Source organism: Frankia sp. CeTa3Moorea (assembly GCF_978021225.1).
The window spans coordinates 2613-59024 of record NZ_CDXDOR010000003.1 but is presented as its reverse complement, the minus strand read 5'-3'; the positions used below and the strand labels follow the sequence as shown (position 1 = coordinate 59024).

47 protein-coding genes, 1 tRNA gene and 1 riboswitch are annotated in these 56412 nt (G+C 70.5%); of the genes, 21 read left to right on the top strand and 27 right to left on the bottom strand.

The window, feature by feature from the left end; all coding sequences use genetic code 11:
* The 3 genes from AC08OV_RS01285 to AC08OV_RS01275 all read right to left on the bottom strand — a co-directional run.
* Positions 1–946 (bottom strand): TadA family conjugal transfer-associated ATPase (locus AC08OV_RS01285; RefSeq protein WP_476619159.1); only part of this gene is annotated, 946 nt, incomplete at its 3' end.
* 203 nt (positions 947–1149) lie between these two features.
* Positions 1150–2358: a septum site-determining protein Ssd gene (gene ssd, locus AC08OV_RS01280; RefSeq protein ID WP_476612433.1), complete on the bottom strand. Its 1209-nt coding sequence runs from the start codon at positions 2356–2358 to the stop codon at positions 1150–1152.
* Between the two features lie 288 nt (positions 2359–2646).
* A complete protein-coding gene (locus AC08OV_RS01275) occupies positions 2647–3675 on the bottom strand; it encodes a hypothetical protein (RefSeq protein ID WP_476612434.1) in 1029 nt (342 codons plus the stop codon).
* Positions 3676–4049: 374 nt separating this feature from the next.
* Here AC08OV_RS01275 and AC08OV_RS01270 point away from each other — a divergent pair, with 374 nt between their 5' ends.
* Together AC08OV_RS01270 and AC08OV_RS01265 are read left to right on the top strand one after the other, a co-directional pair.
* Entirely contained in the window at positions 4050–4529 is a 480-nt protein-coding gene (locus AC08OV_RS01270) for a phage holin family protein (RefSeq protein WP_476612352.1), read from the top strand.
* 176 nt (positions 4530–4705) lie between these two features.
* The gene (locus AC08OV_RS01265) at positions 4706–5620 is read left to right on the top strand and encodes an alpha/beta fold hydrolase (RefSeq protein ID WP_476594877.1); all 915 of its coding nucleotides are present in this window, start codon (positions 4706–4708) and stop codon (positions 5618–5620) included.
* A gap of 35 nt (positions 5621–5655) precedes the next feature.
* On the opposite strand, the gene AC08OV_RS01260 is transcribed toward AC08OV_RS01265, so the two are convergent.
* The 4 genes from AC08OV_RS01260 to nth are packed head-to-tail and all read right to left on the bottom strand — an operon-like array spanning position 5656 to position 8989.
* The gene (locus AC08OV_RS01260) at positions 5656–6840 is read right to left on the bottom strand and encodes a MarP family serine protease (protein WP_476612353.1); all 1185 of its coding nucleotides are present in this window, start codon (positions 6838–6840) and stop codon (positions 5656–5658) included.
* Positions 6841–6858: 18 nt separating this feature from the next.
* Positions 6859–7410, bottom strand: coding sequence for a hypothetical protein (locus AC08OV_RS01255; protein ID WP_476612354.1), 552 nt, complete (start codon positions 7408–7410; stop codon positions 6859–6861).
* Positions 7410–8258, bottom strand: coding sequence for an NUDIX hydrolase (locus AC08OV_RS01250; protein WP_476612355.1), 849 nt, complete (start codon positions 8256–8258; stop codon positions 7410–7412). Before AC08OV_RS01250 ends, AC08OV_RS01255 begins: the two co-directional genes overlap by 1 nt.
* The gene (gene nth, locus AC08OV_RS01245) at positions 8255–8989 is read right to left on the bottom strand and encodes an endonuclease III (RefSeq protein ID WP_476591551.1); all 735 of its coding nucleotides are present in this window, start codon (positions 8987–8989) and stop codon (positions 8255–8257) included. Before nth ends, AC08OV_RS01250 begins: the two co-directional genes overlap by 4 nt.
* A 144-nt stretch (positions 8990–9133) precedes the next feature.
* On the opposite strand from nth, the gene AC08OV_RS01240 reads away from it, so the two are divergent.
* Together AC08OV_RS01240 and AC08OV_RS01235 are read left to right on the top strand one after the other, a co-directional pair.
* Positions 9134–9370 (top strand): hypothetical protein, encoded by a 237-nt coding sequence (locus AC08OV_RS01240; RefSeq protein WP_023840719.1) that lies wholly within the window; start codon positions 9134–9136, stop codon positions 9368–9370.
* A gap of 127 nt (positions 9371–9497) precedes the next feature.
* Positions 9498–10199, top strand: a complete 702-nt coding sequence (locus AC08OV_RS01235) for a Crp/Fnr family transcriptional regulator (protein ID WP_476591550.1) — start codon at positions 9498–9500, stop codon at positions 10197–10199.
* Positions 10200–10303: 104 nt separating this feature from the next.
* Here the strand turns inward: AC08OV_RS01235 and AC08OV_RS01230 are convergent, their stop codons facing one another.
* The 5 genes from AC08OV_RS01230 to AC08OV_RS01210 form a co-directional block, all read right to left on the bottom strand.
* On the bottom strand, positions 10304–13927 hold the full coding sequence (locus AC08OV_RS01230; protein WP_476612356.1) for a tetratricopeptide repeat protein: 3624 nt from the start codon (positions 13925–13927) through the stop codon (positions 10304–10306).
* Positions 13928–14229: 302 nt separating this feature from the next.
* Entirely contained in the window at positions 14230–15099 is an 870-nt protein-coding gene (locus tag AC08OV_RS01225; RefSeq protein ID WP_476612357.1) for an MBL fold metallo-hydrolase, read from the bottom strand.
* Positions 15100–15101: 2 nt separating this feature from the next.
* A complete protein-coding gene (locus AC08OV_RS01220) occupies positions 15102–16049 on the bottom strand; it encodes an NUDIX hydrolase (protein ID WP_476612358.1) in 948 nt (315 codons plus the stop codon).
* Positions 16050–16151: 102 nt separating this feature from the next.
* Entirely contained in the window at positions 16152–16616 is a 465-nt protein-coding gene (locus AC08OV_RS01215) for a RidA family protein (RefSeq protein ID WP_476604910.1), read from the bottom strand.
* Between the two features lies 1 nt (position 16617).
* Entirely contained in the window at positions 16618–16782 is a 165-nt protein-coding gene (locus tag AC08OV_RS01210) for a DUF4177 domain-containing protein (protein WP_462185919.1), read from the bottom strand.
* Positions 16783–17014: 232 nt separating this feature from the next.
* Between AC08OV_RS01210 and bagA the strand changes: the two genes are divergently transcribed.
* The gene (gene bagA, locus AC08OV_RS01205) at positions 17015–18046 is read left to right on the top strand and encodes an ATPase BagA (protein ID WP_476594878.1); all 1032 of its coding nucleotides are present in this window, start codon (positions 17015–17017) and stop codon (positions 18044–18046) included.
* The gene (gene bagB / locus AC08OV_RS01200) at positions 18043–19347 is read left to right on the top strand and encodes an ATPase BagB (protein ID WP_476612359.1); all 1305 of its coding nucleotides are present in this window, start codon (positions 18043–18045) and stop codon (positions 19345–19347) included. The genes bagA and bagB overlap by 4 nt, the downstream gene beginning before the upstream one ends.
* A gap of 163 nt (positions 19348–19510) precedes the next feature.
* On the opposite strand, the gene AC08OV_RS01195 is transcribed toward bagB, so the two are convergent.
* Positions 19511–19867 carry a WhiB family transcriptional regulator gene (locus AC08OV_RS01195; RefSeq protein WP_462185921.1) on the bottom strand — a complete coding sequence of 119 codons (357 nt, stop codon included), beginning with the start codon at positions 19865–19867 and terminating at the stop codon, positions 19511–19513.
* A gap of 552 nt (positions 19868–20419) precedes the next feature.
* Here AC08OV_RS01195 and AC08OV_RS01190 point away from each other — a divergent pair.
* The gene (locus AC08OV_RS01190) at positions 20420–23062 is read left to right on the top strand and encodes a penicillin-binding protein (RefSeq protein WP_476619153.1); all 2643 of its coding nucleotides are present in this window, start codon (positions 20420–20422) and stop codon (positions 23060–23062) included.
* 27 nt (positions 23063–23089) lie between these two features.
* Here AC08OV_RS01190 and AC08OV_RS01185 read toward each other — a convergent pair whose 3' ends face one another.
* The gene (locus AC08OV_RS01185; RefSeq protein ID WP_476612361.1) at positions 23090–23548 is read right to left on the bottom strand and encodes a GatB/YqeY domain-containing protein; all 459 of its coding nucleotides are present in this window, start codon (positions 23546–23548) and stop codon (positions 23090–23092) included.
* 155 nt (positions 23549–23703) lie between these two features.
* Here AC08OV_RS01185 and AC08OV_RS01180 point away from each other — a divergent pair, with 155 nt between their 5' ends.
* From AC08OV_RS01180 to pyrH, 3 genes are all read left to right on the top strand, one after another.
* Complete coding sequence (locus AC08OV_RS01180; protein WP_476612362.1) at positions 23704–24648, top strand: metallophosphoesterase; 945 nt, start codon at positions 23704–23706, stop codon at positions 24646–24648.
* A 28-nt stretch (positions 24649–24676) separates the two neighbouring features.
* Positions 24677–24753, top strand: a tRNA-Pro gene (locus tag AC08OV_RS01175).
* Positions 24754–25577: 824 nt separating this feature from the next.
* On the top strand, positions 25578–26381 hold the full coding sequence (pyrH, locus tag AC08OV_RS01170) for a UMP kinase (protein ID WP_476612363.1): 804 nt from the start codon (positions 25578–25580) through the stop codon (positions 26379–26381).
* A 344-nt stretch (positions 26382–26725) separates the two neighbouring features.
* On the opposite strand, the gene proS is transcribed toward pyrH, so the two are convergent.
* Positions 26726–28132, bottom strand: coding sequence for a proline--tRNA ligase (proS, locus tag AC08OV_RS01165; protein ID WP_476612364.1), 1407 nt, complete (start codon positions 28130–28132; stop codon positions 26726–26728).
* 169 nt (positions 28133–28301) lie between these two features.
* Positions 28302–28610 (bottom strand): hypothetical protein, encoded by a 309-nt coding sequence (locus AC08OV_RS01160; RefSeq protein WP_476591542.1) that lies wholly within the window; start codon positions 28608–28610, stop codon positions 28302–28304.
* A 1023-nt stretch (positions 28611–29633) separates the two neighbouring features.
* Between AC08OV_RS01160 and pstS the strand changes: the two genes are divergently transcribed.
* The 5 genes from pstS (at position 29634) to AC08OV_RS01135 (ending at position 34908) form a co-directional block, all read left to right on the top strand.
* On the top strand, positions 29634–30743 hold the full coding sequence (pstS, locus tag AC08OV_RS01155; protein WP_476612365.1) for a phosphate ABC transporter substrate-binding protein PstS: 1110 nt from the start codon (positions 29634–29636) through the stop codon (positions 30741–30743).
* Between the two features lie 239 nt (positions 30744–30982).
* Positions 30983–32029 carry a phosphate ABC transporter permease subunit PstC gene (gene pstC, locus AC08OV_RS01150; RefSeq protein ID WP_476612366.1) on the top strand — a complete coding sequence of 349 codons (1047 nt, stop codon included), beginning with the start codon at positions 30983–30985 and terminating at the stop codon, positions 32027–32029.
* Entirely contained in the window at positions 32026–33090 is a 1065-nt protein-coding gene (gene pstA / locus AC08OV_RS01145; protein WP_476612367.1) for a phosphate ABC transporter permease PstA, read from the top strand. The genes pstC and pstA overlap by 4 nt, the downstream gene beginning before the upstream one ends.
* Before the next feature lie 121 nt (positions 33091–33211).
* Positions 33212–33988, top strand: coding sequence for a phosphate ABC transporter ATP-binding protein PstB (gene pstB, locus AC08OV_RS01140; protein WP_462185928.1), 777 nt, complete (start codon positions 33212–33214; stop codon positions 33986–33988).
* Positions 33989–34020: 32 nt separating this feature from the next.
* The gene (locus AC08OV_RS01135; RefSeq protein ID WP_476612368.1) at positions 34021–34908 is read left to right on the top strand and encodes a response regulator transcription factor; all 888 of its coding nucleotides are present in this window, start codon (positions 34021–34023) and stop codon (positions 34906–34908) included.
* A 17-nt stretch (positions 34909–34925) separates the two neighbouring features.
* On the opposite strand, the gene AC08OV_RS01130 is transcribed toward AC08OV_RS01135, so the two are convergent.
* The 4 genes from AC08OV_RS01130 to AC08OV_RS01115 form a co-directional block, all read right to left on the bottom strand.
* On the bottom strand, positions 34926–35825 hold the full coding sequence (locus AC08OV_RS01130) for an HhH-GPD family protein (RefSeq protein ID WP_462185930.1): 900 nt from the start codon (positions 35823–35825) through the stop codon (positions 34926–34928).
* Positions 35826–35915: 90 nt separating this feature from the next.
* The gene (gene disA, locus AC08OV_RS01125; RefSeq protein ID WP_476612369.1) at positions 35916–36995 is read right to left on the bottom strand and encodes a DNA integrity scanning diadenylate cyclase DisA; all 1080 of its coding nucleotides are present in this window, start codon (positions 36993–36995) and stop codon (positions 35916–35918) included.
* Between the two features lie 131 nt (positions 36996–37126).
* Complete coding sequence (gene radA, locus AC08OV_RS01120) at positions 37127–38584, bottom strand: DNA repair protein RadA (protein ID WP_462185932.1); 1458 nt, start codon at positions 38582–38584, stop codon at positions 37127–37129.
* A 99-nt stretch (positions 38585–38683) separates the two neighbouring features.
* Positions 38684–39349, bottom strand: coding sequence for a copper chaperone PCu(A)C domain-containing protein (locus tag AC08OV_RS01115; RefSeq protein WP_476612370.1), 666 nt, complete (start codon positions 39347–39349; stop codon positions 38684–38686).
* Between the two features lie 846 nt (positions 39350–40195).
* Here AC08OV_RS01115 and AC08OV_RS01110 point away from each other — a divergent pair.
* The 5 genes from AC08OV_RS01110 to AC08OV_RS01090 all read left to right on the top strand — a co-directional run bounded on the left by AC08OV_RS01110 (position 40196) and on the right by AC08OV_RS01090 (position 44403).
* Positions 40196–40678 carry a CarD family transcriptional regulator gene (locus tag AC08OV_RS01110; protein WP_006545253.1) on the top strand — a complete coding sequence of 161 codons (483 nt, stop codon included), beginning with the start codon at positions 40196–40198 and terminating at the stop codon, positions 40676–40678.
* Positions 40679–40920: 242 nt separating this feature from the next.
* Complete coding sequence (gene ispD, locus AC08OV_RS01105) at positions 40921–41706, top strand: 2-C-methyl-D-erythritol 4-phosphate cytidylyltransferase (RefSeq protein WP_476612371.1); 786 nt, start codon at positions 40921–40923, stop codon at positions 41704–41706.
* A 74-nt stretch (positions 41707–41780) separates the two neighbouring features.
* Positions 41781–42263: a 2-C-methyl-D-erythritol 2,4-cyclodiphosphate synthase gene (gene ispF, locus AC08OV_RS01100; RefSeq protein WP_476602350.1), complete on the top strand. Its 483-nt coding sequence runs from the start codon at positions 41781–41783 to the stop codon at positions 42261–42263.
* Positions 42264–42367: 104 nt separating this feature from the next.
* Positions 42368–42760 carry a PPOX class F420-dependent oxidoreductase gene (locus tag AC08OV_RS01095; protein WP_476612373.1) on the top strand — a complete coding sequence of 131 codons (393 nt, stop codon included), beginning with the start codon at positions 42368–42370 and terminating at the stop codon, positions 42758–42760.
* A 47-nt stretch (positions 42761–42807) separates the two neighbouring features.
* Positions 42808–44403: a cysteine--tRNA ligase gene (locus AC08OV_RS01090; RefSeq protein WP_476612374.1), complete on the top strand. Its 1596-nt coding sequence runs from the start codon at positions 42808–42810 to the stop codon at positions 44401–44403.
* Between the two features lie 113 nt (positions 44404–44516).
* On the opposite strand, the gene AC08OV_RS01085 is transcribed toward AC08OV_RS01090, so the two are convergent.
* The 3 genes from AC08OV_RS01085 to AC08OV_RS01075 form a co-directional block, all read right to left on the bottom strand.
* On the bottom strand, positions 44517–45848 hold the full coding sequence (locus tag AC08OV_RS01085) for an FHA domain-containing protein (RefSeq protein ID WP_476619152.1): 1332 nt from the start codon (positions 45846–45848) through the stop codon (positions 44517–44519).
* Between the two features lie 267 nt (positions 45849–46115).
* Positions 46116–46670 (bottom strand): hypothetical protein, encoded by a 555-nt coding sequence (locus tag AC08OV_RS01080; protein WP_476612376.1) that lies wholly within the window; start codon positions 46668–46670, stop codon positions 46116–46118.
* A complete protein-coding gene (locus tag AC08OV_RS01075; protein WP_476612377.1) occupies positions 46670–47785 on the bottom strand; it encodes a PP2C family protein-serine/threonine phosphatase in 1116 nt (371 codons plus the stop codon). The genes AC08OV_RS01080 and AC08OV_RS01075 overlap by 1 nt, the downstream gene beginning before the upstream one ends.
* Before the next feature lie 664 nt (positions 47786–48449).
* Between AC08OV_RS01075 and rlmB the strand changes: the two genes are divergently transcribed.
* Positions 48450–49541, top strand: coding sequence for a 23S rRNA (guanosine(2251)-2'-O)-methyltransferase RlmB (gene rlmB / locus AC08OV_RS01070; RefSeq protein WP_476612378.1), 1092 nt, complete (start codon positions 48450–48452; stop codon positions 49539–49541).
* 205 nt (positions 49542–49746) lie between these two features.
* Here rlmB and AC08OV_RS01065 read toward each other — a convergent pair whose 3' ends face one another.
* The 4 genes from AC08OV_RS01065 to AC08OV_RS01050 form a co-directional block, all read right to left on the bottom strand.
* Entirely contained in the window at positions 49747–50127 is a 381-nt protein-coding gene (locus tag AC08OV_RS01065; protein ID WP_476612379.1) for a transglycosylase family protein, read from the bottom strand.
* A gap of 2 nt (positions 50128–50129) precedes the next feature.
* Positions 50130–50296: riboswitch (cyclic di-AMP (ydaO/yuaA leader) on the bottom strand.
* A gap of 496 nt (positions 50297–50792) precedes the next feature.
* Positions 50793–52442, bottom strand: coding sequence for a peptide deformylase (locus AC08OV_RS01060; RefSeq protein WP_476612380.1), 1650 nt, complete (start codon positions 52440–52442; stop codon positions 50793–50795).
* 765 nt (positions 52443–53207) lie between these two features.
* Complete coding sequence (locus AC08OV_RS01055; RefSeq protein WP_476619151.1) at positions 53208–54359, bottom strand: alkaline phosphatase PhoX; 1152 nt, start codon at positions 54357–54359, stop codon at positions 53208–53210.
* A gap of 341 nt (positions 54360–54700) precedes the next feature.
* Positions 54701–56074, bottom strand: coding sequence for a lipase (locus AC08OV_RS01050; protein ID WP_476615551.1), 1374 nt, complete (start codon positions 56072–56074; stop codon positions 54701–54703).
* Positions 56075–56412 lie beyond the last annotated feature (338 nt).

Below are 56412 nucleotides of genomic sequence, written 5' to 3'. Positions count from 1 at the left end.
CGCGCATGGCTGGCCCGTTCCGGGAAGGTGAGGCAGGAACGACCAGGGCCGGCACGACCTGAACCAGTCCGCTGCCCGCCTGGCGGAACACCCCGATCGCGCAGACCCGGCGGCGGCCGTCGGCCTCCCGGCGAAGATGAACGGCGGTGTGGAGCGCTGCCGCGATATGGCTGTGGACCGCTGGGCGGGACAGCCCGGCGAGGGCGGCGAGAGCCTCCAGACGGGTGGGCAGCGCACTGGTGTCGTTGGCGTGCACGGTGCTCAACCCGCCCTCGTGACCGGTGTTGAGGGCGACGAGGAGATCGAGCACCTCGGGGCCGCGGACCTCGCCGAGCACCAGCCGGTCCGGGCGCATGCGCAGCGCCTGGCGGACCAGATCGCGCTGGGTCACCTCGCCAGCGCCCTCGATGTTCGGCGAGCGGGCCTCGAGCCGCACCATCCCCGGACGGTCCATGACGAGCTCGGCGGTGTCCTCCACTAGCACGATCCGTTCGTCGGGGCGCACCGCTCCCAGTAGCGCGGCAAGTAGCGTGCTCTTGCCCGAGCCGGTTCCCCCGGTCACCACGATTGCAAGTCGGGCGCTCAGGACTGCGTGCAGCACGGCCGCCACGGCCGGGCTCATTGTTCCGGCGAGCACGAGTTCGTCGAAGGTGAAGGGGCGACGCCGGGTCCGTCGCAGCGACAGGCACGTACCCTGCACCGCAATCGGTGCCAGAACCGCGTGCAACCGGGTTCCGTCGCGCAGTTGCACGTCGGCGAAGGGCATCGCGGCGTCCAGGCGCCGCCCGGCCGTCGCGGCGAGACGAACGGCCAGGCGCCGCACCGCTTCCTCGTCCGCGAAAGCGACCGAGGTACGGATGAGCCGGCCCCGGCGTTCCACCCAGACCTCGCCGGGCCCGTTGACCAGGACATCGGTGACGTGTGGATCAGCGAGGAGGGAATCCAGCGGGCCGGCTCCGAGCGGCTCCGCGGGTGCGGTCGTCGGTTCCGGTGGTTCCGGTGGTTCCGGTGGTTCGAGCGGTTCCGGCGGGATTGCGAACGGCGGTGAAGATCGTGTGGAGACCGCGGGCCTCGCGGCCGCTCGGGCAGCCGGTGAGGCCGCGTGACCTGTGGCGGGGAATGGGGACCTGCGTCGCTCGCCGAGCCCGGTCATGACCAGGCCTCCGGATCGGGCCACACCCGTGGCCCGAGAACGCCGAGGCGGGTCAGCAGTTCCTCGCTGAGGCGATCGATGGTGTTCCCGCTGGCTGAGCCGCCGTAGCGGTCGCGAGTGGGAACCGGACGGTGCCGTCGGCTGCTGATCACCCCGGCCAGTGGCACGCCGAGCATCGTGGCGATCGCCTCCGGGGTGAGGCGGTCGGACGGGTGCAGCCGGACGACGGCGCGCACATCGGCAGCCTGGCGGATGGCAGCCGAGCAGACACGTTCGGCCGCCACGATCGACGGCAGGTCCGCGGGCGTGACGATCAGCACCGTCTGGCAGGTCCGCAGGGCCACGGTGGTGCCCGCGTCGGTTGCGGTGGCCGCCGGATTCCCTCGGCCGGGGAGATCTAGGATCACCAGGTCGGACGTGCAACGAGCGGTCGCGAGCAGGGTGGCCATCGTCGCCGGGGGAACGGCTGGGCTGACAGCGGGATCCCAGGACACCACGGAGAGGTCACCCCGGCGGGGCAGCAGGCCGGACCAGGCGATCGGCCCGACCGGGCCGTTCCCGTCCATCTGGTCATGCTGGTCGTGGCGCGCGGGAAACAGCGACGCCAGGCTGGAGGTCTCCCCGCCAGGGAAGGCACCGGACATGGACGGCACGAGGCGGGCGAAGGCGGGAGCGAGCCCACCACCGTGCGGATCCGCGTCGATCAGCATCGTGCGCAGGTCGTGCCTCAGCCCGGCCAGGGCTAGCGAGACGGCCAAGGTGGAGGCTCCAGTCCCGCCGCGGCCGCCGATGATGCCCAGCGTCACCGAATGATGCCGATCGAGCCCGTCGAGATCGCTGAGGAGGTCGACGAGCCAGGGCTCGGCTTCGGGAAGGAAGACCACGTGATCGGCGCCGATGCGCACGGAGGCGTCCCACACCCGGCCGTCGTCGACCTGTCCTCCGACCAGGACGACATGCCGTCGATCGGGCAGCGCGGCCGCGATGCACGGCTCGATCTCGTCCATTCCGACGATGATCAGGGGAGCCGACGTCCAGTTGCGGCGCACCGCGCTCATCTCGGCGGCGACCGTCATCGATACACCGGCGGCCGCCGCAAGCCGCAACAGATCGTCAAGCAGGTCCGGAATGGCGGTGACGACGAGCGGGCGTACGACCGGACCGTGGTTCTCCGCGGCGGTCAGCAGGGGCGGCGCAGGGGACATGGCGGCCTCGTTCCCATCAGGGTCGGGGAAGACGTGGTCTCACCATGCGCCGCGACAGGCCCTGTGGATGACCGCCCTCCACAGGGCCTGAAGATGTTCTGATGGAGGTTTCGACCGGCCGAGACCCTGCCGAGACCGCAGGCCGGGAACGCGTGGCTGCCGCCTACGTGGCAGGAGGGGCGGCGGCCCACGCAGGGGTCCGTACCGAGTGGTTCATACGGGCAGGTTCGTTGTGGTCCATCCGTGCAGCGGATCCGTCAGGTGCGTCAATCGCGCCGTAAGTGTGGATCAGGTCCGGGCGAGCGCCTCGCAGACGGCGAGGGACTCCCGTGCGGCGAGTTCCAGGGCCTTCGCGCAGTGCCGTACCCAGATGGCCACGCCGTCGGCGCCGCCACCGACATAGGCTGCGGCGGCCTCGCGGTACCCGGCGATGACGTCCCCGGCGATGACGTCCCCGGTGCGGTCCACCCGCAGGATGCTCGCCGGGTTCTGTTCCAGCTCGAGATGCCCCACGTCGGTCGCCGTGAGCGCCTTGGGATCGAGGCCCCGGCCGATCAGGACCAGGCGGGCGGCGGCCCGGGCGATGACCCCGTCGAGGGCACCGAACGGTCGCAGGGCCAGCAGTTCCCCGTGCACCACGGCGGCCACCACGATCGCCGGCGCGCTCGTGGGCGCGACGAGGAGTCCGGTCAGGCCATCCAGCCGGACCGAGGTCTCCACCGAGTGGGGAGGCGGGCCCAACCGCAACGGGTCGAGGATCTCCCGGGTGCCGGCATCGGCCCGCGGACGACCGAGCTCGTCGTCCGGGACGAAACCCCGGCCCAGCAACACGTGCATGCGGGCCAGGGCCTGTCGCGGTGCCTGCTCCCAGGCCGGAACCAGGATGCCCAGCTCGGCGTAGAGCCGAACCGTGCCGAGGACGACAGGGAACGGATGGCCGGATCCGGCCATGGCGGCGTCGTTCCGCGTACCGCGGTCGGTGACCGCTCCGGCCTCCGACGCGTCCGTCTTCTCCAGACCGGGGAGCACACCTTCGGGCCCGGATCGGGCCAGGTGCGCCCGCAGTTCGTCCAGGCTGATCTCGTATCCCTCGAGGGCGGCGCAGGCGTGGGCGGCCCGCAACGATGCCTCCGCGGTCACCTCGGCGCTCTGGCGGCGCAGAACGCGGTGGCGCAGGAGCGTGTCCACCGCGGATCGGGCGCTGTCCGCCGCTTCGCGCACTCCGGGCAGAGCGGCAACACGGGCGAGTGGATCGGCGGCGAGGACTGTTCCAGACGGGCGGAGACTCACAGCTCGCACGCTACCCGTTCGTGCCATGCGGGCTGGGCCACGCGGGGTCGGACCGCCCGGGCCGTGCGGGCTAAGCGGGAAGACGGTGAGACCCGTAGGAGGAGTCACAGGTCTGAGCCGCGTCGTTGGGCCTCCGGGCGGCTCCGCGCGGGGGAGACTGCGTAGAGGGACCGGGGCGGCGGACCGCGTCACGACGGGGGACGGTCGGCCGGGAGGGTGTTGCCGGGAGGGTGTTGCCGGTATGGGCCGGAGGGGCCCAGGGCGGATGGCCTCCGGTGGGGCTTCCCGGTCCGCCGCCGGTTCGGACCCTGTCGGATCAGGGCGCAGGTCGGATCAGGGTGGTAGCGCGAACTGTCCCGCCGTCCAGCACGGGCGGGTCGCCGCCAGAGGGAGGACCAGAAGTGTCGATCGCAGCCGGGAAGGCTCGGGACGGCCGTGAGCCGACGCTGGGTGAGCTGGTGGCCCTGGCCACTCGCGATGTCTCGTTGCTGGTTCGTCAGGAGATCAACCTGGCCAAGGCCGAGCTCGCCCAGCAGGCGGTGTCAGCTGTGCTCGGAATCGGTTTTCTGGCGGTGGCGGCCGGCCTCGGGTTCTGCGCTCTGATCGCCGTCACGATCTTTCTGGGGGAGCTGTTCACCTGGGCCGGCATCGAGCGTTTCTGGTCCTATCTGCTGACGGCCGGTCTCTACCTCGTCGTTGCGGGGCTGCTGGCCCTGTTCGCGATGGCGCGGTTCCGCAAGCTCTCCCCGCCCGAGCGGACCATCCAGACCGTGCGCGACGACATCACCTGGCTACGTAATCCCACGACCGCCCCAGTCGGGTCGACCGCCCCAGTCGGGTCGGCGGATGCGGCCGCCCACCCGGGCCAGCGCGGGCACTGACACCCCCGCGCTGGGTGCGCGGTGTCCGCCGGTACCCAAGCCTGCCGGCGGTCGGCAGAGGGTCTGGCAACGGAGCCGGCGGCGGACGTTCGAGGGCCGACTGCGGACCCCACGACCGGCCCGTCACGAGCACCGCCGGTCCGGGGCCGAGGGCTGGTCTGCCATCCTGGCAGGCGATGGAGGACACCGTTCCCGAGCCCGCCACCGTCCTGGTCGACGGGCCGTGGCGGCACCGTGACGTGTCTGCCAACGGTACCCGGCTGCACGTGGCGGAGTTGGGGAGTGGCCCGCTCGTCCTGCTGCTGCACGGCTTCCCGCAGTTCTGGTGGGCCTGGCGTCACCAACTCACCGCGCTGGCGGCGGCGGGCTACCGCGTCGTCGCGCCGGACCTGCGCGGCTATGGAGCGAGTGACAAGCCGCCTCGGGGCTATGACGCCTTCACTCTCTCCGATGACGTGGCCGGTCTGGTCAGGGCATTGGGGGAACCGGACGCCGCGGTCGTGGGCCACGACTGGGGTGGGCTGCTTGGCTGGACCACCGCGGTTCGTCACCCGATGGTGGTGCGTCGGCTCGCGATCCTGGCCATGCCTCATCCGCTGCGGCTGCGGCACCAGATCGCGGCGGATCCCCGTGGTCAGGGTGCCGCCAGCCGGTACATGCTCGGTTTTCAGCTGCCATGGCGGCCCGAACGGGTCCTGGTGGCCGAGGACGCCGCCCACGTCGCAACGCTGCTACGCGGCTGGGGAGGACCGGGGTATCCGGATGCCGAGGCCGAGCGGCGATATCGATCGGCAATGCGCATTCCCGGGGTGGCGCACAGCTCCCTGGAGTACCACCGGTGGATCTTCCGGTCGTTGTTCCGGCCCGATGGGGCGCGTTTCGGTAGTGTCCTCCGTCGGTCGCTGCGGATGGAGACCCTGCAGATACACGGGGAAATGGACCGTTGTTTCCTGCCGTCCACCGCCCAGGGCGCCGGGCGTTACGTCAGCGGTCCCTACACCTGGCGCCTGCTCGGTGAGATCGGGCACTTCCCGCATGAGGAGGCCCCCGACCTCGTCAACGCCGAACTGCTCGGCTGGCTTCGTCCCTGAGCGTCGCCCGGCCGCCGGTGCGGGAGTACCGGCGGTCAGTCGCACCCCTGCGTGCTCACCTCCGCCGTGGCGATCACCCCGGCGGCGGCAGGCCTGGCCACTTCGGCGGCGCTCAGGACGTAACCGGTGTCGCTGTCGTTGACGGCCGCGGCGAACACGACGCCCAGGACGTCCCCGCTTTCGGACAACAGGGGTCCACCGGAGTTTCCCGGCAGCACCCGTCCGCGGACCGCGTAGATGTCGCGCAGGACGAGGCCGTGCGAGTAGATGTCCGGGGCCTGGGCGGTCTGATGGTTGCGGACGCGCGCCGCCACAGTGGTGTAGGGCCCGTCCTGGGGATAACCGGCAATCACTGCGGCATCTTCGGCCGCGGCCGGTGGGTTTATCCGGAACCGTAGCGGCGGCCGTTGCAGGTCCGGCACGCGGAGCACGGCGACGTCCCGGTCGGGGTCGAACAGGACGACCTCGGCCGGCAGGGTGCGCGAGGCCAGCACGATCATCGGACGGTGCACCCCGGCTACGACGTGCGCGTTGGTCATGACGCGTTGCGGGGCGATGACGAACCCGGATCCCTCGACCCGTTTGTCGCAGGACCTGGCGACGCCACGGATCTTCACGATGCTCGCCGCCGCGTTGCGGACCCCGGCAGTCTGGGTGGAAGCGGGATCGGGCGGCTCGGCGGCGACGATGCGCCCGCCGCCGAGCCCGGCGAAGACCTCGGGGAAGCCGTTGTTGTCGGCCAGTTGGCGCAGGTCGGCGAATGCACTGCGGACCTCGTTGGGCATCCCGGCGTCCACGGTGGCGAGGATCCGCGATTTCCGGACAGAGCGAGCGAGGGACTCGAAGGGCGACCGATCGACGGCCGTCGCCAGCAGCCAGGCGACAAGAACCACCGATAAGCCGGAGAGCACCGCACCCGCGGCGGCATCGACGGCCCTGCCGGGGCGCCAGGTCACCCGGTCCCGGATGGCGACCCCGACCGCGGTGCCCGCGACCTGCCCGACCAGGGCGAGACCGAGCACGGTCAGGAGACCGACCATGGCGCCGTGGCTCTCCTGACCGATCAGTTCGGCGAAGGGCTTCGCGACCTTGGCACCGAGCACACCGCCGCCGAGGAAGCCGACGAACGACAGCGCGCCCACCAGGAAGCCCTGCCGGTACCCGGAGATCGCGAAGAGCACGGCGAGCAGGAGAAGAACGATGTCCAGGACGTTGAGCACGACGGGCGTCGGTTCGACTCAGGCGATCTTCAGTGTGGCTGTCATGTTGGGATGCAGAGTGCAGACCACCGGGTAGCTACCCGGTTCCGTCACGGAGAAGGTGATGCTCTGTGACTCTCCCGCGGAGACGATGCGCGTGTGTGCCTCGGGAATCCGCGGAATGACGAAGTTGTGCGGCGGGGACTGCGGCGTGACCGAGAAGTCGACGCGGATCCGTCCCGGCCTGGCCACCAGTTCCATCGCGGAGAAGTGCAGGTTCGGCAGGCCCGTGACGGCGAAGATCTGCAGGCCGCCCGCTCCCTCGGTGGGAGTGAGGGAGGGCCCCGCCGACGCGCCGTCCTTGCCCGAGCCGCCGCAGCCCGCGGCGCCCAGGAACAGACCGAGCGCCAGCCCGAGGGCTACCGTGAGCCGGCCCAGCCGGGGTGTCCGTCCGGTCCAGCCCGCCCGGTCCATCCAGGCCACCCGAGCGGGCGGGCGCTGGATACCACCCGGCCGTCGTGACCGCCCCTGCCGGGGGGAGTGGATGGACGGTCGCGGTCCCGCATGGTCACGGTCCGCGGTGCTGGTCATCAGCTGTGCCTCTCGTCGCAGGGCGATGCCGGTGCCGTCGGCGGGCTGGACTTGTCCAGTGACGGGGACTTGTCCAGTGGACCGGACTGTAGCGGTGCAGGGGACGGTGCCGGCGGGCGGGACGTCTGCGCGGGCATGACCGGGGTCCCGCTGGTCGTGGCCCGCGCGACTGGGTAGTCGATGAGCTCGGTGTCGTCCCACGGTCGTTCCCACCCGCCGAGACGGAGAAGAACATCGAGGATGCCCGCGGTGAAGCCCCACACCAGCATGCTGCGGACCCGAAAGGCGGGTCCGGCGAGGCCGGTGCGGTGGCGCAGCATGACCCGGTTGGCCGGGTCGGCCAGCTCCGCGAGTGGCACCCGGACGACCGACGAGGTCTCGGCGGGATCGACGGGCACGACCGCGCACGGAATACGCCACCAGCCGATCACCGGGGTCACGAGATAACGACTGGCGTGCAGGTAGAGCGGGGAGGCGACGGTGAGCACCTCGACCCCCGCGGGATCGAGCCCTACCTCTTCCTCGGCTTCGCGCAGCGCCGTGTGCACCCGCGACTCGTCCGTCGCGTCGGTGGCGCCACCGGGGAACGCGGGCTGGTTGGCATGGCTGCGCAGCTCGGCCGCCCGTTCGAGCAGGAGGATGTCCGGCCCCTCCGGGCCATCATCGCCGAACAGGATGAGTACGGCGGCCGGTCGAGCATCCGCGCCCGCATGACCCGGATGGGTCCGGCTGGTCACGAGGGCCTGCCCGGCCTTCTCCGCCAGAGTGCGCAGCCAGGCCGGGGGCGGGGGGACGGTGGCCCCGTCGGCGTCGAAGGCGCCGCCGGCGTTGGCTGGCATCTCGTTCATCGCAGGGTCTCGACGTCGTTGCGTGTTCCCCGGACCAGCCGGGCCGCCTCGGCAGGCTCAGTGGGGCCGAGCCCGAAGGACGGGCACAGCCGGGCCAGCCCGCAGGCGCCGCAGGCCGGGCGGCGCGAGTGACAGATCCGTCGCCCATGAAAGATCATGCGATCGGAGGCGATGGTCCAGTCCCGCTGTTCGATGAGCGCCGCCAGGTCCGACTCGACCTTGACGGGGTCGGTCTGAGTGGTCAGCCCAAAGCGGCGGGACAGCCGCCCGACGTGAGTGTCGACGGTGATTCCGGGCAGGTCGAACGCATGCCCCAGCACGACGTTCGCCGTCTTGCGACCGACGCCCGGCAAGGTCACCAGGGCCGCCAGCGACCGTGGAACCTCACCGTCGAAGCGTTCGGTCAGGGCCGCGCCGATGCCGATCAGCGAGTTCGCCTTGGCGCGGAAGAACCCGGTCTGTCGCAGCATGTCCTCGAGTTCGGCGCGGTCCGCGCCCGCATAGTCGGCTGCGGTCCGATAACGGGCGAACACTCCAGGAGTGACCTCGTTGACCTTCTTGTCCGTGCACTGGGCCGACAAGACGGTGGCGACCAGCAGTTCGAGAGCGTTGTCGAAGTGCAACGCGATGTGGGCGTCGGGATGGATATTGCCCAGCAGACGCACTATCCGGCGAGCCCGCCGGGTCTTCGCGAGCGGGGTCTCGGCCGCGGCGTCGACGGTTGCGGGCATGTCTGGCAGCGTATCTGCCGGTCGATCCGCCCGTCCGGCACCGCTGCCGGGTGGTCCGAACGGGCTCCGGCCAGGTGGCCGATGCGCGACACACCCACCCCCGGTCGCATGCGATGGTCGCCGGTCGGCCACCATGGAGAGGTCATGTTTGTCATTGCCGCGGTCACCTTTCCCCTGCTGCTTCTCGGCCTTCTGCTGGCGATGGAACGGGTGGAACGTCCGTTGAATGCCGCCGACACCGGTAAGGGCCTCGAGGGCTTCCTCGACAACGCCCGGCCGGATGAGGTCAGCACCTTCGTCAATCAGGGCCTCCCCGCCGCGTTGGAGCGCTACCGGCGGCGTCTGCGCCGACCGCCGCCGGGCAAGCATCGAGCCGCCTGACCGCGCGGGGCTAGGCCGGGCCGATCGGGCCTGTCGGGCCCTGCCGATCGGCCTGTCGGGCCCTGTCGATCGGCCTGTCGGAGCCATCTGGGGGTCCCTGGCCGTGCTCTCTGCCGATAGTCCTGGCATGCTCAGGACCGTGGAGGATCTGCTTGCCCGCGTACCACTGTTCGTAGGGCTGTCCGAGCAGGACCGAATGGCCCTCTCTGACCATCTTGATCGGCAGGATGTCACCCGTGGGGACGTGCTGTTCCGTGAAGGAGATGTCGGGGACCGGGTCTTCGTCGTCCTGTCCGGAAAGGTGAAGATAGGACGTCAGTCGGCCGACGGCCGGGAGAACCTGCTGTCCGTGATGGGTCCCGGAGACCTGTTCGGAGAGCTGTCGTTGTTTGACCCCGGCCCCCGCACGGCTACCGCTACGGCAGTCACGGATGCATCGCTGCTGTCGCTGGAACATACCGCGTTGCGTCCCTGGCTGCGATCACGCCCGGAGGCGGGCGCGATGCTCCTGCGAGTGCTGGCCCGCCGGTTGCGGCGTACCAATGACAACGTTGCTGACATGGTGTTCACGGATGTGCCGGGGCGAGTGGCGAAAGCCCTCCTCGACTTGGCGGAACGCTTCGGAGAGCCGGCACAGCCCGGCAATGAGGCCGCCGGTGTCCGTGTCGAGCACGGACTCACGCAGGAGGAACTGGCCCAGCTGGTGGGCGCATCCCGGGAGACGGTGAACAAGGCGCTCGCCGACTTCGCCACCCGGGGCTGGCTGCGCCTGGACTCCCGCGCGGTCGTGCTGCTCGATCGCGAACGCCTGTCCCGCCGCGCGCGCTGAGGCCGGCGACCGGCGACCGGCGAAAAGCTCGGGGTCCCGCCGGGGCCTCGAGCGCCGGTCGACGCGCGCAAGGCCTGGCCACGGGAGGTGACCGCTCCAGCGGGTTATCCGGCCGTCCCGGCCACGCCCGCGGGGGTGGTGGTCGCGCCGCCGGCGGCGTCGGCGGCCCCGCTGACCGGCAGGTTCCCCAGCAGCCGGCGGGTCTGCGGCGCCTCGCTGACAGCCCCCGTGGCGGTCGCGGCCGCCAGGGCCCGCAGATAGGCGGCACGACCGCCTTCCAGATCGCCGTTGGCCACCAACGCGGTGCCGAGCGCGCGGTAACCGAGCACCTGGGCGCGTACGTCCTCGGCATCCACGTTGACCGCGCGCCGGGCCACGATGAGAGCCTGGGCGGGCTGCCCGGCATCCAACAGGATGCCGGCGAGATGGGCGTATGCCTGCCGGCGGGGGAACATCAGGGTTGCCGGTTCGCTTGCCGACAATGCCTCCCGCAACAGCTCGGTCGCCTCATCGAGCCGCCCGCGAGCCCGGGCGATCTGCGCGACCAGTACCTTCGCCCCGAGCTGGGCATGCGGGCGCAACTCCAGCTGCGCGAGGTCCGCCTGCGCGATCTCGGCGGCCTGCCCGGCCTTGTCCACTTCGCCGGCGTCGAGCCAGGTCAGCCCGAGCAGCACCCGGGCCAGCGCGCCGACGACGACGTGCCCGCGGGCGGCCGCCTCGGCACACGCCTGTTCCAGGTACTCTGCCCCGCGGGCCGGTTCGCCGGTGCCACGGGCCGCCAGCCCACGGGCGACCAGGGTCAGCATCGTTCCCCACGCGTCGCCGATGCTGGCGAACAGCTCAGCGGCCCGCTCCGCGTGGGCCTCGGCGGTGGCGATGTCGCCCAGCTCGGCGGCCGCTATCGCGTCGATGGTGAGGCAGACGGCCATCCCCCACTGCTCGCCCACGGAACTGGCCAGCTCGATCAGTTCGCGGGTGAGTTCGCGGGCCCGGGTGAGCTGCCCGGACAGCAGCAGCACCAGCGCCTCCGTGCCCCGGCACCAGCCGAGGCCGCCGGTGTCCTCGAGCCGGTCGAACACCGCGGACGCCTCGCGCAGCGTCCGCTCGGCGCGGGGGTAGTCCCCCCGGGTGGTGGCGCTCCAGGCCAGGTGCTGCAACGCCCACCCGACCCCGCGGGGGTCGTCGACCTGGCGGGCGATCGCGAGGGCCTCGCGGTAGCGCTCCTCCGCCGCGTCGATGCGGCCAGCGTTGTATTCGAGCATGCCCAGCCGGCGCAACGCGGCGGCCTCCGCGTGGTCGTCACCGGCCTGTTGCGCCGATTCCAGGGCGGTGAGCAGGCACTGCGCCGCCTCTTCGGCGCGTCCCTGCTTCTGGCGCAGCTCGCCGAGCACGGAGAAGGCGGCGGCCCGTCGGGCGGGTGCGTTGGCCCGTAGCGTGGGGCGTAGCGTGCGTTCGGCCTCGTCGAGCTGGCGCAGCGCGACCAGGGCCTCGGCGTGCAGCACGCGGGCGGCATTGTCCTCGTCCGGGTCGATGATGCCGCGGCCCAGACGGCGCGCGTTGGCCAGCAGGTCGGCGGCGGCCCGATGATCGTCTCGGGCCAGCGCCTCGCGCGCCAGCCGGACATGTGCGTGGAACCCGGACATCCGGGACGACCAGGCCGGATCGGTGGCGGGAAGGTTCATCGATGCGGCCAGGTCATAGGCCCGCAGGGCGTGGTTCGCGACAAAGGTGGAGACGGCCCGCGAGCTGCCGACCATCGCCGTCACCCCCCAGCGCGCCGCCGTGGCGTGCCGGCGGGCCCGCTCGACCTTGGGCAGCCCGGCGTAGGCGGCGTCGCGGGCCATGGGATGGACGAACCGCCACCTCGTCTCCGTCGCCCGGGGCGGCCGGGCGAGCTGGCGCTCGGTCAGTACCCGCAGCGCGCGGGTGACCTCCTCGGCGGGCCGTTCGTCGACCACCGGCAGCGCCTCGGCGGGAAACCGCGGGCCGAGCACCGCCGCCGCGCGCAGCACCGCCTTGGCCACCGGGTCGAGATCGTCGATGCGGGCGGCCAGCACCGACTGCACCCCAGCGGGAAGAGTCGCCTCCGTCAGGGAGCCCTCGAGGACCCAGCCCGGCCACTCCCCATTGGTCGTCTCGGCCGACTGGTGCAGCATTCCACGGTCGATCAGCAGGTTGAGCAGCTCCACCAGGAAGAAGGGGTTGCCATGCACCCGGGAGAGCAGATCGGCCCGGCCGCGGGGCTCCAGCTGCACCCCGCCGAGATGATCCTGCAACAGGCGGCTGGAGGCCTCGAGGCTCAGCGGCCGCAGGGCGATGCGATGGATGTGGGGCAGCTCGGCGAGCCGTGGACCCGTCCGGTCCAGCAGCACAAGCAGAACCGGTCCGGACAACGCCGAGGCCAGCCGGCTCATCGCGTCGCTGAGCTGGCTGGTCGCCCATTCCAGATCGTCGATCATGACCAGGATGGGCCCGGAGGACGCGAGCGCGCCGAGGAGCAGGGCGACCGCGTCCACCGTCGCGTCGACGGACCGCTGTTCGGCCTCCGCGATGTGCGAGGCCCGGGCCGCCGGATCCCCCGGAGCCGCCGCGGTGGCGACGGCGGACCGCCGGTCGAGCGGAACGCCGAGCAGCAGCAGCAGTCGGTCGGCGATGCCGGGTGGCAGCCGGGCACCGCTGTGCGGATGCGCCAGCCCCGCCACAGTTCGCCGGACGCGGTCGGCCACCCGGTCGAGGGAGTCGCCGTCGGTCACCCCGCACGCGTTGCGAACGACGTCGACCAGGGGCGCCAGCCCATGGCCGTCACCGTGCCGGACCGTCCGTCCCCAGAGCACCGTCGTGCCAGGGGCCCGCTCCGCCCGACAGGCGAGTTCGACGGCCAACCGGGTCTTGCCGATCCCGGCCTCCCCGGTGATCAGCGCCACCTCGGGTGACCGGTTGGTGACGACCAGGTCGAACAGATCGGTCAGCGAGGTGAGCTCGGCGTCCCGGCCGAGGAACATGGCGTCGTCGGCGAGTCCGGGGCGGGCGACGTTCGACGGGCGCAGGCTCACCAGCTCATAGGCTGGGACGGGCTCCCGCTTGCCCTTGAGGACCAGGTCGGGCAGCTCTCGCCAGGTAGCCACGGACCGGGTGGCGAGCGCGGTCTCCCGGCCGGCGTAGACGGTGCCGATCGTGGCCGCGGCCGACAACCGGGCGGCGGTGTTCACGGTATCGCCGATCACGGTGTAGGAGAGTGCGGCCTGCACCCCCGCGAGGACCTCGCCGGTGTTGACGCCCACCCGCAGGCCGAGCCGGCCGTCATCGTCACCCCCCGTGGAGGTGAGCACCAGCCGACGAACGGTCTCCTGCATCGCGGCGGCGGCCCGAACGGCACGTTCAGGGTCGTCCTCATGGGCGGTGGGGGCCCCGAAGACGGCCATGATGCCGTCGCCGGTAAGGTTGTCGACGCGGCCGCCGACCTCGTCGATCTCGTGGGCGAGGGCGGCGAGGACCCGATCGGTCATCTCCCCGACGCGTTCCGGATCGCGATCCTCCGCCCAGGCGGTGAAGTCGGACAGATCACCGAACAGAACGGTGACGACCCGGCGCTCGGAAGCATCTACCGCGGGACTCTCGACCGAGGTGAACTCCAAGCCGCAGTGGTAGCAGAATCGTCCGCCCGGAACGGCCGCCGAGCTGCACCGGGGGCACCGCAGCGGGCCCGTGTGCGGAGCTGTGATCACCATGGGTGGGGCCTCCCGTCCGGGTGGCCGGTGGGTGGGGGGCCGGACCGGTCGCCCGGTTTCCGGCTGGTCGAAATCGTCATCCTGCGCACGGGCGGTTCCCTCCGTGCCAGAGTTTAGTGGCCTGGGTCTCCTTCCCCGAATCCCGTCCTGTCGGATGACCGACCGCAGCCGCGTCGATGCTGCTGCGATACCGCCGCGTGGTATCGATCCGATATCTCTCGGTGGTGTGAGGCGGCCGTCCGGCTACCGCTGCCACGGACGTGCCGCTCGCCATCGGCATTCCGGCTGGCCGGCTGGGCTGATCAGGCGCCGTCGGGGTGCTCCCGCAGGTAGGTCAGCTGGGCGCGGACCGACAGTTCCGCCGCGAACCACAGGGCGCGGTCGACGTCCGCGTAGACCCGGCGGACCACGTCGGCCGCATCCGCCTCCGCGGCGTTGACCCCGGCGTCCACCAGAGCACGCCGCACCTGGTCGAGCCGGCTGTGGCGGTGAGCCAGATAGCGCTCGGCCGCGTGGCCGGCCGCGGGCAGTTCGGGGCCGTGGCCGGGCAGCACGGTGGTCTCGCCGAGTTCCCGCAGCAGCCGCAGGCTGTCCAGGTAGTCGCCGAGACGGCCGTCCGGGTGGGCGACCACGGTACTGCCACGCCCGAGAATCGTGTCTCCGGTCAGCACCGCCGGACCGGGCAGGAGGCCGCCGGAGGCCGGGCCCGGCTCCGGCCGGTCCCGGTAATCCGCGGGGTGCTCGTCTCCGCCGGGCGGCCCGTCTTCCCCGAGTAGAAAGAACGACAACGAGTCGGCGGTGTGCCCCGGAGTGGGGAGGACCCGGAGCTCGATGCCGGCCGTGGCGATCACATCGCCGGCCGTGAGCCCCTCCGATCCCAGCCGGAAGACGGGGTCGAGCGCCCGGACCGGGGCGCCGGTGAGATCGTGCAACGTGGCTGCGCCGGCACTGTGGTCGACATGGCCGTGGGTCAGCAGAATCAGGTCGACGCGGCCGGCCGCCGCGACCGCCGCCAGATGTCCGGCGTGGTCCGGGCCGGGGTCCACGACCACACACCTCTCCTCGCCGGCGGCGCGCAGGATCCAGGTGTTGGTGCCGTCGAGCGTCATCGGGCCCGGATTCGGAGCGAGAAGCACGGCGGCCAGGGGAGTGATCTGTCGAGGCGCGGCCATGGCTACTGCTGCGCCCGGTCGGCGGGGCCCGCGTCCCGCAGGTCGTCGTGGTTTCCCGGGTCGTCGTATGCCTCGTCATGCGGCAGCAGGAGGCGCGCTTCGCCGCCGCTGACCAGAATCCTCGGCATGATCGGCGACAGGTCGCGGGCGTGGGCGGCGGCCAGCACCGCCGCGACGTCGTCGTATTCGGACAGTTCGGCGAGGGTGAACGCGGTGGGTGGCAGCATGTCCATCGTTCCGGCCATCTGGCGTTCGAGGGCGTCCGCGGGGCGTATCCACTGCATCCGGTCCGCCTCGCTGGAGGGCTGGCCGGGATGCTGGCCCGTGGGAAGCGCCGCGACGAAGAACCTGGTGTCGTACCGTTGCGGCTCGGTCTCGGGAGTCACCCATCTGGCCCAGGGGGCGAGGAGATCGGCCCGCAGCACGAGGGAGTATTTGCGGAGCAGGGCGCTCAGGCCGAGCTCGTGCCGTTCCAGTGCGAGGCGCTCGGCGGCCCGCACCTGATCGCTGAGCGCCTCCGGGCCGCCGCCGAGCCGGCCGTCCTCGCCCGCCACCGCGCCGGCCAGCAGGATCCCGCATTCCTCGAAGGTCTCCCGCACGGCGGCACAGACGAGCGCGCGGGCGAGTGCGGGATCAGCGTCGAGCGCGTGCATGACCTCGGCGACCGATGGACCCGCCCAGGGCACGTCCGGCCCCATATCGGCCGGATCTACTCGTCCACCTGGGAATGCGTACATCCCACCGGCGAACGCCATGGTCGCTGCCCGGCGCAGCAGGTATGCCTCGATCCCCTGGTTACCCGGCGCGTCGCGCAGCAGCACGACCGTCGAGGCGTCGCGCACCGCCGCGGGTGGCGCGGGCGGATGGCGCGCCGTCACCTCGTCGCGGCGGCCTCCGTCGGCCGGGGACCAGCGCAGCCGAGCGATCAGGGCAGCCTTGTGGTCGACCATTGCCCAGATGCTAGAGCCGTTGGTGCCGAGGCGGGGTTTGTTTGTCCCGGCGGCCGCGGCGCGCCGCCGCGACCCCGAGGCCGGCACCGGCGGGACCGCCTACTACCCCCCGAGCACCAGTTCGATCTCGACCGGTGCGCCCAGCGGCAGCGCCGAGACACCGACGGCCGAGCGGGCATGCTGACCGGCCTCGCCGAAGACCGCCGCGAGCAGTTCGCTCGCCCCGTTGACGACCGTTGGCTGGCCGGTGAAGCCGGGGGCGCTCGCGACGAATCCAACCACCTTGATGATCCGGGTGATCCCGTCGAGTCCGTCGGCCACCGACGCCGCTGCCGCCAGCGCGTTGAGCGCGGCCGTCCGGGCGAGCTCCGCGGCCTGCTCGACGGTCACCTCGGCGCCCGCGCCCACCAGGCCGGTGTGGGCCAGCCGGCCGTCCACCAGCGGGAGCTGACCGGCCGTCCAGATCAGGCCGCCCGCCCGGACCGCGGGAAGGTAGGCGCCGGCCGGGGTCGGGACCGGCGGCAGCGTCAGGCCCAGCGCCGCCAGGCGTTCGCTCGGTGCGGCCATGTCAGGACTGGCTCTTGGGACGCTTGAAGTAGGCGACGAGGCTCTCGGGGTTGGGACCGGGAACGATCTGGACCAGCTCCCAGCCGTCCTCACCCCAGTTGTCGAGAATCTGCTTGGTGGCGTGGATCAGCACCGGCGCCGTCACGTACTCCCACTTCGTCTGCATGACACCGGACCTTAGAGCATCGCGCCGACGGTTCCGGACACCCGTGTCACCGGGCCCGAGCCTTCGCCGCCACATCGTCCCGGTCACCTCTCCCCACATCCCCTACCTTGGCTCGCCCCGCGGTGCGCCGCGGGTTTTCTCCCGGCTCACCACCGTGGTGGGGACCGTGCACGCGGGTACGGTCAAGCCTGTGAACGGCGAGAACACCGTGACCGACAGCGAGAACGCTGTGATCGACAGTGAGAACACCGTGACCAAGGAAGTGAGTAGCGAGGTGGCCGGTCCATGGGACCGGCGGTTGCACATCGTTACCGGCAAGGGCGGTACCGGCAAGACGACCGTGGCCGGCGCGTTGGCCGTGGCGCTTGCGACCGATGGTCGTCGAGTCCTGCTCACCGAGGTCGAGGGCCGGCAGCAGATCGCGCAGCTGTTCGACACCCCTCCGTTGCCCTACCGGGAGCGCAAGGTGGCCAGCGCTCCCGGCGGCGGGGAGGTGTTCGCGTTGGCGATCGACGCGGACGAGGCCCTGCTGGAGTATCTAGAGATGTTCTACAACCTGCGGCGGGCCGGGAGGGCCCTGGGCAGGATCGGCGCGGTGGATTTCGCCACGACCGTCGCTCCCGGGGTTCGCGACGTGCTGCTCACCGGCAAGGTCAAGGAGGCGGTCAACCGGCCCGACGCCACCCGGCCGGGAGGGCTGGCCTACGACGCGGTGGTGCTCGACGCGCCGCCCACCGGTCGGATCACCCGGTTTCTCAACGTCACCGCGGAGGTGGCGGGGCTGGCCAAGGTCGGGCCGATCCGGGCCCAGGCCGACAGCGTGATGGCCGTGCTGGCGCCCGATCGGGCCGCCGTGCATCTGGTCACCCTCCTCGAGGAGATGCCGGTGCAGGAGACGGTGGACGGCGTGGCCGAGCTGACCCGCGCTGGTCTGCCGCTCGGCGGTGTGGTGGTCAACATGACCCGCCCGCCCCTGCTGCGCGCGAAGGAGTCCCGCCTAGCCCGGCGCGGGGAGCTGGACCGGGAAGAGATTGCCGCCGGGATCAAGGAGGCTGGGATGGAGCCCACCCCTGAGCTGGTCGAGGCGCTGGCCTGGGAGGCGGCCCAGCACGCCGATCGCGTCGCGCTGGAGGCGGCTGAGCGTGCGGAGATCGCCGGGCTCGGCCGCCCCGTGTATGAGGTGCCGCTGGTCGCGGACGGCGTCGACCTCGGCACTGTCTACCGGTTCGCGGAGATGCTGCGGGCGCAGCAGATGGTGGCATGAGCTCCGCGTGCCCGACGCCCGGTGCACCACGGCGGGAACCCGGGGCGCCGTCCGCCGGGCCGTCCGCGGGGCGGCGAAGGCCGGCAGCGGGGAGCGTCCGGCAGTCGGCGGCGCGTCGCGGCGGGCCGGGAACGCGCCGGACGCGTCCGCATCCGGCCGGCGTGCCACTGCTCGACGTCGACGCGATGCTCGACACGGAACGAATCGTGGTCTGCTGTGGCTCGGGTGGGGTCGGCAAGACGACCATGGCCGCGGCGCTCGCGCTGCGGGCGGCCGAGCGCGGGCGCAACGTCGTCGTCCTGACGATCGACCCGGCGCGGCGACTCGCCCAGGCCCTGGGCCTGACCGCGCTCGACAACACCCCACGCGAGGTGGCCGGTGCCGACGGTGCCGCCGGTGGTCGCCTCGACGCGATGATGCTGGACATGAAGCGGACGTTCGACGAGATCGTCCTGGCGCACAGCACCCCCGAGCGGGCCGAGGCCCTCCTTGCCAACCCCTTCTACCAGTCGCTGTCGTCCTCCTTCGCCGGCACCCAGGAATACATGGCGATGGAGAAGCTCGGCCAGCTCGACGCCACCGGCACGTGGGATCTGATCGTGGTCGACACGCCCCCGACCCGGTCGGCGCTGGACTTCCTCGATGCTCCGACGAGGCTCGGGGCCTTCCTCGACGGAAGGCTGCTACGACTGTTGCTCGCGCCGGCGAAGGCCGGCGGGCGGGCGTACGTGAAGGTGCTCGGCGCCGGCCTCGGCATGTTCACCCGAGTCCTCACCAAGGTGCTCGGCGCCCAACTGCTGACCGACGTCAGCCAGTTCGTGGCGGCACTGGAGACGATGTTCGGTGGCTTCCGGGCGAGGGCGGAGGAGACCTACCGCCTGCTCGGCGATCCCGGCACCTCGTTCATCGTGGTCGCCGCGCCCGAGGCCGCGGCGCTACGGGAGGCGTCCTACTTCGTCGATCGGCTCGACGCGGAGGGGATGCCCCTCGCCGGACTGGTCGTGAACCGGATGCACCACAGCGATGCCGAGGCGCTCAACGTCGAGCGCAGCCTCGCCGCCGCCGAGAACCTCGAGGAGCACGGGGAGCATCCGCTTGCCGCCGCGGTGCTGCGCATCCACGCCGATCGGGTCCGGCTGGCGAGCCGGGAGGCGCGGCTGCGGGAGCGGTTCACCAGCGCCCATCCCGACACCCCGATGGTGGAGGTGGAGGCGTTGTCGGAAGACGTGCACGATCTCGTCGGACTGCGGGAGATCGGCGATGCGCTCGCGCGTGACGAACGGCTGGATCGGACCGCTTGATCAGCTTGATCAGCCTGATCGGCGAGCCCCGGTTCATCCGGGCGAGAGAACGCGGTTGACAGCGGACGTGTGTGATCCCGGACCGGGACGACGTTGTCCTCGGGCGGGGATAGCCGGCGAAGGATCCGATCGGCCTTGGGGGACTGGTCGGACCACCGCTGAATCAGCCGGCGGAGGCCGATCTGTGATCGGCCTGGGCGTCCGTGAGCAGCTTCCGCCAAGACGTGACGTCCGGGCGGCGACGTAGCAGCGCGCGACGCTCCCGTTCGGTCATGCCCCCCCAGACGCCGAACTCGACGTGGTTGTCGAGAGCGTCCGCGAGGCACTCGGTGCGGACGGCGCAGCCGAAGCACCGGGTCTTCACCCGGTTCTGGGCGGCGCCCTGGACGAACAGCTCATCCGGGTCGAGGTCGCGACAGGCGGCGTGGGCCGTCCAGTCGCCGTCGACGGTGGAACCCACGAGATGGGTCGTGTTGGCACGGCGTGGCGTGCTGACGGTGGGGGTCAGGCTTCTGGTCATGCCACCTGCCTTTCTTCTCGAGTCCGGGTCAGGGGCCCGTGCGGGTGGTGACGTGGCGTTGCCCCGAAACCGTACGGAGTGGCGTGGCCACGGCACAGACCCCACACGGGTGGTTGTCCAAATGACTAGTCCGGGCCATTGATCCGGATCGCCATGGTAGTGCTGTCTGTGACTTCCGCATGTCTGTTGCGTGACAATGAGGTATCGGCTCGGAGGTGGTGCGGGTTCTTCATCGCTTCGTTTCCGTTTTGACGAGATTGCCCCACTGTGGGACAGAAATCGCGATGACGCCTAAAAGTAGAGGTGTGGAGCGTGGACGGCGGGGCAGCCGGTGTGGAGGTTGTCACGGTCCTCCGGGGCGCGCCCGGGACCGGCAGGGTCGCCGGCCGGGGCTGGAACTGCGACGTCCCAGCTCACGGCATTATCGGCTGCGATGGGCCGCCGCCTTGCGGTGTTCGTGGAAATCGGGGTGGCGGGGGTGGCGCTTGTTGATCGAATGTTGGCCCGTATGCTCCGACGGGTGGCCCAGCCTGGCTGGACGGAGGTCCCTGGATGACCGCGCCCCCTGGGCACCCCACGCCCGGTCGTGGGCGGTTCGAGGATTCCGCCCGCGATCGTGTACCGGGGCGCCGGTACGAGCCTGACGAACTCCGCTTCGGCGACGTCGACCAGCCCGCGCCTCGTCCCCTCGCATCATCGGCCCGCCGGCTGGGGTTCGTGGCCACGCGGCTGCTCGGCGCCGGTGTGATCAGCGTGGTGGCGGGTGTGCTCGTCGGCATGCTGGCCCTGCCGGTGGTGGGGGCGGCCGGACTGACCGTCAAGGGCGGCGCGGACGACTTCCTCGACCTGCCGGCCAACCTGGCTGTCCCCCCGCTGGCCCAGGCGTCGCGCGTCCTCGACGCGCGGGGGAACGTCCTCGCCGTGCTGCGCGGGGAGCAGGACCGCGAGGTCGTGTCCCTGGGCCGCGTTCCGCCGGTGATGCGTCAGGCGATCATCGACATCGAGGATTCCCGGTTCTACGAGCACGACGGGCTGGATTACAAGAGTCTCGTCCGGGCGTATCTCACCAACCGGGAGAACGGCGAGGTCACCCAGGGCGGCTCGACCCTGACCCAGCAGTACGTCAAGAACGTTCTTCTGATGTCCGCGACGACGGCCGAGGCGAAGGAGGCCGCGACCGAGCAGACCGTCCAGCGCAAGCTTCGGGAAGCGCGTTATGCGCTGTACCTCGAAGCCCATCTGAGTAAGGACGAGATCCTCGAGCGTTATCTCAACATCGCCTACTTCGGCGATGGCGCGTACGGCGTCCAGGTAGCCGCGCAGCACTACTTCAACGTCGACGTCGACAAGCTCACCCTGCCGCAGGCGGCGCTGCTGGCCGGCCTGGTGAAAAACCCGACCGCCTTCAACCCGGTGATGCATCCGCAGGCGGCGCGGGAACGGCGCAACGTGGTCCTCGACCGCATGTTCGAACTTCATCACATCGACGCGGCGGCCTTTCACCAGGCGCACGACGGCGAGGTGGTGCTCAACCGGCCGCCCCACTCGGCCGATCCCTGCGCCGACTCGGTCGCGCCGTTCTTCTGCGCCCTCGTGCGCCAGCGGCTGCTGAACGACAGATCCTTCGCCCCGACGGAGGAGGACGCGCGCAGACTGCTGTTCGAGGGCGGCCTCACGATCAGAACGACGCTGGACCCGGTGGCGCAACAGGCGGCGCAGTCGGCCGCGACCGAGGTCATCCCGATCGGGAACCGGGTGGCGGCGAGCGTCGCGATGGTGCAGCCGAACACCGGCCAGGTGCTCGCCCTGGCGATCAACCGGGTCTACGGCCCGGCGGCGGACGGACAGCCCGCCGCCCTGTCCACGGACTTCGTCCACACCAAGGAGATCTATCCCGTCGACGAGGACTCGTTCTCCCCGGGATCGACCTACAAGGTGTTCACTCTGATCTCCGCGCTCGAATCGGGACTACCGCTTTCCACGACGCTGCACGCCCCCCTCTGCTACCACTCGAACGTCTTCCCGAACCCGGATCCCCAGGGCAAGAACTGCTACGGCAACGCCGATTCCAGCGAGGACGGTTTCTACTCGTTGACGACCGCCACCTGGTCATCGGTCAACACTTACTACATCCAGCTCGCCGAGAAGCTGGGCGTGCTGAAGACGGCCGAGGTGGCCCGTCGCATGGGCGTCACCTCGTGCCGGATCCGGCAGCACAACAACAACGATCCCGAATGCAGGGGGGTGGACGGGATCGGCCGGGTTGACGGCTCCTCCACCCTCGGATCCAACGAGATCAGCACCCTCGATCTGGCGACCGCCTACGCGACGTTGGCCGCGCGGGGCAGGAAGTGCGACGCGCGGACCGTGCTCGCGATCACCCAGCGGGTGGGCGGGACGGACCGGCCGCTTCCCTTCGACACCGGCGCTCCCTGCCAGCAGGTGCTCGACCCGAAGATTGCGGACAAGGTCAGCGCCGTGCTGCAGGGGGTCATCAACCACGGGACGGCCAGCGGGAACGGGCAGATCGGCCGGCCGGCCGCCGGCAAGACCGGCACCGCGGAGGGGTTCAGCACCGCCTCCTTCGCGGGTTACATCCCCCAGCTCGCCGCGGCCGTGACCCTCGCGGACCCGCGCGGACCGACGTCGCATCCCCTGATCAATGTGAAGGGTCGCAACGTCTTCGGTGGCGGATATCCCGCCCAGGTGTGGTCCCGCACGATGATCCGGACGATCGCCGGCCTCGGGCTACCGGTCGAACCGCTGCCGACCCCGGACAACACCCAGCCCAAGGTGCCGACGAAGGTACTGCCGGACGTGGTCGGGCAGCCGCAGCAGGTCGCCGAGCAGACGCTCGTCCAGCTGGGCTTCCATGTCAGGTCGCAGCCGGTCCCGCATCCGGCGCCTCCCGGCACCGTCGTGGCGATGTCGCCCGCCCCAGGCAGTGAGGTCTCGCTCAACACCGAGGTCACCCTGCAGATCTCCGGGGGGCTGACCGGCACGGCCGTCCTGCCGGGTGGATCGGCGCTACCCGGCTTCGGAACGCTCGCCCAGCCGAATGACGGCCGACCGGCCGGGGGCGGCCAGCCGGGCACGGACCTGCGTCGGCAGCTGAACGCTTCAGGCGGCTCGGGGCCGTTGGCCCGGGAGGACGGCAGGGGTGGCCGGGGCCAGGGCGAGAGCCGGCTGCGCTGACCGGCTCACGCGGGCCGCGCGGCTCGCTCAGCCGCCCGCCAACCGGGCCTTCACGAGTGCGGCGACCCGGCCGCCGTCGGCCCGGCCGGCGACCGCGGCCTGCACGGACTTCATGGCGGGACCGATCGCTCGTGGACCGCTGACATCCAGACCCGCGAGTACCTGGTCGATGATCGTGGCCAGTTCGTCGTCGCCGAGCTGCTTCGGCAGATATTCCTCGATCACCTCGCCCTCGGCCCGCTCGCGGTCCGCCTGGTCGCCGCGACCGGCCGCGGTGTAGGCGTCGGCCGCCTCCCGGCGCTTCTTCACCTCGCGGGTCAGGACCTTCGAAACCTCCGCGTCGTCGAGGACCCGCGCGGAGCTGCCGGCCACCTCCGCATCCTTCACCGCGGCCAGGGCCAGCCGCAGGGTGGACGTCCGCAGCTCGTCACGGGACTTCATCGCGACGGTCAGATCGGCGCGCAGACGTTCCTTGAGGGTGCTCATAACCACCGGAGCCTATGGTCCGCGGGCACGGTGGTCACGCCGGTTCCGTCGGCGGGGCACCCGGTGGCGTGCGGCATCCGGTGGCGCGCGGCGCGGCGCGCGGAACCGGGCCGGGTGGCGGCAGGTCACCGCCCGCGGTGGGTGAGACTGGGACGATGAACGCGCGTCACACAGCGGCGAGGACTCTCGTGGGTGTCGCGGCCGCGGGGGCGCTCGTGTCGGCCTACGGCGGGTTGTACGAGCGCACGGCGTACACCCTGCGGAGGGTGCGGATCCCGGTGCTGCCGGCCGGCGCGCGCCCCCTGCGCGTGCTGCACATCTCCGACCTGCACGTCACCCCCCGTCAGCATGGCAAGCTCGCCTGGTTGGGGGACTTGGCCCGGCTCGTCCCCGACCTGGTCGCCCTGACTGGTGACGTGCTGTCCGCGGCCGACGCCCGGGATCCCCTGCTCGCCGCGCTGGAGCCGCTCTACTCGTTCCCCGGGGTCTTCGTACCGGGGAACAACGACTACTTCGTCCCGGCCCTGAAGAGCCCGCACCGCTACCTCCGACGGGGCGACGAGGCCGAGCCCAAGGGCGCTCCGCTGGACTGGGCGGCCTTCGCCGGTGGTCTCGCCGCCGCCAGCAGGTGGACCGAGCTGACCAACGTGCGGGCGGTCACCGAGGTCGACGGTCGCCGGATCGACCTGCGTGGCGTGGACGACGCCCGGCTGCGCCGCGACCGGCTCGCGGTCGTGACCGGCCCCCCGGAGCCCGGCGTCGAGCTCGCGTTGGGACTGTCCCACACACCGGAACCGCGGGTCCTCGACGCGTTCACGGCGGACGGGGTGGGGCTCACCCTTTCGGGGCACACGCACGGGGGCCAGATCCGGCTGCCCCGAGTCGGGGCGCTCGTGACCAACTGCGGGCTGGACCGGGCCCGGGTTCGCGGACTGTCCCGTCACGAGGTCGACGGGCGGTCGTCCTGGCTGCACGTGTCGCCCGGGCTGGGCACGTCCCCGTTCGCGCCGCTGCGCCTCGGCTGCCGGCCGGAGGCGACCCTGCTCACCCTGGTGCCGGCCGGGGTGCCGGCCGGCGACCCCACCCCGTCGGACCACTGAGCCCGTCGGGTATGCTTCATCTCGGTCGCGGGGTGTGGCGCAGCTTGGTAGCGCGCTTCGTTCGGGACGAAGAGGTCGTGGGTTCGAATCCCGCCACCCCGACCAGATGACGCGTCGCACCCCGTCTCCCCGGCAGGGAGGCGGGCTTCCTGCCGTTCAGGGGGGATCGGCCGCTCCTGAGCGTCCTACCCGATTACCCGTCCACCCCACGGCCGCTCTCCCTTACCCGCACATCCTCCTCGGCCGCGAGCACTGAGCCGGCAGCTAGGCGCCGGCAGAGCACCGATCGGCCTGCCGTCTTCGGCCGATTGCTGCCCTGCCGCGTTGCGCGGCTTGCATTCGCCGAAATCCCCCCAGACGGTGGACGCAACCAGTCCGATCAGGCCACTCAGGATAGGGATCAGTGCAGTCGACCGTAATAACGACGGCCTTCCGGGTAAGAACATCGCAACAGTGCTCCTCCGCGGTATCGGATCCGTCGCGCCGCTCACCGTCGGTGGCCTCGCTTCGAGCATATCCAGTATTCTCCTGCCGGGCTCCGGCGAAGTCGTCTGTCGGTAATCCAGATTCGTGATCGCGTGGAGCGGTTGTTCGGGTCGGCGGGAGTGGTGACGTAGTCCTTGGGTGATGTTGGTGGTGCCGGCCGGGCGCGGGATACTGATCCATCGCCGCCGTCTCGTCCCCACCGCCGGCGTCCACGCACTGCCGGGCCCGACCTCCGGCCGCCCCCCGGAGCCTAATGGCGGTTGATCACGATGGCGGTCGTCGGTGGGCCGCCGGCGAAAGGTGCTGCGGGTACGGTCCGCCGTCGGCGGATCTCCCGGACGCGCCCGTCGTGCGACGTGCCCGGGAGCCGGGTGCTCTACCGTGTACCGGAGGGGTCATGGGCTCATGATCGATCATTGGCCCGCCTACGTTAAGATCGCACCATGGAAAAGGGGAAGCGGGAGACAGTGACGAGATACCGCCGAGTGGTCGTCAAACTGAGCGGTCGCGCGATCGCCGGTTCCGCCGAATTCGGCTTCGATTCCAACGCGCTGGAGCACCTCGCCCGAGAAATCATCGCCGTCCGCCAGTCCGGCGTGGAGGTGGCGATCGTCGTCGGCGGTGGGAACCTCTTCCGTGGTAACCAGTCGGACCGGTGGGGTATTGACCGGGTCGAAGCCGACAATATCGGCATGTTGAGTACGGTCATCAACAGTCTGTTGCTCCGGGGGAAGCTCACCGCGCTGGGTGAGGACAACCTGCGGGTGATGACGGCGGTTCCCGTTCCGGCGGTGGCCGAGCCCTACATCCGGCTGCGAGCGGTGCACCTGCTGGAGAAGGGGGCGACGGTCATCCTCGCCTGCGGCAACGGCCAGCCCTTCCTCACTACCGACTACCCGGCGGTGCAGCGGGCGCTGGAGCTCAATGCCGACGCGGTGCTGGCCGCCAAGGACGGCGTGGACGGCGTCTACGACAGTGATCCGAAGATCAATCCAGGGGCCAGGCTCTTCTCGCACCTCAGTTATGACGAGGTGATCAGCCGCGGGCTCCGGGTGATGGATCAGTCGGCCTTCATCTTGGCCCGTGACTTCGGTATGCCGCTGCATATCTTCGATATCGAGCAGCGGGGCGCGATGACGGCGATCTGCCGTGGTGAGCACCGGGGGACGGTCATCTCCTCTTCGCCGGAGAAGTCCGAAGAGTTCGGGAACGAGCTGCTGGCCAGCCCCGCCGAATCGACGGCCTGATCCCAAAATCGACGGCCTGATCCCGAGGCGCCGGCCACACAATCGATCTCGACGTCGGTCCCGATCTGCCCCCGAGGGGCAGGTCGAGGGAGATCGAATCCGCTTCTCGAAGGACGGGCGCGGTTTGTCTGCACGGCGGCGGACTCACCGCGGGACGCATTACGCCCGTTTCGTGGACGAAGACGACGACTCCTAACCCGGTCCCATAATTCAAGCTTCGTGAAGATACGTTCGTGAAGATACGACTGACCTAGGTTTCCACGGCCGCCGCCGACAGGTCCCCGCCCGCCTGTGCGGCTGATCGTCTCTGTTCCGGACGGCCACCACGCCAGGGATCTTGGACGTCAGTAGGAGCGGGCGATCAGGCAGACGAGGTCGTCGGCGTCGCTGCCGGCCTCGGGGATCCCGCCGTCCGGTGTCTGGATGCACCGCACGGTGAGCGCTTCCTCGGCGAGCTCGGCCTCGCCCTCCTCGCCGACAAGGCGCCAGGGGATCCGGGCGAAGCCGGCCTGGGCGGCCCGGGCGGCCTCGGCAACGGTGGCGACGTCCGTCGTCCGGCTCTCGCGTAGGGCCAGCGCCTCGGCGTACAGGTCGGCCTGCACCTCGTCCAGCAGCACCGGCACCCGCGCGGCGGCCTCGGCCAGCGGCACCGGCACTTTCTCGGAGGTGTCCCGGCGCACCAGGGTGACGTTGCCCGCGGCCAGGTCCCGCGGACCCACCTCGACCCGTACCGGGATGCCCTTGATCTCCGCGTCGGTGACCCGCCGGCCGAAGGACAGCCCGGGACGGGCGTCGACCTGCACCCGAAGACCGGCGTCGGTCAGCGCGGCGGCGATCTGGCGGGCCTTCGTGACGACGGTCTCGTCGTCGCGCACTGGCAGGACCACGACCTGCGTCGGCGCCAACCGGGGCGGGACACGCAGGCCGTTGTCGTCGCCATGCGCCATGATCAGCCCGCCGACCATCCGGGTCGAGCAGCCCCACGACGTCGTCCACGCCAGGTGCCGGGCTCCGTCGGCGCCGAGGAAGTCGATGTCGAAGGCGCGGGCGAAGTTCTGGCCGAGCTCGTGACTGGTCGCCATCTGCAGGGCCTTGCCGTCGCCCATCATGCCCTCGCAGGTCATCGTGTTGGTCGCGCCGGCGAACCGTTCCCGGCGCGTCTTCACTCCGACGAGCACCGGGACCGCCAGCACCTGCGTCATGAAGTCGCGGTAGACCTCGAGCGCGATCCGACGGGCGTAGGCCGCGGCATCGGCCTCGTCGGCGTGCGCGGTGTGGCCCTCCTGCCAGAGGAACTCGCTGCTGCGCAGGAACAGCCGGGGACGCAGCTCCCACCGGACCACGTTCGCCCACTGGTTGAGCAGCAGCGGCAGGTCACGGTAGCTCTGGGTCCACTTGGCCAGGTATTCGCCGATCACGGTCTCGCTGGTGGGCCGGACGACTACGGGCTCCTCCAGGTCCTTGCCGCCACCGATGGTGACCACCGCCAGCTCCGGGCTGAAGCCCTCGACGTGCTCGGCCTCCCGGCGCAGGTAGCTCTCGGGGATGAACAGGGGGAAGTAGGCATTGACGGCCCCGGCGGCCTTGATCCGGGAGTCCACCTCGGCCTGCATGCGTTCCCAGATCGCGTAGCCGTACGGTCGGATGACCATCGTCCCGCGGACGGGGCCGTTGTCGGCCAGCTCGGCCTTGGCGAGCACGTCCTGATACCAGCGTGGAAAGTCGGTCGAGCGGGAGGTGAGTACAGCCACCCCGCCACGATATTGCCTCGACCACGGCTCGTGGCCCCGGGGACCGGCACCTGTTGTGTCCCCGCCCCGGCGGGCGCCCCCGGATGCCGCTCGGAAGGCGCCTCGCGCCGGTCGCGGTCGTCTCGGCTGACGGCCCGTCGCCAGAGTGGACGGTCGCTGAGGGGACGGTTCAGGTCCGGCCCGGATCGCCGCCGCGTCCGACCGGCTGCCCGTCGACCCCGCGCCGAGAATCCCGCGAAACCTCCTGGAATACCAGTGAGACGTCCACGTCGCCGTGATGGCTGACCAGCGCGGCCGTGGGGGGGACGAGGATCATCGCGGTGGTCAGGTCGGCGGCGGTGGCTCCCGGGGCGAGGAGCAGCTCGTGTTGGACGAGTAAGCCGTCGTTGACGGTGACCACCTCGGCCAGTGACCGTGGCCGTCCCCCGATGACCGGACGGGGTTCTGGCAGGAGATCGTCGCTGTCGACGGTGTTCATGTTCTGGTCGTCCTCCGTTGTCGTGTCGCGTGTCGTGCCGCGTCTGGTTGGTGCCGCCGGCACGGGGGTGCGCAGCGCCGGCCCCGGGTCGTCCGGCCGACCGGGCGCGGCGGTACCCGCGGGCTCTGCGCCAGGCGGTCTGCCGCTTGCCGGACCCCGCCGATCCGCCGCGTGACGGGACATCGTCGTCCCGCCACGCGGCGGTGGCTGGTCGTGGCGCGCTTCATCGCCGGGCGGGACGGCTCCCGGTGGGCGGGCCGGCGCAGGCGGATGCGCTGGTCGGATGGAACGGACGGGTCGTGCTGCTCTTCGGATACGCCGTTGATTCGGATACGCCGTTGATGCTGTCAGCCACATCGATGTTGCTTTACAGCAAAGCACGAGAACGCGGGGTTGGCTACCGGCGATCTGTACTCAGAGCGGACGTCTGGTAACAGAGGACGAAGATCCCGATCAGCTGCGTAGCGCGGCGCGCGGGTTGGCCGCTTCGCCGGCTCCGTCCCACTGCGTCGCAGGGCGCGGCGCCCCGGGTCGGACATGACACGCGTCGGTGAACTTTCGGTGCTTGCCGCGTCGGAAGGTTGGCAGCGATGGTGCCGCTCGATGACCGTGAATGATCCAGTTCCGGCGGCTCGGCGATCTTCCTGTCAAGCTCTCGCCTGTTCCTGTCCGTTCTCTCCAGGCTTCCGTCCGTTCTCGTCCGCTTCCGTCCGTTCTCATCACGCTTCTGTCCGTGGCCGAGGGTCACTCGTCCGCGGCGCTCCGGGTGTGGCGTGATGTTCGGGGTGACGAGTGAGAGTAACTATTTGTCGATCATTCGACACGCACAGTTGTGATCGGATTGGCCGCGGGCTGGCTGATCAACCACGAATCCAGTGACATGGATGTGTTCCGGTTGGTGATAGGTCCGCGTTCGTGGACGTTCACCTTGCGTTCATTCGAGATGGCTTCGATTCTTGTCGGCGCCCCAGTCCAGGGGGCGGACGATTCGGCGCCGTAGCGCGCAAGAACGAAGGGCTGCTCGTGAACCGAGGCAAGCGTCAGGCCGCCGTCGGGGCTGCAATGGTGGCACTGCTCACTGTGGCGGCGTGTGGCACCGACGACAACAGTGACTCCGGCGGCACCGGGGCGAAGCCGTCGAACGGGGCGAGCGCGATCGCCTGCGAGAAGGGCTCCATCACCGGATCGGGGTCCTCCGCGCAGAAGAACGCGATGGACGAATGGGTCAAGGCGTACCAGAACGCTTGCGACGGAGCAAAGATCAACTACCAGTCGACGGGGTCCTCGACCGGTCGGCAGCAGTTCATCGCCAAGCAGGTTTCCTTCGCCGGTTCCGACTCGGCGCTGAAGGACCAGCAGAAGACCGACGCGGACAATCGCTGTACTCCCGGTACGGCTGTCGACCTGCCGATGGTGGTCGGCCCGGTCGCGCTTATGTACCACCTTTCGGGTGTCGACAAGCTCCAGCTGTCCGCCCCGACCATAGCGAAGATCTTCTCCGGTGCCATCACCAAGTGGAACGACCCGGCGATCACGGCGGAGAACAGTGGGGTTACTCTGCCTGACGCGCCGATCGCCTCGGTGCACCGGTCCGATGGTTCCGGCACCACCGACAACTTCACCAAGTTCCTGAAGGGCGCGGCCGGCGCCGCCTGGACCTTCGACTCCGGCTCGGACTGGAAGGCCCCGGGCGGCCAGGGTGCCAAGGGCAGCGACGGGGTGACTGCGACCGTGAAGTCCACCGAGAACTCGATCGGTTATGCGGAGCTCTCCTACGCGGAGAACGCCGGGCTGTCCACAGTCGCGGTCAAGAACGGTGCCGGCGAGTACGTCAAGGTGAGCACGGATGGTGCCTCCCTCGGCCTGAGCACCGCGAAGATCGCCAGCGGTGACGACCTGAAGCTCACCTTCGACTACACTGCGGCGACCAAGGGGGCGTACCCGATCTACCTGGTCACCTACGAGATCGCCTGCACCGCGGGTCTCCCGGCCGACCAGGCCAAGCTGGTCAAGTCCTTCCTGACCTACACCGCGTCGGACGCGGGCCAGTCCTCGATCGCCGACCTTGGTTACGCGCCGCTGCCGGACTCGGTAGCGACCCGGGTCCGCACGGTGGTCGACAAGCTGTCCTGACGTCGATCTGACGCAGCTCCGATCGGACTATCCGGTGCCCGCGGTGGGGTGAACAGCCCCACCGCGGGTCCGTTGTTCGTTGACGACGGCGAGAGCATCCGGGCCAGAACGGCAGACCAGAACAGCGCACTAGAACAGACCAACAGCACCAGACCAGCCAAGACGGTGACGGCCAGGGCATTTCATGAGCGGAAGTCGAGTTCGGAGTACCAGGGGAAGGCACCAGGGGAAGAGGGACCATGACGACGGAGCCGGACAGCTCGGCGGACGCCGAGTCTCGGGGGGCCGCTTCGGTGACGGCCGCCTCATCGGGAGGTGATCGGCCGGCCGGCGGGCTGGCGGACACCTCGACAGGCAAGGCCAAGGTCGGCGTCGCTGACCTGATCTTCAAGAATGCCACCCGCACGGCCGGGGTCGGGCTGCTGGTACTGATCGCCGCGATCGCGGCCTTCCTGGTACTGCGCGCCACCAACGCCCTCGACGCCAATACCGGGAACTTCTTCACCACGGAGGAGTGGTTCCCCAACGCCACGCCGCCGGTTTTCGGTATCGCCGCACTGCTGTTCGGCACGATGATCACTTCTGCCATCGCAATGATCATCGCTGTTCCGGTTGCGGTGGGCATCGCCCTGTTCATTACGGTGTACGCCCCTCGCCGGATGGCCTCCGCCCTCGGCTACATCGTCGATCTGCTGGCGGCCGTGCCGAGCGTCGTCTACGGCCTGTGGGGACTGCTCGTGCTCGCGCCGCACATGAAGGGCATCCAGAGCTGGCTGAACGACTACTTCGGGTGGATCCCGCTGTTCGAGACCGATCGCGGGGTCGGTCGGTCGATCTTCGTTGCGAGCGTCGTCCTCGCGATCATGATTCTGCCGATCGTCGCCGCGTTGTCCCGCGAGGTGTTCCTGCAGGTGCCCATTGCGCATCGGGAGGCGGCGATGGCGCTGGGCGCGACCCGCTGGGAGATGATCAGAACCGCCGTCCTGCCCTATGGCAAGCCGGGCGTTATCAGCGCCTCGATGCTGGGCCTCGGGCGGGCGATGGGCGAGACCATCGCGGTCGCCCTGGTCCTGCCGGCGTCGTTCAACATCTCCTGGCAGATCCTCGCGCCGGCCGGTAACACTATCGCCGCGAACGTGGCGAACGGATGGGGCGAGGCCAACGACATCGGCCGCGGTGCGCTTATCGCGTCCGGTCTCGTGCTCTTCATCGTCACCATGCTGGTCAACATCATCGCTCGCGCCATCATCGCGCGGCGGCGTGAGTTCTCGGGGAGTGCCGCATGAACACCGCGACCGTTCCCGGCACCGCCGTCGAGGGCGGTGAGGACCGGCTGCAGCTGCGGGGCCGGGTCCTGCCCCGCTGGGTACCGCTCGCTGCCGTCGCCGGTGCCGTCGTCCTGACGGCCCTGATCTACCTGGTGACCTCGATCTCCAGCAGGATCCAGTTCCCCCTGCTGGTTGCCGTCTTCTTCATCCTCGCGATGACCGTGGCCTCGACGCTGGTCGAGGGCGGCCGCCGGGCCCGGGACCGGTTCGCGACGAACCTGGTCTACGCCGCCTTCCTGCTCGCGGTCATCCCCCTGCTCGCGGTGCTCGTGAATGTGATCGAGAAGGGTGCGAGGCGGCTGCGCCCCGAGTTCTTCACTCACTCGATGAACGGCATCGGCGCCCGTGACGTCGGTGGTGGCATCTACCACGCGATCATCGGCACGGTGGAGCAGGTCGCGTTGGCGAGCCTGCTGGCCGTGCCGTTCGGTCTGCTGGTGGCCATCTACCTGGTGGAATATGGCCGCGGCCGGGTCAGCCGGGTAATCAGCTTCTTCGTCGACGTGCTCACCGGTCTTCCCTCGATCATCGCGGGTCTGTTCATCCTGGCGTTCTGGATCCTCGCCTTCCACCAGGGCTTCTCCGGATTCGCGGGTGCCCTGGCCCTCACGGTGCTCATGATTCCGATCGTGGTGCGCTCCGCCGAGGAAATGCTGAAGCTCGTTCCGGACGAGCTGCGGGAGGCCAGCTATGCCCTCGGGGTGGCGCGTTGGCGGACCATCCTCAAGGTGGTCGTCCCCACCGCGTTGCCCGGGATCGTGACCGGCGTCATGCTCGCGGTCGCCCGCGTTGCCGGCGAGACCGCGCCGCTGCTGCTGACCGTCTTCGGTACGAACCTCATCAACGCCAACCCGTTCTCCGGGGAGCAGTCCGCACTGCCGCTGTACATCTACTCGCAGGCCGGCCAGCCGCAGCAGTCGGCGGTGGACCGGGCCTGGGCCGCCGCCCTGGTACTCATCATCATCATCATGCTGCTCAACTTCATCGCTCGTCTGGTCGCCAGACGCTCGCGGCTGTGATGACCCTGACCCGGGATGGCAGCGCGGCACAGATCATGCCCTATCTCATCCCATTTAGTCCCATCCCATCTGATCCGACCCTCTGAAACAGCATCCAGGCAGATCGTGAGTCGAGGTAGCCATGGCCACCCGCATCGACGTTTCCGGGCTGACGGCGTACTACGGGAAGTTCAAAGCCGTAGCCGACGTGAACCTGACCATCGAGCCGAAGAACGTCACCGCATTCATCGGGCCGTCCGGATGCGGGAAGTCGACGGTGCTGCGCACGCTTAACCGGATGCACGAGGTGCTTCCGGGGGCCCGGGTCGAGGGGCAGGTGCTCCTCGACGGTGAGGATCTGTACGGGCCCGGGACGGACCCGGTGGCCGTCCGCCGCACCGTCGGGATGGTCTTCCAGCGACCGAACCCGTTCCCGACCATGTCCGTCTACGAGAACGTCATCGCTGGGCTCAAGCTGAACGGGATCCGCAAGAAGGCGCTCCTCGACGAGCGGGCCGAGGAGTCACTGCGGGGCGCGAACCTCTGGGAGGAGGTCAAGGACCGGCTGGGCCGGCCGGGCGCGGGCCTGTCCGGTGGGCAGCAGCAGCGGCTCTGCATCGCCCGGGCGATCGCGGTGGAGCCGCAGGTCCTGCTGATGGACGAGCCGTGCTCCGCGCTCGACCCGATCTCCACTCTTGCGATCGAGGATCTGATCGCGAAGTTGAAGTCGAGCTTCACCATCGTCATCGTCACCCACAACATGCAGCAGGCGTCGCGGGTCAGCGACTCGACCGCCTTCTTCTCGCTGGAGAAGACCGGCGACCCCGGCCGCCTCGTCGAGTACGACAAGACCTCGCAGATCTTCAGCAACCCCAAGGAAAAGCGGACCGAGGACTACATCTCCGGACGGTTCGGCTGACGGACGGGGAGATTGGCGGACAGGACGCGCGGATGCTCCCGGTACCGCGTGGGGCCGGTCAACCGGGGGGGCAAGACCGTGGCTCGAGAGGCGAGGCCCCGGCCGTTCCGGCAGGCCTGGCGGTCGTGGCAGTAGACCCGGCAGCCGACGGGCGTCGGTACCGCGGCCCGTCCGGTGAGACGCGGAGACGGACGACGGGCACCGGGCCGGGGGGCTGCCCGGCGCTGTTGATCGCGGACGAGGACGTCGACGACGGCATGCTCGACGCCTTCGTCGCGAACGGTGTCGAGGTCAGTGTGGTGGCGGACGGGGCGCTGGCCCTGCTGGAGATCGGTCTGCGGCATCCGGCCGCGCTGCTGATCAGTGCCCGGCTGCCCGTGGTGGACGGGGTGACCGTCGTGCGGACGGTGCGTAGCGTGCCCGGTCACGACGACGTGCCGATTCTCCTCGCGGTCGGCCCCGATGACCGGCCGAGAGCTGCCGCCGGACTCGACGCGGGGGCCAGCGCCTGCGTGGGCAAGCCGTACCGGGTTCCCGAGGTCCTCGCGATGGTGGGGTTCATCGGAACCGGACGGGCCGGAACGTATCCGCCCCGGATGCACGAGCCGGAGGTGCTGCGCGGCGGACGGGTGCTGCTGGACCGCGCGGCGCACGAGGTCCGTCTCGACGGGGCCGTGGTCCCGGTCCCGCCGCGGGAGTTCCGGCTGCTCGCGCTGCTCCTGGAACAGACGGGCCGGGTCGTCACGCGCGAGACGCTGCTGCGAGAGGTCTGGGGTTCGGCGCAGACGGAGACGAACACGCTTGCCGTGCACGTGCGGCGGCTGCGGCGGCGGCTGGGCGAGACGGCCGGCCAACCGACGGTCATCGAGAGCATCCGCGGGGTCGGCTACCGCTTCCGCGCCGTTGCCGATCCGGGTTGAGCCCTTCCGCAGGGACGTCAGCCGGGCAGCGCGTAGACGCCCGGCGCCACCCGTACCACGAGGCCATCGTCGATCAGTCCGGCGAGGGCGCGGGTCCGCTGCACCGGATCGTCCCAGACCTGGTCGAGGATCTCCTGACCCACCTCCGGACTGGCGTCACGCAGGACGGCGAGCAGCCGGCCGCGGACCTGGCGGTCGGTGCCGGCGTACCCCTGGGGCCGGCGCGCGGGCCCCGCGCTCGGCGGGCTGCCCGCGGACACCCACGCACACCGTCCCAGCAGGGGGCAGGCGGCGCAGCGAGGCATCCGGGCAACGCAGACCAGCGCGCCGAGCTCCATGAACGCGGCGCTGGCCCGGGCGGCCGTCTCGGCGTCCGGCGGCAGCAGCTCCGCGATCTCGACCAGGTCGCGGCGGCTGACCGTGGCCGGCGGGTCGGCTCTTCCCTCGACGGCCCGGGCGAACAGCCGGCGCACGTTGACGTCGACGACCGGATGGCGCTGGCGGAAGGCGAAGGCGGCAACCGCCCGCGCGGTGTACGTCCCGATGCCGGGCAGCGCGAGGAGATCGTCGAGGTGCCGGGGGATCTCGCCGTCGTGCCGTTCGACGACGACGGTCGCCGCCTGGTGCAGCCGCAGCGCGCGCCTGGGGTAGCCTAACCGGCCCCACGCCCGGACGGCCTCCCCGGCGGGCTCGGCGGCGAGCGCGGCGGGCGTCGGCCACCGGTCCAGCCAGGCCTCCCAGACCGGCAGCACCCGGCTGACCGGGGTTTGTTGCAGCATCACCTCGCTGACCATGATTGCCCAGGGGCTCGTCAGGGGACGGCGCCACGGCAGGTCCCGGCCACAGACGGCGAACCAGTCCAGGACGAGATCGGCCAGTGGTCCGGGCGCGCTGCTGATTCCGGCTGTGCTGGTCATTCCCGCCATCGTGCCAGGCGACCAGGCCGGCCGGAGGCGGCCTCCCGTCGCCTTCGGCTACTACACCTAGCACTACCGTACGCAGCGTTACTACACGTAGCGTTCGAGAATGCTCGACTCGGCGAGCCGGGAGAGGCCCTCGCGGACCGCTCGGGCGCGGGCCTCCCCGACGCCGTCGACGGCCTGCAGATCGTCAACCCCGGCGGCGAGCAGTTTCTGCAGGGTGCCGAAATGGTCGACGAGCCGGTCGACCACCATCCGTGGCAGCCGGGGCACCTTCGCCAGCATGCGGTAACCGCGCGGACTGATCTGCCGGTCCAGGATGTCCGCCCCGCCGGAGAATCCGATCACCCTGGCGAGGACGGTGAGGTCGAGCAGGTCGGTCGGAGACATCGCGGACAGCTCGCCCAGGACCTGCGCGGCCGTCCCCGCCTTCGACCCGATCGGCAGATAGTCGCGGACGGTGAGTTCACGCTCGGTCTCGACTCCGGCCATCAGCTCCTCGAGCTGCAGGGACAGCAGCCGGCCGTCGGTGCCGAGCTCGACGACGTAGCCTTCGATCTCGTCGGCTATGCGGCGCACCATCTCCAGCCGCTGGCTCACCGAAATCGCGTCGCGGACCGTGACGAGGTCCTCGATCTCCAGTGCGGACAGGGTGCCCGCGACCTCGTCAAGCCGCAGCTTGTAACGCTCGAGGGTGGCCAGGGCCTGGTTCGCCCGGGACAGGATGGCGGCCGAGCCGTCCAGCACGTACCGCCGCCCGGCGACGTACAGCGCGATGATGTGCATCGACTGGCTGACCGAGATGACGGGGAACTCGGCCTGCTTGGCGACCCGCTCGGCGGTCCGGTGCCGCGTGCCGGACTCCTCTGTCGGCACCGTTGGATCCGGTACCAGATGCACCGCCGCGCGGACGATGCGCTGCAGGTCGGACGACAGCACGATCGCGCCGTCCATCTTGGCCAGCTCGCGCAGCCGGGTTGCCGAGAACTCCACGTCGAGCTCGAAGCCACCGGTGCACAGACCCTCGACGACCTTGTCGTGGCCGAGGACGATCAGTGCGCCGGTGTGCCCGCGCAGGATGCGTTCCAGGCCGTCGCGAAAGGGGGTTCCGGGCGCGACCGCGGCCAGTGTCGCCCGGAAGATGTCGTCTCCGGGTGGTCCTGCCATCAGGCTCCCTCAACTCCTCGGCTTCCCCCACCGTCTCCCATTACCACTGTCGCGATGCTATCGGGGCGACGGGAGCCGGTGGGGTCCACCTCATCGTGAAGTACTGATATGGTTAGAAAAATACACACTTTCTACGTTTCATGCATTTTGCCGATCGCGCCGATCAGGTCGGGTACCTCGGTGACTTTCATGCCGTCCGGAGCCGGGCCGGGGTCCGCCGGAACGAGCGCCCGGCGAAAGCCGAGCCGGGCCGCGGCGGCGAGCCGTTGGCGTACCGAGCCCACCGCGCGGACCTCCCCGGCTAGGCCGACCTCGCCGACAGCGACGAGATCGGCCGGCAACGGACGGTCCCTGGCCGCGCTGACGATCGCCAAGGCCGTCGCGAGGTCCGCTGCGGGTTCGGCCAACCGAACCCCGCCGACGGTCGCGGCGTACACGTCGGCCCGGCCGAAGCGCACCTTCGCCCGGCGCTCGACCACGGCGAGAATCATCGCCACCCGGGCCGGATCGAGCCCGGACACGGCGCGTCGGGGGATCTGCGCCGAGGTCTCCGCCACCAGAGCCTGAACCTCGGCGACGAGTGGCCGTCGGCCCTCGACCGTTACGGTGACACAGGTTCCCGGCACCGCCTCCAGCCCCGCGCCGCCGGACCGGGACAGGAACAGCCCGCTCGGGTCGGCGATGCCATGGATACCGGAATCGTCCATCTCGAAACAGCCGACCTCGTCGGCCGGTCCATACCGATTCTTGCCCGCGCGGACCAGGCGCAGTGCGGAGTGCCGCTCGCCCTCGAAATGCAGCACCACGTCGACCAGATGTTCCAGGAGGCGCGGTCCGGCGACCAGACCATCCTTCGTGACATGGCCGACAAGCACCGTCACGAGTCCCAGCGCCTTGGCCGTCCGGATCAGGGCCGCGGTGACCTCACGGACCTGGGTGACCCCGCCCGCGGCTCCGTCTACCCCGGCCGCGGAGATGGTCTGCACCGAATCGACCACCAGCAGGGCGGGTGAGACCTCCTCGACGTGACGCAGGACGGCGCCGAGGTCCGTCTCGGCGGCGATCCACAGGTCCTCGTGCAGCGCACCCGTCCGACCCGCCCGCAGCCTGACCTGCGCCGCGGACTCCTCCCCGGTGACGACCAGCGCGCGGGCACCGGCGGCGGCGCTGCGGGCCGCGACCTCCAGCAACAGGGTGGACTTGCCGACCCCCGGTTCCCCGGCGAGCAGGATCACAGCGCCGGGAACGAGGCCGCCGCCCAGCACGCGGTCGAGCTCGTCTATCCCGGTCGGGCGACGCCTCGTCGCGGTCACGTCGACGGACATGACCGGCAGAGCCGGTGCCGTCACTGCGGCGGACGAGGCGGAGCGACCCCCCGCGACCAGGCCGGCCCCGCGGCGTGGGGCGGGGGCCTGCGCCTCCAGCGTGCCCCACTCCTGGCAGCGCGAGCATCGTCCCGCCCACCGCACGGACTCCGAGCCGCAGCTGTTACACCGGAACCCGCCTGAGGCCGCACGGCTCGACGGGCGACCGCCGGCCGACGGGCGAGTGGATGCCATGGACGCAACGTTAGTCCGCTGGTCCGACATGTCGGTGACAGCGGCGCGCGGAATGGGTCCCCGGGCGTCGGGTACCCGCGAATGGGGATAGCCGGCCGGATCCCGCTGGGCGGATCGGCCGGCGGTGGGTCAGCCCGCGGTGGTGGCGCCGGCCGACGGCGAGGCGGGCTCCTGCCCTGCCCCCGGGGTCCCGGTAACCGCACCCGGCGCCGCCGAGGCGCCGGGTGCGGGCTGCTCCACCGGAACGTCCAGGGTGATACTGCCGGCCTTGGCGAAGGTGATGGTGACGGGCACCTGGGACCCGATCAACAGGTTCTGCTGGACGTTCTGCAGGGTCGGCGCGGAGCCGTCGGCAATGAAGATCTTTCCGGAACCGGGTGGCAGCTCGGCGGGGTTCGGTACCTTGCCGCCCGCCGCGAGGGGGGAGGACACGCCGATGATGGTGTCAGGCTCGGTGCCCGCGTTGAAGAACGCCGAGACGATCTGTGCGGAGTCTCCCCGGGACAGCGGGCCTGCTACATAGACGTTGCGCAGCGTGATGCTGCCGACGGCGCTCGAGACGCTGTTGGTCGTGGTCCGGGCGAGGTTCGTCAGCGCGTCGTTGCCGGAAGCGCAGCTTGCCAGGCCAGCGGACCCGACCACCGAGGCCAGGATCGCGGCACCGATCCGGCGGGAGGCCATGCGCCGCCTGAAGGTGGACTGTCGACCGACGTCGTGGCCCGGCTCCGGGGCGGCGGACGCCCCGCCGACGGCGGGTGTGGCTGACGTGGAACGGGCACCCAGACGGCGGCTCACAGCTCGGTGGCTCCTCCTGCGCGAGACCGGTGCCTCGGGTGCGCACCGGTGCTGGTTGACGGTCGTCCCGTGGGGCGACCACCGGTGGCGCCACCTCCATCGCCGGCCGTCGTAACCGGCGCGGAGAGGTCACCCCCGGTGCCCGGATGATTCGGTCTAAGACGGTCCGTCTCCCGACTCACCCGTGCGGGGCTAACACTAGCCATCCCTCGGCATCACATGCGGAGGCTGTGGGCGGTACGAAACCCGTGGATCCGGCCCAGGAGCACGCTCGGGCCGGATTCCGGCGCCGTAGCCGGGCCGGCTGGCCTGGGCGGTTGGTCCGAGCGGCCCCGGACGTGGGCAGCATCACGGCGTGGGGGGAGTCACGACCTGTCGGGCGACCCGGCGGGCGCCGTCCGTTCCATGGCGATAGCCCGTTTCATGGCGGGATGACCGTTGCATGGTCGAGAAGACCGTTACATGGTGATGTGGCGCGATGGGTGCTGGTGCGTCGGGATGCGTCGCGGCGGGACCGGGTCGGGTGGGCCCGGGTCCGGCACGGCGTCCCGGCCTGGCCGGCCCCCGCGCCAGGTTCGCCGCGCGGCCGCGCTCAACGTGTAGCCAACATCCGCCGGGTCGTCACCCATTTTACCTGGTAGGGCATCTTCGATGTCGGTGCGCGGCGATCTGGCGGGTGGGCGGGCGGATCTGTGCCCCTGGATGCCCGTCCTCCGGAGCGGGTGGCCGGAAGGCGGCGCCGGGGCCCTCACCTTGGCGTTGCTGGTCTTGGTACCTGCAGCGTGCGTCTGACCTGCGGCGATGCGTGCGTGTTACGCTGGTAGAGGCGGAAGGGGCACGTGACACATGGCGTTCCAAGTCGGCGAGACCGTTGTTTACCCGCATCATGGTGCTGCTCTGATTGACGCGATTGAAACTCGCGTCATCAAGGGCGAGGAAAAACTCTATCTCGTGCTGAAGGTCGCTCAGGGCGATCTGACTGTCCGAGTTCCGGCCGACAATGTCGGCATGGTCGGGGTGCGTGACGTCGTCGGGCAGGACGGGCTGGAACGGGTGTTCGAGGTGCTCCGCGCCCCGCACACCGAGGAGCCCACCAACTGGTCGCGACGGTACAAGGCAAATCTTGAGAAGCTCGCCTCCGGCGATGTGAACAAGGTGGCCGAGGTCGTCCGTGACCTGTGGCGACGCGATCGCGAACGCGGTCTTTCCGCGGGCGAGAAGCGAATGTTGAGCAAGGCCCGGCAAATCCTCGTCAGCGAGCTTGCGCTCGCCGAGGGCACCAACGAGGACAAGGCGGAGGCCATGCTCGACGAGGTTCTCGCCGGATGATCGTGGGCTTGTTGGCGCAGGCGTAATTCGTCCGGCCGACAGGCGGTCTATTCGGCACGGCATGATAATCCGGAAAGGCATTCTCTTTCCGGGAGACCGCCGTCCCGAGCGCGTTGCCGGCTCAGGTTCCGGCTGGGTGGCGTCGAGACGGTGGTGGGCGGTGTTGCGCCCACCGGCGGCTCGCGCCGAGCCGGCTGGATCGGCCATGCCCTCGTGGCGGATGGCACACGGGAGGTCCTGTGGTGGGCGAAGGTCACCGGTTGCCGGTGGCGAGCCCCCGGGTGGCGGCGATCGTGCCGGCTGCCGGCCGGGGTGAGCGGCTGGGGGGAGGTACTCCCAAGGCGCTGCGAGCCCTCGATGGCAGGCCCATGCTGGTGCGTACGGTGGAATCGTTGCGCCGCTCCAGGCTAGTGACGCAGATCGTTGTCGCGGCGCCACCGACGCTGGTCGATGCCGTGGCCCAGTTGCTCGGCGGGGGCGTGCATGTGATCGCCGGCGGCGCCGAGCGGGTGGATTCGGTCCGCCGTGCCCTGCGGGCCGTGGACGACGACGTCTCCGTGGTACTGGTCCACGACGCCGCCCGGCCGCTGACGCCTCCCGAGCTGGTCGACGCGGTGGCGGCGGCGGTGCTCGACGGGCATCCCGCGGTGATTCCCGTCGTGCCGCTGGCCGACACGGTCAAGGAGGTGGACGCCGACGGGCGGGTGGTGCGTACCCCGCCGCGGGACGGCTTGCGAGCCGTGCAGACCCCGCAGGGATTCCGCCGCGACGTGCTGAGCGCCGCGTATGCGCTCGAGGACATCGCCGTGACCGACGATGCGGGACTGGTGGAGGCTCTGGGAGTGCCGGTGACGACCATTCCCGGCGCGCAGGAGGCATTCAAGGTGACTCGACCGGCGGATCTCGTGCTCGCCGAGGCGCTACTCGCCCGTTGCGACCCCGCGGACGACGCCCGGCCCGCGGAGGCCCGGCCCGCGGAGCCCCAGTTCGCGGGCGCCCGGTCCACGGACGCCTGGAGTGGCGGATGACCGGCGGCCCGCGGCGGGATGAGCCCGTCGTGGACGCCGCGCCCACCAGCCGGCAGGCTCCCGCGTCCAGTTTGGTGAACACGGTGATCCTGCCCCGGGTCGGCGTCGGGGTCGATGTGCATCCGTTCGCCGCCGGCCGGCCGTGCTGGGTGGCCTGCCTGGAATGGCCGGGGGAGACCGGGCTCGCCGGGCACTCCGACGGGGACGTCGCCGCACACGCGGCCTGTGACGCACTTCTCACCGCCTCGTGCCTCGGTGATCTGGGTCGGGTTTTCGGCACGGACCGACCGGAGTACGCGGGTGCGTCGGGCGCGGTCCTGCTGGCCGAGACGGCGCGGCTTCTCGGTGCCGCCGGTTGGGCGATCGGCAACGTCTCGGTCCAGGTCATCGGGAACCGGCCCAGGATGGCCGGGCGTCGCGAGGAGGCGCAGAAGGCGATGTCCGTGGCCTTGGGCGCCTCGGTGAGCCTGTCGGCCACCACCACCGACGGACTCGGCCTCACTGGGCGGGGCGAAGGCTTGGCCGCCATCGCGACCGCGCTCGTCGTCCGCGCCTGACGGCGGGCCTGTCACCGGTGATATGCCGTTTTGTCATCGACTGACCGCGTGCCGGCGCGGAGATGAGAGGGTGAGCCGACCCTGGCCTCTCCCCGAGGAGTCTGATGGCTGACCGCCTTCCCGAGTCGGTGAGGGCCCTTGCCGACGCCCGGACCTACGTCGTTCTGGCGACGATCCAGCCCGACGGCTCGCCGCGGATGACCGTGCTGTGGGTGGACCGCGACGAGGACGAACTGCTGCTGTCCACGGTGCGGGGGCGCGCGAAGGAACGCGACATCGCAAGGGATCCGCGGGTCGGACTGATGTTCTTCGACCAGGGCGATCCCTACGGTTACATCGAGGTCCGCGGGACCGCTACCCTGACCGAGGATGGCGGCCGGGAACTGATCGACCGGCTGTCGGTGAAGTACACCGGAGACGTGTACCGGTGGGATGATCCGGATGAGGCCAGGGTGGTCGTCCGGGTCGTGGCCGACCGGGTACTGACGGTCGGCTGATCCTCCCCTTGGGTCCCGTCGGTCGAGTGGGGCCGTACCCTTGACAGATGGGTCTCCACCTCCACGACACGCGCAGGCGGCGTGTGCGGCCATTCGAGCCGCTACGCCCCGGTCACGTGGGCGTCTACGTGTGTGGGCCCACCGTGCAGGCGGCCCCGCATGTGGGCCACATCCGCACGGCGCTGCCCTTCGATCTGCTGCGCCGGTGGCTGGTGCAGTCCGGCCACTCGGTGACCTTTGTGCAGAACGTCACCGACATCGACGACAAAATCATCATCAGCGCGGATCGGGACGGCACCTCGGTCTGGGAGCTCGCCACCCGGCAGACCCGCGCGTTCGACGACGCCTACCGCACTCTCGGGATCCTGCCCCCGACGATCCAGCCGCGTGCCACCGGTCACATCCCCGAGATGATCGCGCTGGTGTCGGCCCTCGTGGAGAGGGGATACGCGTACGCCAGCGGCGGTTCGGTCTGGTTCCGGGTGGGTGCGTTCGTCGACTACGGAGCGCTGTCCCACCAGCGACCCGACGCGATGCAACCGTCCGTGGAGGCTGAGCCCGGCAAGGCTGACCCCCGCGACTTCGCGTTGTGGAAGGCAGCCAGGCCCGGCGAACCGTTCTGGTCGTCCCCCTGGGGTGACGGCCGGCCGGGCTGGCATCTGGAATGCTCTGCGATGGCCGGAAAATACCTCGGCCCGGTCTTCGACATCCACGGCGGCGGACTCGACCTGATTTTCCCGCACCACGAGAACGAACGTGCCCAGACGGTCTGCGCCGCCACGGCCCGCCCGGTGTCGAACGCGGCTTCGGCCGATTCGCCCGGCCCCGGTGGTGGCGAGCCCGGTGGTGGCGAGCCCGGTGGTGGCGAGATGGCGCGCTACTGGATGCACGTCGGTCTGCTGACGACCGGCGGGACGAAGATGTCGAAGTCGTTGGGAAATTCCGTCCTGGTGGCCGACGCCCTCGACGAGGTCCGTCCGCAGGTTCTGCGTTATCATCTGCTTTCCGCGCACTACCGGTCCACGCTCGACTACAGCGCCGAGGCACTGGCGGAATCCACCGCGGCCCACGACCGGGTGGAGACCTTCGTCCGCAACGCGTTGGACATCCTCGGCGGGCCCGGGGAGGCGGCGGCACTGGCAGCCGACGAGGTCGTCTCGTCGTCGGCCGCAGGGACGGCGGGGAAGGCCGGGACGCGGCCGACGGTGGCCGGAGCCCGGCCGGTGCCGGTTCCCGGGCCGGGTGGTGAGCCGAGGCTCACCCCGCGGCGGGCCTGGTCCGATTTCACCACCGCTATGGACGACGATCTCGCCGTCGGGCGTGCGCTGGCGGCCCTGTTCGGCGCGGTGAGTCAGGGAAACCAGGTGCTGTCGAAGGCTCACAGCCGGGAGTTGGCCGGGTGGGTGGACGTGACCCGGCGGATGCTGAACATCTTCGGTCTCGACCCGCATGAGCAGTGGCCCACCGCAGGTGCCGAGTTCAGGCCGGCGCTGGACGGCGCGATGCAGGTCGTGCTGGATCTGCGGTCCGCGGCCCGGGCCCGGCGGGACTATGCGGAAGCCGACGCCATCCGCTCGAGACTGGCAGCCGCCGGCCTGATCGTGGAGGACACTCCAGAGGGCCAGCGCTGGCATCTGGCCTGAGCCGACCGACCAGGTCTCACCAGGTTGATCAGCGTTGACGCCGTGACGATCAGTTGACTGATCTGATCGGCAGGCCGCCTGCCGCCCCGGACGGCGGCAGGCGACCCGGTAGATCAGCGGGCGCGCAATGTGATGCGCGTCCAGGCGCCCAGGTAGACCCGGTCCCCGTCACGAAGCGGAACGGGCTGGCCGGGCTCGATGGGGTCCGGTTCGTCGTTCAGCCGGGTGCCGTTGGTGGATCCCGGGTCGCGGACCGCGTAACCGCCGTCGGGCAGCAGCTCGAACAGGGCGTGGCTGCGGGAGATTCCCGGGTCCTCCGGCGCTCCGGACAGGTCGATGTCTGGATGGATGCCACGGGACTCGCTGCGCCGCCCCACGAGCATCTGAGAGCCGGCCAGGGCGAAGACCCGACGAGGGTAGAAGGTCGGGAACGGGACCCGGTGGTCGTCGCCGCTGTCGTAGTACTCGCGCTCCGCCTCGACGATGGCTTCCCAGACGGTGCTGCCCGTCGGCGCGTGGTCCCGATCCCAGCCGGCGCCACGCCCGGCGCCGGCCCGTGGGTCGTCGAGGACCGCGTCACGGGGGTCGATGTGGCCGCCGCGGGTGCCGCTGTGCCGCGGGTCGACGAGTTCCGGGTCACCCAGCCGTGGATCATTCAGCCGTGGATCACTCAGCCGCGGGTCGGCGCCGGGCCGAGCGTGCCGCGGGTCGGTCGTGTGCCGTGGGTCGGTCGTGTGCCGCGGGTTGCCGCCCCGGCTCTGGGTGACCCGGTCGATGGATGGCGCGGGTGGAGCGGAGGCGTCCATGCCCAGCGGGTCCGCAGCGTAGCCGTACTCGGCGTCGCGCCGGCTCCGGCGGTGCGTGTCCGACTCGCGGTCAAGGTCGCCCCGCGGATCCGGATATCCACCCGGCGTCCGGCTGTCGCGGCCGGTGGGGTAGCCGCCGCGGTCGGCCCGGTCGTCATGGCCGCGGTCGTCATGGCCGCGGCCATAGGGGTCGCGGTCATAGGGGTCGTGGGGATCGCGGGAGTCGCGGTCGAGGTCGGGGTAGCCGCCCGGGACGCGCTCCTCGCGGCTGTCGCGGCCGACGGGGTAACCACCCCGGTCGGCCCGGTCGGCCCGGTCGTCATGGCCGCGGCCATAGGGGTCGCGGTCATAGGGGTCGTGGGGATCGCGGCTGTCGCGGCCGACGGGGTAGCCGCCACGGTTCTCCGGCGTGCCCCAGTCTCGACCGTAGGGATCGCGCCCGTGGTCGATCCGGTCGTCGGGGGCCGGCCGCTCGTCACGCCCGCGTGGGTAGGGGTCACGATCATAGCCACCGGGCGGGCCGTAGGGGTCCTCCTGATAACCGCGGCCCCCCCGGGACTGGTCGGGGTAGCCGTCACGGCCATACCCGCCGTACGAGTCGCCACCGCGCGGGTCGCCGACGCGCGGCGGGTCCGTCACCCCGGGCAGGTCGGCTGGCGAACGGCGGATGCCCAACGGGTCGTAGCCACCTGGACCGTCCGCATCTGGGCCGGTCTGCTCGGCTGGCCCACGCCGACGGTTCCCGTCAGCCGAGCGGCCGGGGGCATCTGCTCCGTAGGGAGCTCGCCCGCCGTCCTCCGGACGGTATTCGTACCTCTCCTGACCACTCATGATCCCAATTCCGCACCGATCGCAGTAGTCGGGTCGTGAGACAGGTGCCCCGTAGGGCATCGTGCCCTCACCTGATCACCGGTTCACCCGGAGGGTCCTCGTCGACCGTGTGTCAAGGACCATCTCATCGATCTTCTTGACGTTCTTCTTCAACCGAACCGTACCTGTTGTGGCATTGTCGACGTGAACCACCTTCTGTAGGAGGCGGTAGGTGTCTTCGTTGCCGGAGGCGAGCGCCAGCTGAGCGTCGCGTCCGAGCAACAGTGTCGCAGTCGCCTCGTCGCCGGCCCGACGCGCCTCCAGGCCCCGTAGCACCGCGGTCGCGAGTTCCACCTGGTCGGTGTAGTGGGTGACTGGGTCGCTGATCCGGCTCCACTGGGTCTCATCGTCCGTCCAAACCGCTCGGACCAGCGCCTTTGACGTCACCCGGCCGTCGACGACGAGGCTGACCCGCGCCGCCGGCGTCTCGGTTCCCAGCGCGCGGGCGGGCACCTGGACACTCAGGTGGTAGTCGCGCGACTCGATTCCCCACGCGCCGGTAGGGTAGCCGAAGCAGTGTTCGTCCGCGGGCGTGGCCTCGCCCGTCAGATCACGTACCACGGGTGCGACCTCCGCGGTGAAGACGCTCATCAGTCCTCCACCCGGGCGGCCACCACCGTGATGTTGTCGTGTCCCCCGGAGTCGATGGCGAAGTCGACGAGGTGGCGGGCGACGTCGATGGCCTCGCAGTGGGGTGGGAGCTGGTTGACGAGCGCGGCCATCACGTCGGGCCGGGACGCGTAGTTCCACAGCCCGTCGCTGCAGACCAGTACCGTGGCCGGCGCCTCGATGGGGAACATCTCGGTGTGCGGCGCGACGTCCTCGACGTCGCCGCCCAGCCAGCGGGTGAGGGTGTGCGCCCGCCGGTGTGTCTCGGCCTCGTTGGCTGGGATGAGCCCCGCGCGCGCGGCCTCGGCCGCCCAGGTGTCGTCGGCGGTCAGCCGCTCGCACCAGCGCGGACCGAGCAGGTAGACCCGGCTGTCGCCGACCCAGCCGACCGTGACCATGCCCGGGCCGTCCGGGGTCGGCGGGGTGACGATGGCCGCGGCGAACGTGCACGACGGCGCCATCCGCCCCTCGGCCGCGCTGAGTTGGGCGATGGTCGCCTGGGCCGCGTCGACGGCGGCGTGCAGCGCGGCCTCGGCGTCCTCCGGGGAGAACCCGCCGACGACCGTGCGGGGCGATGTTCGTGGCTTCTTGTAGTCGGCATACGACGGTTCGAGGATGTCGAGCATCTCCTCGGCCCGGCTGACGCCGCGCGACGGGCGGGTGTCGTGGTGGACGGGGCGCCCCGGGCCGTGGGCACGCACCGCATCCGCGAGGACGGCCATGGCGGTGGTCGCCGCGGCGGCCGAGGCCTGCCCGGAGCCCGGAGTGGTCGACACGCCGTCACACACCACCGCGATCAGCGTGCCGTACACGACGGCCAGGCCCATGGCGTCCTCGTTGGTGGTGTGCCGGACGCCGCGGTCGCACACGCCGGCGAGCTGGCCGAGGTCGACCTCGCTGTGGTCGGCGTCGCCGTGGCCGGGGTCCGGACCCTCCAGCCTGTGACCACAGACCTCGCAGTACCGGTCGTCGGCATACACCGGCGCCGCACACACCGGGCAGCGACCCAGGTCGTTGTCGAGTTCGAACGGCCCGCTCCCGGTGATCTGGTAGGCGACTGTGGGGGCGTCGTCATGCGGGTTGAGGTCCACCGTCATGCCGCCGGGAGAAATTGGCCGCGGCCGGAAACAGCCGGGGGAACGCATACGGGCGGTGTGCGCAGAGCCATGTGCTGGGTGCCTCCTGCCCCTGACGGTCGGGTCCTTGACGGTCGGGTCGCTAACGGCCGGATCGTCGATGCTCGCCGTGGCCGTCTCGGGACACCGACGGCGCGCGCCCGATGATCGACCGAGGTGGTCACACTCGTCGAGCTGGTCATCACGCATTCATGGAGACGTATTCTCCCAGCTTCCCCCGCGGCACGTCGAGGGTGTAGATCGCCGTGCCGGCGACCTGATCCGACGCGCCCGCCATCGTCGGCGGGCGACCCTAAAAGAGCGTAAAGGCCGGGGGCGGATGGTGGCAGGGCCCCCGCACTCCGGGGAACCCCGGGCCCGCCGGTCGGCGTGGTGATGCGCACCTGACCCTCCTGACGCCGGTGAGGGGCGGCCGGACCACGTCAGGTCGGGCCGTGGGCCTGCCGGCCCTCAGGATAGGGCGCCGGGTCCCCGGAAACGGCCATGTCGAGGGATGCCCATGGCAGAGCTCCTCCGCCGAGCTCCTGCCGAGCTCTCGCTGAGCGCGCCCCGACACGCCGGTGTCGTCCGCCGTATACCGTGGTCACATGGTCATTCCCCGGGCGTGTCCTGGTCGGTGGTCCTGATGGCCGGCGCCGCTCGCCGGGGCGGTGGGATCGCCCGCGGCGGTCAGGGCGGTCGGGCCGCCAAGTCCGGTTCCCACCGCAAGGGGGCCTCCACGGGCAGCGGCGGTCACGGCCGCAAGGCGCTGGAGGGCCGTGGGGCCACGCCGCCCGCGCAGCTGCGCCCCGGCCATCCCGCCCAGCGTCGTGCGGCGGCGGCTGCTGCGGCCCGTTCCGCATCGGCCGGAGCCGAGCGGGGTCGAGCGGCTGCCGGCCGGCGCGGGGATGGTGGCCGCGCCGTCGCCGCTGCGGCCACCACCGGGCCGAGCGCCGCGGGGGGTTCCGCGGGGACCGGGCGCCCACGGCGGACCGAGGGCGACGAGCTGGTGGTCGGGCGCAACGCGGTGGTCGAGGCGCTGCGGGCCGGGGTGCCGTCGTCGACCCTTTTCATCGCCGGCGGGCTGGACTTCGACGAGCGGCTCGCCGACGCCCGCCGACTCGCCGGGCGGGCCGGGATCGCCGTGGCCGACGTCGGCCGCACGGATCTCGACCGGATGTGTGGCACCGCTCCGCATCAGGGTCTCGCCCTCGTGGTACCGCCGTTCCGGTATGCCCATCCGGATGATCTCCTCGCCCGCGCGCGCTCGTCCCCCCCCGGTCTGCTGGTGGCGCTGGACGGGGTCACCGATCCCCGCAACCTCGGGGCTGTGGTGCGCTCGGCCGCCGCCTTCGGTGCCCATGGCGTCGTCGTTCCGGAGCGTAGGGCCGCCGGCATGACCGCCGCGGCCTGGAAGACCTCGGCGGGGGCCGCCGCCCGGCTGCCGGTGGCGCGCGCCACCAACCTGGCCCGCACGCTCGTCTCCTACGCGGCGGGCGGCCAGTTCGTCGTCGGTCTGGCCGCGGGCGGCGAGGTGAGCATCGACGAGCTCACGATGGCGACCGACCCACTCGTCCTGGTGATCGGCTCCGAGGGACGCGGGTTGTCCAGGCTGGTCGAGCAGCGCTGCGACGTGAGGGTCCGGATCCCCATGGCGGGTGCGGTGGAGTCCCTCAACGCGGGGGTGGCCGCTGGGATCACGCTGGCCGAGATCGCCCGCCGCCGTCGGATCGGCTGAGCCGGCCGATCGGTGGGTCCGCCGGGTCTCCGCCGGGCGGGGCTGCGGACGTTGACCTGGCCGGCGTCGCCGTGGCCGGGAAACCGTGACCGGGAAACGTAGCGCGCAGCCCCGTGTCCCGGAGGGGACACGGGGCTGCTGGCCGCGCGCCGATCAGTACCGGCCGGGCGCGGACAGTGAAAGCTGGCGCGGGAAGTCGGGCAGCTCAGATCTTGTGACCCCAGCACGGCTTCGATGCGTACCAGGGGCTCGTCCCCTGCTGGGCGTACAGGATGCGGGCGCGGTGCCACTGCTCGGCGACGCTGGCGTGCTGCGGCAGACCCTTGCCGCCGACCCCGCGCCAGGTGCTGGGCAGGAACTGGAACAGTCCGCCGGCGCCGATGGAGTTGACCACGCGCGGGTTTCCCCCGGACTCACACGGAATCACCTTGGAGAGGAAGCGGTCGGCATTCGTCGACGCGTTGGCCGGCTGGGACAGCGCGAGGCCACCGCCGATCGAGGCCGCGAGAGTGGTGGCTGCGATCAAGGCCCGGGAACCGAGCCTGATGCGGTTGAGGCCACGAGCGAGCGAACGAGCGTTGGACATTGAGTTGCCCTTCCCCACGCCTGCGAGGTGAGCTGTCGGGTTCGGGCTGGGAATGCCCGGCCGCGCATCGCGGCTTCACCCCGAGAACGCCTTTTCGTGGCGCCCGGAATTGGTTCCCCCGCTCCTGCCGAAGGTTCGATTCTCGTCGAGCGGGGGCAGGATTCGGCGTGCCGCCCGACGAATGCCATCAGGTGACGGCACGGCAATGAACATAGCTGAGAGTGACCCAGGAAAAACAAGAGTACGTGAGGATGCACACAGTGCATCCTGTTTACTTGTTCCGATCTTTTTAATGGTGTTTCGCGCCCGCGTGCGCGCCCGATTCTAGAGGTTGTCCAGTGGGCTGGAAATCCCCAGTCCGTAGCTGGGTCGTCACGTTGACGGTAAACAATACGCGATGCGTGGAGAAACTGTTCCGCCGCGTGGTGATCAAGCCTCTGCTACCCGCTGCCGGCAATCTCTAACCAGGATCTGGAAAAATCTGTGCCGGCGTTCCGGCGGGCCCGCACCTATCGCCCGCTTTCCGGACTATACGGCACGAGGGAATCATGTCATATGTCGGATCTACCAGTCGGTGCCGGACACCCGGTCCCGGCGCTGCGTCGCCGCCAGCCGCCAGCCGCCATGCCGCCATGCCGCCCGCGAGGCGGGTGCGTTCGGGTCGGTCAGCGGTTGTAGGACCAGGCCGAGCCGGTACCCCGGTACTGCTCCACCGGGATTGGTGTGGTTCCGGCCCGCATCCGATCCGTGTAGAGCTGACCGTGCAGGTGGTCGATCTCGTGGGCGACAAGCCGCGCCAGCCCCTGCCGATAGACGGTGATGTGCCGGTTGCCGTCGATATCGGTGTGTTCGACGTGCAGCTCCAGCGGCCGGGGGACGAGGCCACGGACGTCAAAGAAGCTCAGGCAGCCCTCGTACTGCTCGTCGGTCTCCCGGGAGGTTTCGATGACGCTGGGGTTGAGCAGCGTGAGCGTGTCGCCGCCCGGGGTACGCACGATCGCCGCGGCGCGGTTGATGCCGACCTGCGGCGCGGCGATGCCCATGCCCTTGCCGAAGGTGTGCAGGGCGGATACCCGTTCGAGGGCGGAGGACAGCTCGGCGACGACCCGGCGCGCGTCCTCGGCCTCGTCGGGCAGGGCGAACGGGCGGGCCGACTGCCGCAGGATCGCCTCACCCTCCTGCACGATGCCAACGGCCGCCATCTGATCGCTGGGACGTGTTCCGGTCTCCGCGGCCGGATCACGTTCCGGCACGGTGGCCCGGAAGTTCCATTCCAGTCGGTAGCGGGCGTGCAGCGGCGGCTCGGTGGTCGACCAGGTGAAGATCCGCCGGTCGCCGGAGTCGGTGCGGGCGATTGCGGTCCGGAACGGGAAGGCATCGGCGGTCATCGACGTCTCCATGCCCCAGACCACGGGATCCAGCTCGGCCGGAAAGTCCAGCTGCACCGAGAGGAAACTCGTCGGTACCCGCACGGCACGCTGGAACCACGGCCCCCACTTCTCCCTGCTCACCTGGTAGCTGTAGTTGATCCATGCCGATTCGCCGGGATAGAGCGGAAATCGCCCTCGACTGTTCTCGAAGAGCAGCCAGACCTCCTTGAGCGCGTCCCAGTCCGTCTTGACCTGCCAGGCCATCTGCTCGCCGCCGCAGTGTGCGCTGAGCTGGAGGTCCTCCCAGCGCAGTGGATCGGATCGGTACAACCGCGCGGAGCGTTCCGGATCTCCCGGGAACCGGTCAACCGATATCCGCATCAGATACCGGGTGACCGGTTCGCTGCCGGCGTTGAGAAGACGTCTTCGCTGGTGGGCGACGTACATGCTGTCGTCGTAGCGGAGTTCGGCCCGGTCCTCCTCGACGACCAGGCCCCCCGGTCCGGGGGGGACCCGGCCCGGGCTCTCGGCGACGACGGGCCCGGGGGCCGGGGCCGGGTCGACGGAGGGGGTCGCGACGTGGGCCACCGGCGTCGGGCCGGGTCCGGCCGGAACCGTCGGCGGCCCGGGCGGCTCGCGCACGTCCCGTGCCGCCTCCCACGGCCGTGCGGCCAGGTGGAAATAACTACCCGGGATACGCAGCGCGTCGGCGATGCGTTCGATCAGGGAGAGCCGGGCGATGCGGTCCTCGCCCTGCATGATCCGGCTGACCCTGCTCTGGCTGAGCCCTTCCACCGGCGAGGCGATGCGATTCTGACTGGCACCGTCATATTTCTTCATCAGCCGGAACACCGCGCGGAAGTCTCGCGTCGCACACGCCGCCCGGAAGTCCTCCCGGGCCAGCAGCTTGGGCGATACCCGGTAAGGTCCAGATTCGTACGACATCGAAACGGCCTTCCATGTCGGTACGGTCGGTGAAGGCCGGAGTGAAATCGGGCGATCAGTCCTCCGTCAGTCGACACATCAGGATAACGACGCCATGCCAAACGGGCACAGATGTTCGGCTGAATGCTCGACTGTCGGCTATCCGACAGCACGGGCTCGGCGGTTTCCCGGGTCTTCCCGGGTCTTCGCGGTGTATGGCGGATGTCGTGTCTGACTCCTTGCGGACAGCGACGGCTGCTGGTGGCGTGCTGTCGCCGCTGGCCGGGGTGATGTCACGGACGCCACCTAGGAGCCGGGCCGTAGATAGGTGAAGTCTTCCCCTCCAGCGCCCGGTTGCCGGTGGCGCAGACGACGACATCCGCGCGGCCCATACGAGAAAGGCATGCCTGACTGACGTTTCCGGATCCCGGTCGCCCGCGTCAGTCTTGGCGGCAGGCCGGTCCCGCCCCGCGTCGAGCCGCGACCTCCGCCGGGCGGGGCCGGCGTGACGGCGAGCCGCAGCCGGGCGTGACGCCCGAGACCTCCGGGAGGGGTCCGTGGACAGGTGGCCCTGCCCTGCCCAAGCAGGGCCACCCTCGGCCTTTGCCCGAGTCCGGGGAGCCCGCCGAACCGACGGGCCCGGCCGCGCCTGAGCCGACCGTCGCGACCACACCCCGGGGATTCGACCGCTGGGCGGTCACGGTGGCGGCCGGTTCCGACCCGAGGGGGAGGCCTTCCGCGCAGTCGGGCGCATGCCCGCGCCGCTCCTCCGTTACAGGATTTCGATCACAGCGAGGTGCGGAACGGACCAGTCACCTCGTAGGTGATGCCGCCGCTGCTGGAACCCGAGGTGCCGCGCTGGGAGGAGAAGTACAGCCGGTTACCAGCCGGGTTGAACGCCGGTCCGGTGATCTCCGAGGAGCTCTGGCCAGTGATGCGCAGGAAGGGGGCAACGATGTCGCCGGGGGTGATGATGCAGATCTCCATGTTGCCGCCGTCCTCGGCGACGTAGAGGTCACCGACGGCGGCGACGGTGATGTTGTCGACACCGGTCAGCGGGGCGCCGGAGACGTTGTCGTCGTAGACGATCGCCAGGGTGTTGGCCGCCGCGTCGTAGGCCCACACCCGGTTGTCGCCCTTGGTGGTGAAGTAGCACTTGCCGGCCGAGTACCAGGCGCCCTCGCCGCCGTTGAACAGCTTGGCGCCCGAGACCTGGTCGCGGGTGGGTGTGGGGCTGCCGTCGGGGTCGGGCACGTTTGCCCAGGACAGCACGCCGGAGACCTCCTTGAGTACCTGCAGGGTGCCGGAGGACAGGTTGCCCCAGGTGGTGGGCACAAACCGGTAGAAACACCCGTCGGACGCGTCCTCGGTCAGGTAGATCACCTTCCGGTCCGGGTCGGCGGCAGCAGCCTCGTGGTTGAATCGGCCCATCGCGGCCCGCCGGACAGCCGCGTTGACCCCCCACGGGTCGGTCTCGTACACGTAGCCGGTGCTGGTCTCCTCACACGACAGCCAGGTGTTCCACGGGGTGGTCCCGCCCGCGCAGTTGCGGTTGGTGCCGGACAGGATGCTGTAGGCGCCAATGATGTTGGCGTTGCTGTTGAACTTCACGGCACTCACGCCGCCGCCGCCGCTGCCTACCTCGGCGTTGGACACATAGATCCAGCCCGTGCCGTTGGCGAAGCAGGCGCCGCCGTCCGGGGCCCTGTGCCAGGTGTAGCTGGTGCCCGACACGGTCTGGGTGGATCGGGCGATCACCCGGCTGGTGAAGCCTGACGGCAACATGATTCCGTTGGCGTCGGCTGACTGCAGCGGCCCGTAGGGGCTGTTACCCGGTACCGCCGGGTAGGCCACGGCCGCCGCGCGCCACAGCGAGCCACTGAAGGCCGCCGCGCCGACGCTGACAAGACCGGTCCGAAGGAGAGTTCGACGATCCATTCCTGCTCCCATCTCCACGTGAGGATGCCGCGCTCGCCCGAGCGTCTCCGCCCGAGCCGCAGTATTCCGTGCCGCCGGCAATCTAACGTACGGTGAGAAAATACGACAGAATCGTGGCGTGAACATTGTGAAACCGACTGGCCAACAATATCAACGTAGAGTCAAGGTCGACCCGGTAATTATTCGAGGTGAAATCTTACCCAATGTTCGATGTAATTCGGATGTTGCGGTGGGGGCTGGCTTTGTGCGGCCGTGTCGGAGAGGGCGCTGGTTACTCACGTGGAACGGGTCGACGACCAGGCGGGCGTGCGGCAGATTCCCAGCGAGGCCTGGCGATCCGTTCAGCCCTCGCCGGTGAAGTGCAGGGTGACGCGATGCCGGTCCGACGGCCAGGCGGGCACCTGGAGAACGTCCCGGTGGGCCGTTTTTCCCCGCGGCGTCATCGCGACTTCGACCGAACGCTCACCCGCCGGGATGAACACATCTACGCCGGTAATGAAGCCGATCCCGAAATACGCCGGAATCGGCATCATGAGGTGGGTGACGCCATCGGAATTCCGGTCGAACAGGTAGACGCCCAGGGCCATTTTGGACCGGGGTGCGTCGGCGGCATTCAGCACGTTCTTCCCATCGATGCTGAGGACGTCGTCGGCGTCCCCCTGGTCCCCCCACCATTCGAGCGAGCGTTCGACGACCAGGCCGGTGTGCCCGGGACCGGTCTCCATCCCGCCGCCGATCTCCTTGCCCGGCTGGCTTGTCAGCAGGCGTACGAGGTGATCGTCGCGGCGGAACGGCTGGTAGTAGAAGTGGTGGTCGGGTTCCCCGCCGCGTACGATCACGAACTCGTAGGTGGAGGCGCCGTCACCCCGGAACGGACCCCAGGATCCGTCGCCGGAGAGGTGGAAATAACCTTTGAGGCTGTTCGCCCCCCGCCGGCCCGTCCGTGGGTCGACCCGGTGAACCTCCAGTCTGGCGTCCCGCACACCGACATTCATCGGATAGAGCAGGGCTCGGCCGGAGATCTCGATCGGGCCCTGCTTCGGCACCACGCCGGTCGTGTGCGGAGTGGTTCCGGTGAGGAACCGGTACATCTCCCTGAAGGTGGCCGCCGAGGTCAGGAGCTGGGCGCGGTCCTGGTCGACGAACCGCACGTTGGCGGCCCCCTCGACGCGCCGGGTCGGATCGTTCTCGCCCCAGACCGCCAGGGTGGGCACCCCGGCCGGGGGTCTGCCCGCGAGCGAGCCTCCGACAGTGACGTAGTGCGCGACCCGGTTCGCCCGGTCGGACGAGCTGGTCAGGTACCGCTCGCTCAACGCGGCGCCCTCGAGATGCGCCACCAGATCGAGCTTCTTCGTCCCGGTCGCCTTGAGGACACTGGCGATCTTCGCATCGAGGTTCGGGAGGACCTCCTTGACGGGGTTGGCCGAGGACGACGCGTCGTAGTCGAAGGCCTCGACGTGGTCGACGGGATAGCCGTTTGCGGTGAATCGTTGCGCCGGTGTCTCGAAGAGGCTGCCCGACCCGAGGCTGCCGTGCACGAACAGGATCGGGAGGCGAGAGGCATCCGGGGCGGCGTCCGCGGCGTCCGCCAGCTCCCGCGCGAGCGCCGGGGAGCGTCCTGCGCCGGGCTCCGTGCCGCCACTGCCGGAACAGGCGACCGCCAGTCCGGCGATGGCAAGCGCGCTCAGCAGGTGGAAGCAACGGCGGCGAGCCACTCGACGTCCCTTTCCCTCGGGATATCCGACGGCCACGCACCGGGCCACCGTCAGCATTTCTCCGGTCGGTTACACCTCGGTAGCTGCGCACCACTGGATCGGACGTTCTCCGCGTCCGACGCATCTCTGGCCAGAGCACAGTACATCGGGCCAGCGCACAGGACGGCCAGGCCCGCGTGAGCTTCGGTGCGGACGCGGCCGTGCCCCTGGTCAAAAACAAGGTGCGGGCCCGGCCAGTCGCCTGTCATCATCTCGGCGTGGACAGCGCGGCCGGCGGGGTTCCGCATCAGGAGGTGCGGTTGCCTGGCATCGGTTCCCGGGGCACCGGTCAAAACGGC

Bases quoted from the DNA above. Each gene is read 5' to 3' on its own strand.
- AC08OV_RS01110 (WP_006545253.1), top strand. From the start codon at position 40,196: ATGGCGTTCCAAGTCGGCGAGACCGTTGTTTACCCGCATCATGGTGCT.
- AC08OV_RS01075 (WP_476612377.1), bottom strand. From the start codon at position 47,785: ATGACGGTGGACCTCAACCCGCATGACGACGCCCCCACAGTCGCCTAC.
- AC08OV_RS01275 (WP_476612434.1), bottom strand. From the start codon at position 3,675: ATGGCACGAACGGGTAGCGTGCGAGCTGTGAGTCTCCGCCCGTCTGGA.
- AC08OV_RS01230 (WP_476612356.1), bottom strand. From the start codon at position 13,927: ATGGTGATCACAGCTCCGCACACGGGCCCGCTGCGGTGCCCCCGGTGC.
- AC08OV_RS01190 (WP_476619153.1), top strand. From the start codon at position 20,420: ATGACCGCGCCCCCTGGGCACCCCACGCCCGGTCGTGGGCGGTTCGAG.
- AC08OV_RS01255 (WP_476612354.1), bottom strand. From the start codon at position 7,410: ATGACCAGCACCGCGGACCGTGACCATGCGGGACCGCGACCGTCCATC.
- ssd (WP_476612433.1), bottom strand. From the start codon at position 2,358: ATGTCCCCTGCGCCGCCCCTGCTGACCGCCGCGGAGAACCACGGTCCG.
- AC08OV_RS01135 (WP_476612368.1), top strand. From the start codon at position 34,021: ATGCTCCCGGTACCGCGTGGGGCCGGTCAACCGGGGGGGCAAGACCGT.
- rlmB (WP_476612378.1), top strand. From the start codon at position 48,450: ATGGCCGGCGCCGCTCGCCGGGGCGGTGGGATCGCCCGCGGCGGTCAG.
- AC08OV_RS01060 (WP_476612380.1), bottom strand. From the start codon at position 52,442: ATGTCGTACGAATCTGGACCTTACCGGGTATCGCCCAAGCTGCTGGCC.
- AC08OV_RS01215 (WP_476604910.1), bottom strand. From the start codon at position 16,616: ATGGCCGCACCGAGCGAACGCCTGGCGGCGCTGGGCCTGACGCTGCCG.
- AC08OV_RS01160 (WP_476591542.1), bottom strand. From the start codon at position 28,610: ATGAACACCGTCGACAGCGACGATCTCCTGCCAGAACCCCGTCCGGTC.
- AC08OV_RS01220 (WP_476612358.1), bottom strand. From the start codon at position 16,049: ATGGTCGACCACAAGGCTGCCCTGATCGCTCGGCTGCGCTGGTCCCCG.
- AC08OV_RS01210 (WP_462185919.1), bottom strand. From the start codon at position 16,782: ATGCAGACGAAGTGGGAGTACGTGACGGCGCCGGTGCTGATCCACGCC.
- AC08OV_RS01080 (WP_476612376.1), bottom strand. From the start codon at position 46,670: ATGAGCGTCTTCACCGCGGAGGTCGCACCCGTGGTACGTGATCTGACG.
- AC08OV_RS01185 (WP_476612361.1), bottom strand. From the start codon at position 23,548: ATGAGCACCCTCAAGGAACGTCTGCGCGCCGATCTGACCGTCGCGATG.
- AC08OV_RS01235 (WP_476591550.1), top strand. From the start codon at position 9,498: ATGCTCAGGACCGTGGAGGATCTGCTTGCCCGCGTACCACTGTTCGTA.
- AC08OV_RS01250 (WP_476612355.1), bottom strand. From the start codon at position 8,258: ATGAACGAGATGCCAGCCAACGCCGGCGGCGCCTTCGACGCCGACGGG.
- pstC (WP_476612366.1), top strand. From the start codon at position 30,983: ATGACGACGGAGCCGGACAGCTCGGCGGACGCCGAGTCTCGGGGGGCC.
- AC08OV_RS01225 (WP_476612357.1), bottom strand. From the start codon at position 15,099: ATGGCCGCGCCTCGACAGATCACTCCCCTGGCCGCCGTGCTTCTCGCT.
- pyrH (WP_476612363.1), top strand. From the start codon at position 25,578: ATGGAAAAGGGGAAGCGGGAGACAGTGACGAGATACCGCCGAGTGGTC.
- disA (WP_476612369.1), bottom strand. From the start codon at position 36,995: ATGGCAGGACCACCCGGAGACGACATCTTCCGGGCGACACTGGCCGCG.
- AC08OV_RS01195 (WP_462185921.1), bottom strand. From the start codon at position 19,867: ATGACCAGAAGCCTGACCCCCACCGTCAGCACGCCACGCCGTGCCAAC.
- bagB (WP_476612359.1), top strand. From the start codon at position 18,043: ATGAGCTCCGCGTGCCCGACGCCCGGTGCACCACGGCGGGAACCCGGG.
- pstB (WP_462185928.1), top strand. From the start codon at position 33,212: ATGGCCACCCGCATCGACGTTTCCGGGCTGACGGCGTACTACGGGAAG.
- AC08OV_RS01095 (WP_476612373.1), top strand. From the start codon at position 42,368: ATGGCTGACCGCCTTCCCGAGTCGGTGAGGGCCCTTGCCGACGCCCGG.
- AC08OV_RS01055 (WP_476619151.1), bottom strand. From the start codon at position 54,359: ATGGATCGTCGAACTCTCCTTCGGACCGGTCTTGTCAGCGTCGGCGCG.
- nth (WP_476591551.1), bottom strand. From the start codon at position 8,989: ATGCCCGCAACCGTCGACGCCGCGGCCGAGACCCCGCTCGCGAAGACC.
- radA (WP_462185932.1), bottom strand. From the start codon at position 38,584: ATGTCGGACCAGCGGACTAACGTTGCGTCCATGGCATCCACTCGCCCG.
- AC08OV_RS01180 (WP_476612362.1), top strand. From the start codon at position 23,704: ATGAACGCGCGTCACACAGCGGCGAGGACTCTCGTGGGTGTCGCGGCC.
- pstA (WP_476612367.1), top strand. From the start codon at position 32,026: ATGAACACCGCGACCGTTCCCGGCACCGCCGTCGAGGGCGGTGAGGAC.
- AC08OV_RS01265 (WP_476594877.1), top strand. From the start codon at position 4,706: ATGGAGGACACCGTTCCCGAGCCCGCCACCGTCCTGGTCGACGGGCCG.
- AC08OV_RS01240 (WP_023840719.1), top strand. From the start codon at position 9,134: ATGTTTGTCATTGCCGCGGTCACCTTTCCCCTGCTGCTTCTCGGCCTT.
- AC08OV_RS01130 (WP_462185930.1), bottom strand. From the start codon at position 35,825: ATGACCAGCACAGCCGGAATCAGCAGCGCGCCCGGACCACTGGCCGAT.
- AC08OV_RS01065 (WP_476612379.1), bottom strand. From the start codon at position 50,127: ATGTCCAACGCTCGTTCGCTCGCTCGTGGCCTCAACCGCATCAGGCTC.
- AC08OV_RS01090 (WP_476612374.1), top strand. From the start codon at position 42,808: ATGGGTCTCCACCTCCACGACACGCGCAGGCGGCGTGTGCGGCCATTC.